Genomic DNA, 57,310 nt, shown 5'->3' on the forward strand with positions numbered 1-57,310 from the left:
CCCTCGCCGCCTCCCGTGAGACGAACCCGTATCTGAAGGACCGCCGCCCCGGCCTCTACGGGTCCCTGGTCTGAATCCGGCCGCACCCGCGCCGCAACCCCCTGAGCCTCCCCCCGAGTCACCACGCGCAAGGAGTCCGTACCCCATGACGTCCACCGTGCCCAACGCCGTCGAGCACGCAGACGAGCAGCAGCCGCCGATCACCATGTTCGGCCCGGACTTCCCCTACGCGTACGACGACTTCCTCGCCCACCCGGCGGGCCTCGGCCAGATACCCGCGACCGAGCACGGCACCGAGGTCGCCGTCATCGGCGGCGGGCTCTCCGGCATCGTGGCCGCGTACGAGCTGATGAAGATGGGTCTCAAGCCGGTCGTCTACGAGGCCGACCGGATCGGCGGACGGCTGCGCACCGTCGGCTTCGACGGCTGCGACCCCTCCCTCACCGCCGAGATGGGCGCGATGCGTTTCCCGCCGTCCTCCACGGCGCTCCAGCACTACATCGACCTGGTGGGGCTGGAGACCCGGCCCTTCCCCAACCCCCTGGCGGCGACGACCCCTTCGACGGTCGTCGACCTCAAGGGCGAGTCGCACTACGCGGAGACGGTCGAGGACCTCCCGCAGGTCTACCGTGATGTCGCCGCCGCCTGGAACAAGTGCCTCGAAGAGGGCGCCGACTTCTCCGACATGAACCAGGCCATGCGCGAGCGCGACGTCCCGCGCATCCGCGAGATCTGGGCGAAGCTCGTCGAGAAGCTCGACAACCAGACCTTCTACGGCTTCCTCTGCGACTCCGAGGCCTTCAAGTCCTTCCGGCACCGCGAGATCTTCGGCCAGGTCGGCTTCGGCACCGGCGGCTGGGACACCGACTTCCCCAACTCCATCCTGGAGATCCTCCGCGTCGTCTACACGGAGGCCGACGACCACCACCGCGGCATCGTCGGCGGCTCCCAGCAGCTGCCGGTGCGCCTGTGGGAGCGCGAGCCGGAGAAGATCGTCCACTGGTCGTACGGCACCTCGCTGGCGAGCCTGCACGAGGGCGGCGAGCCCCGCCCGGCCGTGACCCGGCTGCACCGCACCGCGGGGAACCGGATCACCGTGACGGACGCGAACGGCGACATCCGCACCTACCGGGCGGCGATCTTCACCGCCCAGTCCTGGATGCTGCTGTCGAAGATCGCCTGTGACGACTCGCTCTTCCCGATCGACCACTGGACGGCGATCGAGCGCACCCACTACATGGAGAGCTCCAAGCTCTTCGTGCCGGTCGACCGGCCGTTCTGGCTGGACAAGGACGAGCGGACGGGCCGGGACGTCATGTCGATGACGCTCACCGACCGCATGACGCGCGGGACCTACCTCCTCGACGAGGGCCCGGACAAGCCGGCCGTCATCTGCCTGTCGTACACCTGGTGCGACGACAGCCTGAAGTGGCTGCCGCTGTCCGCGAACGAGCGGATGGAGGTCATGCTGAAGTCGCTCGGCGAGATCTATCCGAACGTCGACATCAGGAAGCACGTCATCGGCAACCCGGTGACGGTCTCCTGGGAGAACGAGCCTTACTTCATGGGCGCGTTCAAGGCCAACCTGCCCGGCCACTACCGCTACCAGCGCCGCCTGTTCACCCACTTCATGCAGGACCGGCTGCCCGAGGACAAGCGGGGAGTCTTCCTCGCCGGCGACGACATCTCCTGGACCGCGGGCTGGGCCGAGGGGGCCGTCCAGACCGCGCTGAACGCGGTCTGGGGCGTCATGCACCACTTCGGCGGCGCGACCGACGGGACGAACCCGGGTCCGGGCGACGTGTACGACGAGATCGCGCCGGTGGAGCTCCCGGAGGACTGAGGCCGCGCAGCACCCGGTCCCGGGGCACGGGGTCTCACACCACGAGCCCCGGCAGCGGTGTGAGCATCATGCGGCCCGCGAAGCCGACGGCCGTGTCGAGGCGTTCGGTGAACTCGTCGGCGACGTCGGGCAGCCGGCGCAGCGCCCACAGGGCCCGGGCCGCCGTCCAGGTGGCGTCCCGGGCGCGCTCCAGGCTCCAGGAGCCGAGCAGGTGGGTGAGCGGGTCGGCGATCTGCAACAGGTCGGGGCCCGGCATCAGCTCTTCGCGCACGCGTTCCTCCAGCGAGCCGAGCAGCTCGCCCACGCGCTCGAACTCGTCCTCCAGCTCGGCCGGTTCGCAGCCGAGGCTACGACAGGCGTCCACCACGGCGAGCGCTAGGTCGTGCCCGATGTGCGCGTTGATGCCCGCGAGCGCGAACTGCAACGGGCGTACGCCGGGATGGCGGCGGAACTGGAGCAGCGGTCGCCAGCAGGCCGGCGGGCGACGGGCGGCCGGCGCCGGGTCCACGGCGTCCAGGTAGCGCTCCGCGAACCGTACGTCCAGGGTGGTGGCGGCTCCCGGATCCGGGAACCGGCCGGCGTCGATGCGCCGGTCGACCTCCTGGGTGACCGCGAGGTAGACCCGGTTGAAGACCGCGATCCCGTCCCCGGGAGGCAGGACCGCGTCGAGCGCGCGCATCCGGGCGAGCACGTCGTCGACACTCGGGCGGCGAGGATCTACGCCTGGTTCGATGCCCGCCTCGACGGGAAGGGTGAACTGTTCCAATTGCGGCATGGGGGCAGGGTGGCAGTCCTAGGCTGGCCCGCGTGCCGGCGGGCCCGGTGCTTCCCCGGAACGGGGGACGAGCCCGTCGCGCGGGAGGGGGAACAGCACGGTGCCAGGATTGCGTGAGCGATGGTCCGGCCGGCGCGGTGTCATGGTCGCCGCCGCCTCGGCGGTGGTGGCCCTGGGCGCCGTGGCCGGGACACTGGCCGCACTCGCCGACGGGAGGGACGACGACCGCCCAGACGGCTCCGAGGGTGCCCGCCCGCGGCTGAGCGCGACGCTCCTGTCCCCGTCGTCCGGGATCCCGCCGTCGCCGTCCGGATCCCCCTCGGCCTCCGCCACGACCGCGCGGCCCACGCCCTCGCCCGGCCGCGCCGCACGGAAACCACGGCCGGCGGCCGGGTCCACGAGTCTGTACCGCTACTCCGGGTCCCAGGTCCTCGACTGGGTCCGTGCCAACCCGGCGGACCCGCGCACCGCCGTCATCGAGGACCGGATCGCGAGCCGTCCGGCCGCCGTCTGGTTCACCGAGTACGACCCCGGCACCGTCACCTCGCGGGTCCGCGCGGTCACCTCGGGCGCTGCCGCCCAGGGCCGGGTGCCCGTCGTGGTGGCGTACGCGATCCCGGACCGCGACTGCGGCGGCGCCTCCGAGGGCGGGGCCCCCGACCTCGACGCCTACGCGGGCTGGATCGACGGGTTCGCCGCGGGGCTCGGCTCCGGCGAGGTGGTGGTCGTGCTCGAACCGGACTCCATAGCCCAGACCGACTGTCTCGACGGAGCCGGTCGGGCCGACCGGCTGGCCGCGCTGGGACGTGCGGGACGCGTGCTCAAGGCCGCGAACCCGAAGGCACGCGTGTACTTCGACGCCGGGCACTCGGCCTGGAACACCCCGGCCCAGCAGGCGGCGCTGCTGCGCCAGGCCGGCGCCGCGTCGGCCGCGTCCTCCGACGGCATCTTCAGCAACGTCTCCAACTTCCACCGCACCGCCGACGAGATCGCCTACGACCGCCGGGTCCTGGACGCCCTCGGCGGCCCGCCCGGCCTGGGCGCCGTCATCGACACCAGCCGCAACGGCAACGGCGCGCCCGCCGGAGACGAATGGTGCGACCCGGACGGCCGGAGCATCGGGCGGGCCCCCACGTTCCGCACCGGGGAGGACCGGATCGACGCCTTTCTGTGGGTGAAGCTGCCGGGGGAGTCGGACGGCTGCAAGGGGGCGGCCGGTGAGTTCAGCCCGTCGTACGCCTACGAACTGGCCTCGTCGTAGCTGCTGGTGCCCTCGTCCAGCAGGGGCCGCCCCGCCCTGAGGTGGGCGGGCGCGAAGGCGTGGAGCGCGTGGTAGCCGACGATGACGACGACCGTGCCGAGTGCGATGCCGCTCAGCGAGAAGGTGTCGGTGAACTCCAGCGTGACGTTGCCGACGCCGATGATGATGCCCGCCGCGGCCGGCACCAGGTTCAGCGGGTTGCGCAGGTCGACACCGGCGTTGATCCAGATCTGCGCGCCGAGCAGGCCGATCATGCCGTACAGGATGACGGTGATGCCGCCGAGGACGCCGCCGGGGATCGCCGCGACCACCGCGCCGAACTTCGGGCACAGGCCGAAGAGGAGAGCGAACCCGGCGGCGGCCCAGTAGGCGGCCGTCGAGTAGACGCGGGTCGCGGCCATCACGCCGATGTTCTCGGAGTACGTGGTGTTGGGCGGACCGCCCACCGCCGTGGACAGCATCGAGCCGACGCCGTCTGCGGAAATCGCCGTGCCGAGCCGGTCGTCCAGGTCGGCGCCGGTCATCTCGCCGACCGCCTTGACGTGTCCCGCGTTCTCCGCGACCAGCGCGATGACGACGGGAAGTGCCACGAGGATCGCCGACCACTCGAAGGACGGGCCGTGGAAGGCCGGCAGCCCGAGCCAGTCGGCGTGACCGACCGCGGACAGGTCGAGACGCCAGTGGTCGGTGACCTTGCCGCTCGCGTCGGCGGAGTGGACACGGCCGAAGATCCGGTCGAACGCCCACGAGACGCCGTACCCGAAGACCAGGCCGAGGAAGATCGCGATCCGGGACCAGAACCCGCGCAGACAGACGACCGCCATCCCGGTGAACGCCATGACCAGCAGGGCCGTCCACTGGTCCTGCGGCCAGTAGGTGGTGGCGGTGACCGGGGCGAGGTTGAAGCCGATGAGCATCACGACCGCGCCCGTCACGATCGGCGGCATCGCGGCGTGGATGGTCCGTGCACCGAACCGCTGGACGGCCAGTCCCACGACGAACAGCGCGGCTCCGACGACGAACACCGCGCCGGTGACCGTGGCGCTGGTCCCGCCCTGCGCCCGGACGACAGCGGCCACGCCCACGAAGGACAGCGAGCACCCGAGGTAGCTGGGCACCCGGCCACGGGTAGCGAGCAGGAAGATCACGGTCGCGACCCCGGACATCATGATGGCCAGGTTGGGGTCGAGGCCCATGAGTACGGGCGCGACGAAGGAGGCCCCGAACATCGCCACCACATGCTGGGCGCCGAGCCCGGCCGTGCGGGGCCAGGAGAGCCGCTCGTCGGGGCGGACGACCGCGCCGGGCGCCGGCGTGCGTCCGTCGCCGTGCAGTTTCCAGCGGACGCCGAGATCCATGGTGCGCATTCACTTTCTTCGGGTGTGGTTGTCCGGACCATTCTCACGTGGGACCGGAGGGTGAGCGACCGCTTAGCGACCCCTTACGATGAGGGTAGTTTCCTCATACATGCACAGGAGCCCCCGCCGTGACCGCCGAAGCAGTGACCGCCGAAGCCTCGATCGCCCCCGCCGCGTCGTACGGCCGGACGGTCCCCGTCACCGTCCACTTCGACGACCTGGACGCGCTCGGCATGCTGCACAACGCCCGCTACCCCCTGCTCGTCGAGCGCGCCTGGAGCGAGTTCTGGCAGGACAACGGGGTCCGCTTCGAGGGTGACTGGGCGAGTGCCGGGGACGCCTGCAACGTCGTCAAAGAACTGCTGATCGGCTATGAGGCGCCGGTCACCCGTACCGGCACCTACGCCGTCCACCTCTGGCTGGAGCGGCTCGGCACCACCGGGCTGACGTACGGCTTCCGCTTCTGTTCGGCGGACGGCGGCACGACGTACGCGCGCGGGACCCGTGTCCTGGTGCGGCTCGACGCGGCCACGCTGCGCCCCACGCCGTGGAGCGACGCCTTCAGGGCCGCGGGCCGGGTGCTGCTGCGGCCTGCGGACTGAATTGCGCGCCGGTGCGCTCACCGCTGCGCAGCACACCCGCGAACAGCACGAGTCCGCACGCCAGCACGGTCACCACACCGAACGACACCATCAGGCTGGTCACCTGTGCCACCCCGCCGATCAGGCTCGGCGCAACCAGCCCGGAGGTGTAGGTGATCGTCGCGACGCCCGCGATGGCCTGGCTGGGGTTGGGCCCGCTGTGCCCGGCCGCCGCGAAGCACAGGGGCACGACGACCGCGATGCCCAGTCCCATCAGTCCGAACCCGGCCATCGCCACCGCCGGGTGGCCCGCGAGGACGATCAGCAGCCCGCCGAGTGCGGCGAGGACCCCGCCCGCCCGGACGGTGCGTACCGCGCCGAACCGGTTCACCACCGCGTCGCCCACGATCCGGGCCACCGCCATCGTGAACATGAAGCCTGTCGTACAGGCCGCCGCCGCCCCGGCCGACGAGGCGAGCTCGTCGCGCAGATAGACGGCCGACCAGTCCAGGCTCGCGCCCTCCGCGAACACCGCGCAGAATCCGACCGCGCCGATCAGCAGCGCCGAGCGGGGCGGCAGCGTGAACCGCGGGGGCGGCTCCTCGTCCTCCGCCGGCCGCAGATCCAGCACCCAGCGGCAGGCCAGCAGGCCGAGGAGGGTGAGCACGGCCGCCGCCAGCACATGGTGCACGCGCGCGTCCGCACCCAGATGCGCGGCGAGCGTCCCGCCCGCCGAGCCGATCAGGGCGCCCGCGCTCCACATGCCGTGCAGCCCCGACATGATCGACCGGTCGAGCAGCCGCTCCACCTCGACGCCCAGTGCGTTCATCGCCACGTCGGCCATGCCGGCGGACGCGCCGTACGTGAACATCGCCAGGCACAGCGTGAGCAGGTTCGGCGCGAGGGCGGGCAGGGTCAGCGACAGCGTCCACATCACGAGCAGTCCGCGCAGCGCCGCACGGCTGCCGAAACGATGCGTGATCGAGCCGGCCAGCGGCATCGCGCAGGCCGCGCCGAACGCGGTGAAGGCGAGCGCGAACCCGAGCTGTCCGGTGGAGACGCCGGCGTGGTCCTGGATCCACGGCACCCGGGTGGCGAACGAACCGGTGACGGCGCCGTGCACGGCGAACACGGCCGCCACGGCGTACCGGGCGCGCCGGACCTCCGAGGGTGCGTGGCTCACTTCGCCCACTGCGCTCATTCTTCCGTCCCTCCCGGATCCGCGCCGCGCTGTCGCGATGCCGTCGTAAACTATCAGGAACCCTGCCTGATAAATAGTGGGCCGACGATCGGCAGTCCCCGGTCGGGTCCCCCTCGGCCGTGGGAGGATTCCCGCCATGCCCGCATCCCCGAGCACCGCCCGGGCCATCAACGACCGGCTCGCCCTGCGGCTGCTGCAACACGAAGGCCCCCTGACCGCAGGCCGGTTGAAGCAGCTCACCGGCCTGTCCCGCCCCACCGTCGCCGACCTCGTCGAACGCCTCGCGGCCTCCGGTCTGATCGAGGTCGTCGGGGAGGCGGGTGAGCAGCGCCGCGGCCCGAACGCCAGGCTCTACGGCATCGTCGCCGACCGCGCCCACCTGGCCGCGCTGGACGTACGCACGGAGGGCGTCACCGTGCTCGTCTCCGACCTGGTCGGCCGGGTGCTCGCCGAGGCGTCCGTGCCGATCGGCGACGACACGGGCACCGGGACGGCCGTGGAGCAGGCGGTCTCCCTCGTCGAGCGCGCGGCGAAGGAGGCCGAGGCCGCGGGCGCGCCCCCGCGCGAGGACGACCGGCCGTGGGGGAGGCTGCACACCCTCGGCATCGGCGCTCCCGGCCTCATCGACCCCGCGAGCGGTGAACTGCGCGACTCCAGCGGCCTGCCCGAGTGGCATCGCCGGCTGGTGGCCGCGCTGCAAGAACGCTTCCCGCACGCCCACGCGCACGTGGAGAACGAGACCAACCTCGCCGCCCTGGCCGAACAGCGCGAGGGCGCCGCCCGGGACCGGGACACCTTCGTCCTGCTGTGGCTGGGCCACGGCACCGGCGCGGCCGTCGTCCTGGACGGCGCCCTGCGCCGCGGCGCCTCCGGCGGCACCGGCGAGATCGGCTTCCTGCCGGTGCCCGGCACCGACGGCCTGCCCTCGGCCACGGACTGCGAGGGCGGCTTCCACTCGCTGGCCGGCTCGGCGGCGATCGCCGCGCTGGCGGGGGAGTACGGGCTTACGGCGCGGGCGCGCCCCGACGAGCCGGTGGCCGCGGCGCTGGTACGAGCGGCGGTGGCCGCCATGGACGCGCCGGACACCGGTGCCGCCGGTGCCGCCGGCGGTTTCCTCGATGCCCTCGCCGACCGTCTCGCCCTCGGCGCCGCCTCCGTCGTCGCCGTGCTGGATCCGGGCTGTGTGGTGCTCGGCGGCGAGGTCGGACAGGCCGGCGGGGAGGTGCTCGCGAGCCGGGTGGCAGGGCGGCTCCGGCGGATGGCACCCCTGCCCACGGAGGTGCGCCCCGCTGTCCTGGGCGGCGGCGCGGTGCTGCGCGGGGCCCTGCTCACGGCCCGCGACACCGCCCAGGAGGAGCTGTTCGGCACGGCGAACGACGCGAGGGCGGCCCGGGCCGGGTCCGCGACGTGGCCCGTGGCCCCCGCGGTGCCGGGCCGGGGCGGGACTTCGCGGGCGCGGCCGGCCTAGGGCGTGTCTGACAATTCCCGCCGGGCGCGCGGCGTCCGGCACGGCACCTCGCCGCGTTGTCGCATCACCCGAGTGCATCCGGTACGCGGGCGATCCTCCGCCTTGCGATGCACCGCACCGGACGCCGCGCGCCGACCCGACGCGAATGGTCAGACACGCCCTAGGGGTTGTGCCGGGCGCGCGGTGTCCGGCACGGCACTCCCCCAGCCTTCGGCCGGGGGTGCCTCCACGCCGCGTTGTCGGATCACCCGAGTACATCCGGTACGCGGGTGATCCTCCGCCTTGCGATGCACCGCACCGGACGCCGCGCGCCGACCCGACGCGAATGGTCAGACACGCCCTAGCGGCGGATGCGTGTCGCGAGGTACTCCTCGAACGTTCCCCTGGCCACCGCCCGCTCCGGCGCCAGATGCCCGCCCGCGCGAAAACCCCGGTAGGCCGCACCCCACAGCGGTACGTTCAGCACCGCGCACCGCCTGCCGCTCGCCTTCAGGAAAGCGCGGGCCAGCGACTCGAAGGTGCGGACCTCGGGCCCGGCGAGGTCGTCGACCCGGCCGGCCGGCGGGCCCGCCGCCAGCTCGGCGAGCCGGTCCGCGACCTCGGCGACCTCCACCGGCTGATCGCTCACCCCGGCGGGCAGCACCATGACCGGCACTTTGGCCAGCGTCTGGAGGACCTGCACCAGCAGGTCGTGGAACTGGGTCGCCCGCAGCACCGTCCAGCCCAGACCCGACTCCTCCACCAGCTTCTCCACGGCGAGCTTGGCCCGGTAGTAGCCGAACGGCACCCGGTCGACGCCGACGATGGAGATGTAGACCAGATGTCGCACCCCGGCCTCGCGCGCCGCGGCGAGGAGGTTCGCGGCCGCCTGCTCGTCACCTCCGCGCGGTGTGCTCGCACAGTGCACGACCGTGTCCACTCCCGCGACGGCCGCGTCCAGCCGCGGGCCGCCCTCACGCAGGTCGACGGCGTAGGGCGGGGTGTGCCGGCTCAGCACCCGCACCTCGTGCCCGTCCGTCCGCAGCCGCTCGGTGACGAGCCGGCCGAGCGTTCCCGTACCACCGGTCACGAGGATCGTGGTCATGCCGTCCAGCCCTTCCGGGGACAGGGCGTTCCCCGCCGGAACGCCCTCCGTCGGTCCAGCTTGTCCGGGCCGGGGGCGTCTCGCACGTCCCGCAGCTCGCGGAGGGGCCGGCCGCCGGAACGCGCGGCGGGCGGCGGAGCGGGAGACCCGGCGGCGGGGAAGGGCCGTCGTCACCGCCGCCGGGTCGCACTGCGGCGACCCTAGAAAGGACTAGACCAGCACGTCAATAGGTATGGACCAATTCCGGGGGGAGTCGCCCGCTCCCGAATCGGACCGGGCGCAAGCCGAATTGACGACCTGTGAGCCACCCCACATCCTTCACCTGTATGGACGCGTACCCGGCGTGGCACACTGGCCCTGTAAACCAAAGCAGCGCACTCCGGGGTCGGTGAAAGTCCGAACCGGCGGTTACAGTCCGCGACCCGGTCGCTTCCAGCGACCGGTTGACCAGGTGGAATTCCTGGACCGACGGTTAAAGTCCGGATGGGAGGCAGTGCGCGGCGGGCGGGCATTCGTGCGCGCCGCCGTATACATACTCGTCCGCGGACGGGTCTGTCCGGCGTCGCCCCCGGTGTCGTTGCCCGTACCTGCTGTCGTCATCGACAGGCCCCGGAGTCCGTGCCCGAAGAGGCAGGAGGACCCGGGAAGTGTTCACCGGAATCGTCGAAGAGCTGGGTGAGGTCACCGCCGTCGAGAATCTCGGCGACGCCTCCCGCTTCCGGCTGCGCGGCCCCGTCGTGACCGACGGCGCGAAGCACGGCGACTCCATCGCCGTGAACGGGGTCTGTCTCACCGTCGTCGAGCACGAGGGCGACGAGTTCACCGCCGACGTCATGGCGGAAACCCTGAACCGCTCCAGCCTCGGCGCCCTCGGCGTCGGCTCCCGCGTCAACCTCGAACGCCCCACCGCCGTCGGCGCGCGCCTCGGCGGGCACATCGTGCAGGGCCATGTCGACGGCACCGGCGGGGTGTTGGAGCGCAGGCCCTCCGAGAACTGGGAGATCATCAAGATCTCCCTCCCCGCCGACCTCGCTCGGTACGTCGTGGAGAAGGGCTCCATCACCGTCGACGGCATCAGCCTGACGGTCGTGGAAGCGGGCTCCGACCACTTCACCGTCAGCCTCATCCCCACCACCCTCGCCCTGACCACGCTCGGCCTCAAGCAGCCCGGCGCCCCGGTCAACCTCGAGGTGGACATCGTCGCCAAGTACGTCGAGCGCCTGCTCGCCTCCACGCAGGGGGCGGCGCAGTGAACTCGCTGAATTCCGAGGCGTTCACCCTCCTCGACCAGCACATCCTCTGGTCGGACATGATCGGCAACATCCTGGGCCTGATCACCCTCGCCCTCGGCTGGCGCCGCTCCCTGTGGACCTGGCCGGTGCAGTTCCTCTCCGGGCTCGTCCTCTTCGGCGCCTTCTTCGGCCATCTGACCGGCAGCGCCGGCAAGCAGGTCGTCGTCATGGTCGTCGCCCTGTACGGCTGGTGGCAGTGGAACCGGAGCCGGGGCCGGTCCGCCGACGGCCAGATCACCCCCCGCTTCGCGACCTGGACCGAGCGCGCGGCCATGGTCGGCGCCGCAGCCCTCGGCACCGTCGCCGTGGCCCTGCTGTTCAAGGCCTACCCGTCCCTGTCCTGGGACCCCTGGCCGGACGCCTACATCTTCGTCGGCACCGTCGTCGCCATGTACGCCCAGGCGCGCGGCATGGTCGAGTTCTGGTTCGCCTGGCTCCTCGTCGACGTGGTCGGCGTCCCGCTGAACTTCGCCAACGGCTACGCCTTCTCCGGCTTCGTCTACGTCATCTACGGCGCGCTCGTCCTGTGGGGCATGCGCGACTGGTGGCTGCGCTCCCGCAAGGCCTCGCAACCCGCTCTGGAAGGAGCGCCGGCATGAGTACCGCACCGATCCTCTACAGCACGGACGGCATCGAGGACTTCGCGCTGGACCCCGTCGAGCAGGCCATCGCCGACATCGCCGCCGGCCGCCCCGTCGTGGTCGTGGACGACGAGGACCGTGAGAACGAGGGCGACCTCGTCATCGCCGCGGAGATGGCCACCCCCGAGATCGTCGCCTTCATGATGAGCGAGTGCCGCGGCCTGATCTGCGCCCCCATGGAGAGCGACGAACTCGAGCGCCTCGAACTCCCGCAGATGGTCGAGGACAACACCGAGTCCATGAAGACCGCGTTCACGGTCTCCGTCGACGCCTCCGCCGCCCACGGCGTGACCACCGGCATCTCCGCCGCCGACCGCGCCACCACGCTGCGGCTGCTGGCGAGCGGCGTCACCGAGGCCACGGACTTCGTCCGCCCGGGGCACATCTTTCCGCTGCGCGCCAGGTCCGGCGGGGTGCTGACCCGTAACGGCCACACCGAGGCGGCCGTCGACCTCGCCCGTCTCGCGGGACTGCGCCCCGCCGGCGCGATCGTCGAGATCGCCGGCGAGGACGGCCGGATGCTCCGCCTGCCCGAACTGATCCCGTTCGCCCGCAAGCACGGCCTGACGATCATCTCCATCGAAGACCTGATCGCCTACCGCCGCAGCGCCGAGCCCGCCGTCCACCGCGAGGCGCAGACCCGGCTTCCCACCGTCCACGGCACGTTCACCGCGTACGGCTACCGCTCCACCGTCGACGGGGTCGAGCACGTCGCCCTCGTGCACGGCGAGGTCGGCGACGGCGAGGACGTCCTCGTCCGGGTGCACTCCGAATGCCTCACCGGCGACGTCTTCGCCTCCCTGCGCTGCGACTGCGGCCCCCAGCTCGACGCCTCCCTCGAGCGCATCCAGAGCGAGGGCCGCGGTGTCGTCGTCTACCTGCGCGGACACGAGGGCCGCGGCATCGGACTGCTGTCCAAGCTGCGCGCCTACGAGCTCCAGGAGCAGGGGCACGACACCCTCGACGCCAACCTGGAGCTGGGTCTGCCCGCCGACGCCCGTGACTACGCGGCCGGCGCGCAGATCCTCGAGGACCTCGGCGTGCGCAGCGTGCGCCTGATGACCAACAACCCCGAGAAGACCGACGCACTCGTGCGGCACGGCATCGAGGTCACCCGGCGCGAGCCGATGCCCGTCCAGGCGGGCGAGCACAACATCCGCTACCTGCGCACCAAGCGGGACCGGATGGGCCACGATCTGCCCTGGCTGGACACGGCCCCCGTGTCCCCCTGCGGCAGCCAGTAGGAACCCGTCAGACCAGCAGAACCAGCAGGACCAGCAGGACCAGCACCTGAGGAGAGATGTGAGCGGCAAGGGCGCACCGGAACTGTCCGTACGCAATGTGGGTGACCTGCGGGTCGCCGTCATCGCGGCACAGTGGCACGAGAAGGTGATGGACGGACTGGTCGACGGCGCGCTGCGCGCCCTGCACGACCTCGGCATCGACGAGCCGACCCTGCTGAGGGTGCCCGGCAGCTGGGAGCTCCCGGTCGTCGCCAAGGTGCTGGCCGGGCGGGGCTACGACGCGATCGTCGCCCTCGGCGTCGTCATCCGCGGCGGCACCCCGCACTTCGAGTATGTGTGCCAGGGCGTGGCCCAGGGGCTCACCCAGGTCTCCGTCGAGACCGGCGTTCCCGTCGGCATGGGCGTCCTCACCTGCGACACCGAGGAGCAGGCACTGGACCGGGCCGGCCTGGAGGGCTCCCACGAGGACAAGGGGCACGAGGCGGTGACGGCGGCGGTGGCGACCGCGGCCACCCTCCGCTCAGTATCTGAACCCTGGCGGTAGGACGGCCCGCACAACGGCTAGGGTGGGTTCACCATGTCCAAGAAGACGTTCGAGGAGCTCTTCACCGAGCTCCAGCAGAAGGCCGCCAGCGCCGATCCCGCCACCTCCCGCACCGCAGAACTGGTCGGGAAGGGCGTCCATGCCATCGGCAAGAAGGTCGTCGAAGAGGCCGCCGAGGTCTGGATGGCGGCCGAGTACGAAGGCAAGGAAGCAGCCGCCGAGGAGATCTCGCAGCTGCTCTACCACGTCCAGGTGATGATGGTCGCCCGCGGAATCTCGCTCGACGACGTGTACGCCCACCTGTAGAACCAGTTCCCGTACACACCCGTACCCACCCTCTCGCCACCCCTTTCCACGTTCCACGCGAAGGAAGCCGACCTCATGCTGCGCATCGCCGTCCCCAACAAGGGTTCCCTGTCAGGCCCCGCGGGGGAGATGCTGCATGAGGCCGGCTACCAGCAGCGCCGCGAGTCCAAGGAACTGCGGATCGTCGACCCGGTCAACGACGTCGAGTTCTTCTACCTCCGCCCCCGCGACATCGCGATCTACGTCTCGTCCGGCCGCCTCGACATCGGCATCACCGGCCGCGACCTGCTGATCGACTCCGGCGCCAACGCCGAGGAGATCCTCCCGCTCGGCTTCGCCCGCTCCACCTTCCGGTTCGCCACCAAGCCGGGCACGGCCGACGGCATCCAGGACCTCGAAGGCCGGACGGTCGCCACCTCCTACGAGGGCATCGTCGCCAAGCACCTGGCCGAACAGGGCGTCGACGCCTCCGTCGTCCACCTCGACGGCGCCGTCGAGACCGCCATCGAACTGGGTGTCGCCGAGGTCATCGCCGACGTCGTCGAGACCGGCACCTCGCTGCGCAACGCGGGCCTCGAGGTCTTCGGCGAGCCCATCATGAAGTCCGAGGCCATCGTGATCCGGCGCACCGGCGCCGACGCCGAGGAGCCCAAGGTGCAGCAGTTCCTGCGCCGCCTCCAGGGCGTCCTGGTCGCCCGGACGTACGTGATGATGGACTACGACTGCCGCGTCGAGCAGCTCGAGAAGGCCGTCGCGCTGACCCCGGGCCTGGAGTCGCCGACCGTCTCCCCGCTGCACAACGAGGGCTGGGTCGCCGTCCGCGCCATGGTCCCGGCCAAGGAGGCGCAGCGGATCATGGACGACCTCTACGACATCGGCGCGCGCGCCATCCTGACCACGGCCATCCACGCCTGCCGCCTCTGACCTAGCCGGGAACATGTCCAACCTGCCGACCCTCCCCGTCACCTTCCGGCCGAAGCGCACCCGCGTGGTGCTGCTTTCGGCCGGAGTGGTGATCCTTCTCGTCATCTCCGCCGTGGCGATGCTGCTGGAGCAGCTCGGCCCGGGGGAGCGGCTCAGTTTCATCCTCACCGGAGCCCTCATCTTCTGGGTGCTGGCGCAGCTCGCCCGGGTACGGGTCGTCGCCGACGACTCCGGCGTCACCGTCGTGAACATCGCCGGCCGACGGCACCTGGAGTGGGCCGAGATCGTCCAGGTGAACCTCCGTCCGGGCGATCCGTGGGTGTTCCTCAACCTCAGCGACGGCACCAGCCTGCCCGCCCTCGGCATCCAGCCCGGCATCGACAAGCAGCAGGCCATTGCCGACGCGCGCGCCCTGCGCACGCTCGCCGAGACCCGGTCCGTCCGTGACCCCGGGGCGCCCACAGAACAAGATCAGGGCTGACTCGGGGCCGTCCACCCTGCCGCTCGGGCCCCTGTCTTGATTAACCTGGTGACGGAGGCGTTCCCTTTGCGCCTCCACCCCTGTGGCTCCCTGCCGGGTGCACAGGGGTTCCTGCTACCCGAGGAGTGACTCCCTCCGGCGATGGACGGTTCGTCCTGTAGTACCTGCGCCGCCCCTGTCCGACCTGTTTCGCAGGCGGCGGCACCATGACCATTCCCCTGCTGCTCCTGGCAGCCGCGTTCCTGCTCATCCTCGCCAACGGCTTCTTCGTCGCCGCCGAGTTCGGCCTTGTCACGGTCGAGCGTCCGGACGCCGAGAAGGCCGCCGCCGAGGGCGACAGACGAGCCCGTACGGTCGTCGAGTCGCTGAAGGAACTGTCCTTCCAGCTGTCCGGCACCCAGCTCGGCATCACCATCACCTCGCTCGTCGTCGGCATGCTCGCCGAACCGGCGCTCGCGGAGCTGCTGCACGGCCCGTTCACCGCGATCGGCCTCCCCGAGGGCACCGTCTCCGGGGTCGCCGTGGTCGTCGGCATGCTGCTGGCCTCCGCCGTGCAGATGGTGATCGGCGAGCTGGTGCCCAAGAACTGGGCCGTGTCCAAGCCCCTCCAGGTCGCGCGCTTCGTCGCGGGCCCGCAGGCCGGCTTCTCCCGCCTCTTCCGGCCGGTGATCGCGGCCCTCAACACCGTCGCCAACCGGCTGGTGCGGGCCCTGGGCGTCGAGCCCACCGCCGAACTGGCCTCCGCGCGCACCCCCGGCGAGCTCGTCTCCCTGGCCCGGCACTCGGCCCAGGCCGGCGCCCTCGAACAGGACACGGCCGACCTCTTCGTCCGCACCCTGTCCCTGGCCGAGCTGACCGCTCAGCACGTCATGACCCCGCGCGTGAAGGTGAGCGCCCTCCAGTCGTCGGCCACCGCCGAGGACGTGGTCAACCTGACCCGTGCCACCGGTCTGTCCCGGTTCCCGGTCTACCGCGAGAAGATCGACGAGATCGTCGGCATGGTCCATCTCAAGGACGCCCTGGCGATCCCCGTCCACGACCGGCTGCGCACCCCGCTCGGCCGTATCGCGCGTCCCGCGCTGCTGGTCCCCGAGACCCTGCCCGTCCAGCCCCTGCTCGCCCGGCTGCGCAGCGAGCAGCCCATCGCCGTCGTCGTCGACGAGTACGGCGGCACGGCCGGGGTGGTCACGCTGGAGGACATCGTCGAGGAGATCGTCGGCGAGGTGCGTGACGAGCACGACGGCCAGGACACACCCGAACTCGCCGCGGCGCCGCCCGAGGAGGGCCGGCCCGCATGGGACGTCGACGGCAGCTGCCGGGTCGACACCCTCCAGCGCATAGGCCTGGAGGTCCCCGAGGGGCCGTACGAGACGGTTGCCGGGCTGGTCGCCGACCTGCTCGGCCGCATCCCGGCCGTGGGGGACCGGGCCGAACTGCCCGGCTGGCGGGTCGCCGTGCGCCGGGTCGGCCACTACCGGGCCGAGCGGGTCCGCCTGGTACGGACCGGCCAGGTCGTGGAGGTCTCCCGATGAGCGCCCTGCAACTCGTCTTCGCCGCGCTGCTCGTGCTCGCCAACGGCTTCTTCGTCGGTGCCGAGTTCGCGCTCGTCTCGGTCCGCCGCAGCCAGATCGAGCCCCTGGGCACCGCGCGGGCCCGCCAGGTCCTCTACGGCCTGGAGAGCCTGCCCCAGATGATGGCGGCGGCCCAGTTCGGCATCACCGTCTGCTCCCTCACCCTGGGCGCCGTCGCCGAACCGACCGTCGCCCACCTGCTGGAGCCGGTCTTCGAGGCGGTCCACCTCCCGCACGGCATGATCCACCCACTGGGCTACGTGGTGGCTCTCGCCGCCGTGGTCTTCTTCCACCTGGTCATCGGTGAGATGGTCCCGAAGAACCTCGCCATGGCGGCCCCCGAGAAGGCCGCGCTGTGGCTCAGCCCCGGCCTGGTCGCTTTCGCCCGGGTCTGCCGGCCGATCACCGTGGGCCTCGGCGCCTGCGCCCGGGGCATCCTGCGGCTCTTCCACGTCGAGCCCAGGGACGAGGTCGAGGCCGTCGTCACCAGCGAGCAGCTGAACCGTCTGCTGGAGGACTCTGGCCAGGCCGGTCTGCTGGCCCCCGAGGAGCAGGAGCGGCTGGAGGACGCGCTGGAGCTGGGTTCCCGCCCGGTGACGGACGTGCTGCTGAAGCGCGAGTCCCTGGTCACGGTCAGTCCGTCGGTCACCGCCGGCCAGATCGTCGAGCTGACCGCGCGCACCGGTTACTCCCGCTTCCCGGTCGCCGCGGAGAGCGGCGTCGGCGCCTTCATGGGCTATCTGCACGTGAAGGACGTCCTCGACCTGGAGGACTCGGAGCGGGCCGTGCCGCAGCAGGTGTGGCGGCCCATGACGACCCTGCGTTCGGAACTGCCGCTGGACGACGCCCTGACGGTGATGCGCCGGGCGGCGACCCATCTGGCGCAGGTGGCCGACGCGTCCGGCAGGGTCCTCGGCCTGGTCGCGCTGGAGGACGTCCTGGAGCTGCTGGTGGGCGAGGTCACCGACCCCGCGCACCGGGAGGTCTCCGGGATCCGGCTGACGGAGCTGAGGGGGAGTTCCCCGGGCGTCCCGGCTCCGCTCGAGCAGGGCGGGCCCCCGTCGCCGGAGCAGGCGCTGGCGAGCTGAGAGGAGCCGCGGGATCCGTCACACCGCCGGATCCTGCGGTCCCCTCCCCGACAGCACCTCCCCGTACGCCTGCATCAGGTCCGGCAGCCGCAGCGTCGACAGGTCGTCCCGGGTCAGCGCGCCCGGGTAGGCCGACAGCCGCAGATCGCGGTAGGCGCAGCTCTTCTCGTACAGGGTCCGCAGGAACCGGCCGTTGCCCAGTTCGTCGATCCACCCCTGGTCCACGACGTGCCCGGCGATGGAGCGCAGCTCGTCCAGGGCCTCCTCGTCCCAGATGTCGCCGTTCTCCGCGGCCAGCACCTCGCCGATGGAGGTGAGTTCGAGGGGGCGGTAGGAGGGGAAGTCGACGCGGGTCGTGAAGCGGGAGGACAGCCCGGGGTTCGCGGCCAGCAGTCGGTCCATGCCCTCCGGATAGCCGGCCAGGATCACCACCAGGTGGTCCCGGTTGTCCTCGGCCCGCTTCAGCAGCACCTGAAGCGCCTCGTCGCCGTACGCGTCGCCCTTGCCGTAGCCGGAGTTCGACAGCGAGTACGCCTCGTCGACGAAGAGCACGCCGCCGAGGGCGGAGTCGATCAGCTCGTTGGCCTTCACGGCCGTCTGTCCGAGGTACTCGCCGACCAGGTCGGCCCGCTGGGCCTCCACGAGATGGTCGCCGCCCAGCAGACCGAGGGCGTAGAAGACGCGGCCGAGGATGCGGGCCACCGTGGTCTTGCCGGTGCCGGAGGGGCCGGAGAAGACGAAGTGCCGCTTCGGCGGCTGGACCGGAAGCCCCTGGCCGGTCCGCAGCCGCGCCATGTTGAGCTGAGCGGAAAGAGCCTTGACCTGGCGTTTCACCGGTTCCAGGCCGACCATGCGCTCCAGTTCGGCGAGAGCCTCGTCGAGTAACGCGGGGTCGGTGGGCCCGGCCGGCAGCGACGAGGAGACGACGGTCTTCTCCCGCACCGCCGGGTCGGTCACCGACGGCAGCGGGACGACGGGGGGAAGGTCGGAGGGCTCGGTGAGCCGCAGATCCCGGCCCTCGGTGCCGAACAGCGGGTCGAAGCCGTCCGGCCCGTCCACGGTGTCCTGCCCGACCCCGGTGAGGGTGATCGCCGCGAAGTCGGCGGGATCGTCGTAGCCGTCGCCCTCGGCGATCGCGGCGAGCCGGGCCGAGGTGTCCATGAAGGCGGCGTCGACGCGATGCACCGCCCGGTACAGCGGGAGAGCCGCCGCCGAACGGCCGGTCCCCTCGTGGGCCCGGGCCAGCCAGTACCGCAGCTCCTTGCGCTGCGGCTGCTCGCTGCGGCAGCGCATCAGGGCCGCCGACAGCAGGGGCTCGGCCTGTCCGTACATCTCCAGACGTACCCGGGCCATCCCGCCGAACAGGCCGGCCTCGATGCCCAGCAGCGGGTCGTCGAGCAGCGGGTCGGTGTGCCGCACCAGCTGCTCCCAGTCCTTGACCAGATAGGCGCGGCAGGCGTGCAGGAAGCGGACCTGGTGGTCGGTGTCGACGGGGGGCAGCCCGGCGAGCGCCCGGTCAAGCTCGGGCACATGGCGGCCGTCCAGCCAGTGCGAGGCGTGCGCGAGGAGCAGGTCGCGCGGACTCTCCAGCACCGGTTGCACCCACCAGCCCAGCCAGTACCAGGAGTTGAGGGTGCGGCGGTGGCGGGTCCGCTGCTCGCCGAAGCGCTCGCGGTGCCGGAACATCCTGAGCAGCGCCGTCGTCGTGTCGACGCGCAGCGCGTGCAGCCCGAGCCAGCCGTCGGCCATCCCGGGATCGATCCGCACCGCGGTGCGGAACTCCTCCTCGGCCTGTGGATAGGCGCCCATCGTGTAGGCGTCCACGCCCCGGAGCCAGGCCAGGTCGGCCGGGGCGTCGGGGCCCTGCGTGCCGAAGTCCATCACGTCCCCCACAAACCGTGCCCCCGTCGGTGTGCCGCCGGGCCGTCACCCGTCGGCTGCCTTCGTCGAACCGCTGCGCCGCGGACCGGAGTTGCAGGTGCGCGCGGCAGCCGTTCAGGTCGCACCGAGGGCATCGTACCTGCGTGGGCGTCGCTCGCCGTAGGGTGCCGCACAGGCCGTTCGGCGAGGTGGGAGCAGACGGGGCGCACACCGTGTGGTGACCCTGGGTGAGCGGATCGTGCCTCGACGCGTCCGGAAAAGGCGGGTCGGACCGGACGAGGACAGAACGAAGCCCCCGATCACGGGGGAACAACCGGGGGCTTCGCGTCCGAGGGCGGCCGTGACGGCCGCACATTCAGAACGTAAGTCCTGTACGGGCCGTCGGTCAAGCACCGTTGAAGCACTCGGCCGAGTTCGGACGCAAGGGCTTTCACGCGTTCACCACATCCGTGGCGGTCCGTCACTGCGGGTGACATTCAGGTCCGGTCCAAGGCCTCCCGCCGGCCCCGGCAGCACCTCGTATCCCTGCCCCAACTGCCGTACCAGCAGGGCAGCATGGGGGCGCGAAGGGTCCTCGGCGAAGTGCCGGGTCTCCGCCGCGACCCAGCTGTCCCAGAACTCCCGCTGCTCCTCCCCGTCCCGCGAGCGTCCACGGGCCCAGGCCTGCTCGGACGGCATCTCCATCCACAGGAGACACGCCAGGAACGGCCGCAGCGCGCGCCGGCCCGCACCGACTCCCTCGACCAGCACGACGGGGGCCGCGGGCAGCGGCCGCGCCGTGCCGAAGCGACGCGTGCGCCAGTCATAGGGGGTGTAGGACGCGCTCTCTCCGCGGCCGAACGGCTCGATCACCTGGGTCAGCAGCCGCCCGGTCCAGGCGAACAGCTCGTCGTGACTGGCGATGTCGTCGAGACGCAGCACCGGGGCGCCCCCGAGTGCCTCCGCCAGCTTCCCGGCCAGCGTCGACTTGCCCGAGCCGGCGTGTCCGTCGACACCGATCAGCCGGACCGGCCCACAGGACGGGGACAGCCGGCGCAGCCGGGAGGCGAGCTGGTCGATGGCGGGTCCTGGGGTGCGAGGGGCGCGAGGAACGGGCGCGCCGAGGAGCGGTCCGTACGGCGCGAAAGTCTACGGCCGCCGTCCGCGCCGGTGGACCGGACCGGCATTCGTGGCGTGGCACGGCCGGAAGTACTGGATGGCGGGGCCTCCTGCGTCCATAGTTGGCGCACAGCCGCGCAGACACCCTGGGGGTCCTCCGCTCATGAGCAGAGCCGAACAGCCGTCCCGCAGAACGGTCCTCGCCGCAGCGGTAGCCGCCGCGGTGGCAGGGGGCTCGGCCCAGGCCGTCACCGCCGCCGCTGCGGACCGGTCCGCCGATCCGGCACCCGATCCGGCCGCCGGCCCGGCGGACACCCCGGCCGCCGGGTCCGTCGCGGCCCGCTTCGCCGACTACCGCTCCTGGACCACGTACTCCGACTGGCGCGCCGGCACCGCCAGGGGCACCCGCGCCGTCGCGGGCGTCCGCCCCGGCGTCGCCCTCGGCACCCCGCTGGGCACCGTCGACTACACCGACCCGCACACCAAGACGACGGCCGGCTGGGAGTACGCCACCTGGACCTCCCCGGTCCAGACGCTCACCGTGCCCGCGACGGAGGCGATCGCGTCCTGGAACGCGAGCACCCCGGCAGGCACCTGGCTCCAGGTCGAGCTGAAGGGCACGTACTCCGACGGCACGGACACCCCCTGGTACGTGATGGGCCGCTGGGCCTCCGGCGACCAGGACATCAAGCGCACCTCGGTCGACGACCAGAGCGACGGCAGAAGCACCGTCTGGACCGACACCTTCGCGATCGACGACGCCTCGACGGGTCTGCGCCTGGCCTCCTGCCGCCTCCGGCTCACCCTCTACCGGCGCCCCGGCACCAAGCTCACCCCGACGGTGTGGCGGCTGGGCGTGATGGGGTCCGACGTCCCGGACCGGTTCACCGTCCCGGCCTCCTTGCCCGGCCTCGCGCAGGAACTGCCCGTCCCGCGCTATTCGCAGGAGATCCACCAGGGCCAGTACCCCGAGTACGACAGCGGCGGCGAGGCCTGGTGCAGCCCCACCTCCTCGCAGATGATCGTCGAGTACTGGGGCGGCCGGCTGACCGCCGAGCAGCTGGCATGGGTCGACCCGTCCTACGCCGACCCGCAGGTGTGCCACGCGGCCAGGTACACCTACGACCACCAGTACGGCGGCTGCGGCAACTGGCCGTTCAACGCGGCCTACGCGGCCACCTTCAAGGATCTCCAGGGTGTGGTCACCCGGCTCGGCTCGCTCACCGATCTGGAGACGCTGATCGCGGCGGGGATCCCCGCCATGACGTCGCAGTCCTTCCTCAAGGACGAGCTCACGGGAGCGGGCTACGGCACCTCCGGACACCTGATGACGGTGATCGGCTTCACGGCCGAGGGCGATGTGATCGCCAACGACCCGTTCTCGGCGGACGACCACGCGGTGCGGCGCGTGTACCGGCGCCGGGAGTTCGAGAACATCTGGCTCAGGACCAAGCGGTACAACGCGAGCGGCAAGGTCGTTTCCGGTACCGGAGGGGTCTGCTACCTCTACTTCCCGGCGCGTCCGACGGCGCGCCAGTGCCAGGCCCTCACGGCGGTCGGGGTCCGTGTGTGAGCAAGCTCTCGGCCGCAAAAGCCCCGCAGGGTGGCAAGGTGGACGGATCGGTGGGGGGAGTCCACCAGTTCGTCCGACCTCAGCGAGACACCATGACGGCACAGACAGCCACTGCAACCCGCGCCCGTACCGGCGGTCCCGAGACGGACGGCCCGAAGCTCCTCGAGCACGTCATGGGCTGGGTCCTCGTCGCGGTCGTCGCGATGCTGGTCACCCAGCTCGGGCTGCTGTGACCGACGTGACCTGACGCACGGTTGACCTGACATACTGCGGATGTCCCGCCGACCGCCCGAGACCAGGGTCGAAATTGAATATCAGTGAACAGCGCGAAGTGGCCCGTCCCCGGGCCCGCGGTACCGAGCGCTCACTGGCGCGTCGCGCCGAACTCATCTCCATCGGGCGGAAGTTGTTCGCCGACACGTCCTACGACGCGCTCTCGATGGACGACATCGCCCGGCAGGCGCATGTCGCCAAGGGGCTGATCTACTACTACTTCCAGTCCAAGCGCGGCTACTACCTGGCGATCATCCAGGACTCCGTGGCGGATCTGGTCACCTTCGCGGCGAGCGGCCTCGAACTGCCTCAGGTGGACCGGGTGCACCGCACCATCGACAGCTACCTGCGCTACGCCGAGCACAACCAGGCCGCCTACCGCACGATCGTCAGCGGCGGTGTCGGCTTCGACACCGAGGTGCACGCCATCCGGGACGGGGTGCGCGCGGCGATCGTGGCCACCATCGCCGAGGGCGCGTACGGCAGCAGCGACATCCCCGCGCTGCCCCGCATGGGCCTGCTCGCCTGGGTGTGCAGCGTCGAGGGCGCCACCCTGGAGTGGATCGCCCGGCCGGAACTCTCCCGCGAGGTCATGGGCGACCTGCTGGTGAGGACACTCGGCGGCTCCATGCGGGCCATCGAGGAGCTCGACCCCGCCTTCGCCGCGCCGGAGCCGGCCCGCCGCGAGGTCTGACCTCCGAGCCGACGCACTCACGGCGCCCCGGGCCACGCACGCGGGGCGGAGGCTCGTGGTCCTCCGCCCCGCATGCCCCTTGAGCCGGGCTACTTGATCGCGTGGATCAGCTCACCGTTCGCCGTGTCCCCGCTCAGCTCCCAGAGGAACGTCCCGCGCAGACCCTGCCGGGACTTGTACTTCATCTTCGTCGCTATGGTCGCGGGGGTGTCGTAACTCCACCAGTCGTCACCGCACTTGGCATAGGCGGTGCCACCGACTGTGCCGGTCGCCGGGCACTTGGCCTTGAGCACCTTGTAGTCCTCGTTGCCGGCCTCGTACGTTCCCGCCGCGGGCCCCGTGGCCGTGCCGCCCGGCTTCGCCTGGGTGACGCCGGTCCAGCCCCGGCCGTAGAAGCCGATGCCGAGCAACAGCTTCCGGGACGGGATGCCGAGGCTCCTGAGCTTGGCGATCGTGGTCGCGGTGTCGTAGCCCTGCTGCGGAATCCCCTTGTACGAGGTCAGCGGGGAGTGCGGTGCCGTGGGCCCGGTGGCCGCCCAGGCGCCGAAGTAGTCGTACGTCATCGGGTTGTACCAGTCGACGTACCGGGCCGCGCCCCCGTAGTCCGCCGCCTCGATCTTGCCGCCCGGGGTGGCGTCCGCGGTGATCGCGGCGGTGATCAGCTCGCGTTTGCCGAACTGGGCCCGCAGGGCGGCCATGACGTCCCGGAACGCCTCGCGGTCGCTGGTGTCGCAGGTGAGACCGCAGGCGCTCGGGTACTCCCAGTCGATGTCGATGCCGTCGAAGACGTCCGCCCACCGGGAGTTCTCGACCAGGTCGTAGCAGGACCGGGCGAACGCCGCCGGGTCCTTGGCCGCCTCGCCGAAGCCGCCGGACCAGCTCCAGCCCCCGAACGACCAGATGACCTTGAGTTTCGGGTGCAGTTTCTTCAGCTTGCGCAGCTGGTTGAAGTTGCCGCTGAGCGGCTGGCCCGCGGTGTCGGCGACGCCGTCCACGGACTCCTCGGCGGTGAACGGTCTGTCGGTGTCGGCCCAGGAGTCGCCGAGGGCGCACTTGCCGTCGGTGACGTTGCCGAAGGCGTAGTTGATGTGGGTGAGCCGGTCCGCGGAACCGGACGTCTGGATGTTCTTGACGTAGTACTGGCGGCCGTAGATGCCCCAGTCGGTGAAGTAGCCGACGACCTTCGAGCCGTTCGCGCCGGTCGGGTGGGCCCGACCGGCGCGGGGCTCGCCGGCGGAGGCGGAGCCCGCACCGGCGAGCAGGGCGGCGCCGAGCGCGGCGCAACAGGCGGCAGACAGGAGGGCCCGGAACCGGGCACGGGGACGGAGCGGGGTGTGCATCGGGTGTCTCCTCGCAGGGACAGGGAGGGGATCGCACGCCGATCGGCATGAACGCGGGGAGGTGTCGGAGCGAAACGGTAGGAGGACTAGACCACTTCGGTCAATGGTTCGGACCAATCCGTACTGACCGCTCGCCCCGCCGCCCCCACGGCCGCCTCGGAGATTCTCCGAGTTCCCAGCCGCGGTGCCGACCGTCTGCGTCCCGTGTGCTCCGCGCCCTGCCGACGGCCCGGCCCAGGCGTGTCGGGGCTCGGCACCTCGCCTTGAGCGCCCTGCGGATCGTCGAGGGCGCCGCCCGTGCTCAGCGGACGGTCATCGCCCGTCGCCCACCGGGTCCGCGTACCCGCTGAACTGCCCCGGCCGTACCTGCGGGGCGGCCAGTCGTACCCACTCCGGGTCGTGACGGCCCGGCAGTGTGCGGCCCCGGTCGGCCCACGTGCGCACGAGATCGCGGTAGATGGGCGGGTCCTGCGGGGGCGGTGAAGCCAGCGGAACCGATTCTGCCCGAACGGGTTCCGGACGCGGAGCGGCGAACGGCTGGCGGTGACGCCCGGGTGCGACTGACTGGGTGGGGGTCATACCAGGGCAACGCGGAACTCCGGGGCAGGTCACCGGCGGACGCGGTCGCGCTTGAGTTCGGACGGTGCTCCTGGTGGGAGGCCGACCCGTGTCCGTACGCGTGTCCGCGCCGGTGACCGTGCCCGTCTCCGGTCGAGGACCGTACCTGTCGGGCCGTCACCTTGTGTGCCGCGCACGGCAGTTGCGGCGCACGGCAGTTGCCGCGCGCGGCTGGCCACCGGGCCGTCAAGGCGCTCCGTGAACGGCCGTTGCCGCGTGCTGCCGCGTCCGGCTGCGGATCTGCTGCCTGCGGCGGCCCTCCCGGCGCCCCCGGGCGCACTGGACCTGCACCACGGCGGCAAGCCGGCCATGGCGCAGGGCAGCTACGGGAGTCACGCCGGTGAAACGGGCGTGGGAACGGCGCTCAGGCGGCCGCGCGGCGCATCACCGGCACGCGCATCGGGCGTGAGCCCGGGCCGCCGACGTGCGAGAAGGGCTGTGTGCGCCAGTCCAGTCCCTGAGGGAGCGTCAGCAGGAGTGCGGTGTCCTGCTCCTGGGGCTCCACGGACTCGTCCGCGGGCCGGGCCTCGGAGGCCTCGCGTCCCGTCCCGGCGCACACGGTGAGCCCGAAGGGGTTCCACGGCGAGGCGCACAACGCGTGCTCCGGCAGGACCTCCTCGTCCGCCAGCAGTGCGATGGGCTGCGCGCAGTCCGGGCAGATCACCCGGTACATCTCGAAGGTGTCGTACGCGTCGAAGTGGTCGGCGTCGTCGCCGTCGAAACCGTCGGAGTACTCGGCGTCCGGTTCGACGCCCTCCGGCTCGGGCTCGACGACGGACCGGAGCCGCTTGGGCGCGGTGCGACCAGGGCGCTTAAGACTCTGCATGGAATTCTCCCCCTCGGGCTGGGCCGTGAAGGCACTGCGGCCTCGACCACAGCAAGCACTTCCCGTCCCGTCCGGGCGGTAATCACGAGGGCCACGCGAAGCCTTGACGAGTGCTGTGGCATTCGTCACATGCCACTTGCAGATGCCCGGTGGGACAGCGGCGTCGCGGAAAGGCTCGAGCGGTCGGCGGGGAACGCCCTGCCGACCGGCCGTCGCCCTCCGGCCCTCGCTCGAACCGGCTATGACCTGGGCTGCATAGGTATACGCGGAGATCACGCGCACGGTAAGTTCTTCGGTTATGGAGGAGCTGGACCGGCAGATCGTGCAGCTGCTCGTCAAGGACGGGCGGATGAGTTACACCGACCTGGGCAAGGCCACGGGCCTGTCCACGTCGGCCGTGCATCAACGGGTGCGGCGGCTGGAACAGCGCGGCGTCATCCGCGGATACGCGGCCGTCGTCGACCCGGAGGCGATCGGGCTGCCCCTGACCGCCTTCATCTCGGTGAAACCGTTCGATCCCAGCGCCCCCGACGACATCGCCGAGCGGCTGGCCGGCATCCCGGAGATCGAGGCCTGCCACAGCGTGGCCGGTGACGAGAACTACATCCTCAAGGTGCGCGTGGCCACCCCGCACGAGCTGGAGGAGCTGCTCGGGCGGCTCCGGGCACTCGCCGGGGTGTCGACGCGCACCACGGTCGTCCTGTCCACCCCGTACGAGGCCCGGCCGCCACGGATCTGAGCCGCCGCCGGTCCGAGCCGATCACGGGGTCCCGGTGCGGCACGGCCGGGGTGAGGCGCGAGACTGTTCCCATGAGTGAGCACGCCCCCCTGCCGAAGACCGTCCTGCTCCGCCGAGGAGAGGTCCACAGCCCCGCCGACCCGTTCGCGACCGCGATGGTCGTCGAGCGCGGCCAGGTCGCCTGGGTCGGCTCCGAGGGCGCCGCCGACGCCTTCGCGGACGGCGTCGACGAGGTGGTCGACCTGGACGGAGCCCTCGTCACCCCGGCATTCACCGACGCCCATGTGCACACCACGTCCACCGGCCTCGCGCTCACCGGCCTGGACCTCTCCCCGGCCTCCTCCCTGGAGGCGGCTCTCGCCCGCGTGCGTGCCTTCGCGGCTGCCCGTCCGCAGGACACCGTGCTGCTCGGGCACGGTTGGGACGCCTCGCGCTGGCCCGAGGGCCGCCCGCCCCGACGGGACGAACTCGACGAGGCGACCGGCGGCCGTCCCCTCTACCTCAGCCGGATCGACGTCCACTCGGCCGTGGTCACCACCGCCCTGCTGGAACGGGCACCGGGGGCCCGGACCGAGGCGGGGTTCGCGCAGGACGGACCGCTCACCCGCGGAGCGCATCATCGCGTGCGCTCCGCGGCGTTCGCAGCCGTGACGCCCGCCCAGCGGGCCGAGGCCCAGCGGACCGCCCTCGCGCACGCCGCCTCCCTGGGCATCGGCTCGCTCCACGAGTGCGGGGGACCGGACATCTCCTCCGAGGACGACTTCACGGACCTGCTGCGACTCGCCGCCGCGGAGCCCGGCCCCCGGGTCGTCGGCTACTGGGCCGAGCAGGACGTCGACAAAGCCCGGCAGCTGGGCGCGATCGGCGCCGCCGGAGACCTGTTCGTCGACGGCGCCCTCGGCTCCCACACCGCCTGTCTGCACGGTCCCTACGACGACGCCGACCACACCGGCACCGCCTACCTGGAGGCCGCCGAGGTCGCCGCACACGTGGTGGCCTGCACCGAGGCCGGTCTCCAGGCCGGGTTCCACGCCATCGGTGACGCCGCGGTGACCGCCGTCGTCGACGGAATGCGCGCCGCCGCGGACAAGGTCGGCCTCGCTCGTGTCCGCGCCGCCCGCCACCGCGTCGAACACGCCGAGATGCTCACGCCCGAGACGATCGCCGCCTTCGCCGAGCTGGGCCTCACCGCCTCGGTCCAGCCCGCCTTCGACGCCCTGTGGGGCGGCGACGAGGGCATGTACGCCCAGCGGCTCGGCGTCGAGCGGGCCCGCACCCTGAACCCCTTCGCGGCCCTGCTGCGCGCCGGTGTCCCCCTGGCCTTCGGCTCCGACAGCCCGGTCACCCCCCTCGACCCGTGGGGCACGGTCCGGGCCGCCGCCTTCCACCGGACCCCCGCCCACCGGGTGTCCGCACGCGCCGCGTTCACGGCCCACACGCGCGGCGGCTGGCGTGCGATCGGCCGGGACGACGCGGGCGTCCTGGTCCCGGGCGCGCCCGCCGACTACGCGGTCTGGCGCACGGACGAACTGGTCGTCCAGGCGCCCGACGACCGGGTCGCCCGCTGGTCCACCGACCCCCGCTCCGGGACCCCCGGACTGCCGGACCTGACCCCCGGCGGGGAACTCCCCTTGTGCCTGCGCACCGTGGTGGACGGCCGCACCGTGTTCCTGCGGCCGAGCGAGTGATCTCCCGGTCCGGGCCGAGGAAGATCACCCGTCCGCCTGCCGACATACGGCCGCCGTCTCCTCCCCGCTGACCTGCGCTTTGACGGGAACCTCGCAGGTCAAGCCGCTGTTGACAGCTGATGGCGGGGGGCCGGTAGGTTCGGCGGAGTCCACCACCGGACGCCCCGCCCGGGGAACGCCCGCACACTCGCCGCGGCGCCGCTGGGTCAGGGACGGTGTGCCGCACCGGCGCACCGCCACTGGCAGCCAGGCTCAGCGCCCGCGCCGCAGCGGGGGAGCGTTCCGGCCGGCCGGGGAGGTGTGACCCGGATGGGGCCCGGGCGCTCAGTAGACAACGGCTTTCGGTAGACCCGCAGCCAGCGGATCCCGGGCCGGCCCGAAGAGCGCCGGGCCCCCATCCGCAGAAAGATCGCGCGCGTTCCCGCGGAGTGTCCGCGGCAGGCTTGCGCGCACTCCTACGGGGTAGGTGCGTACATACAAGCCCAAAGGTACGTTCTTACCCCGCTTTCGCGGGTCCGACACCACCGTACGAACGTCCCGGCACGTCATCGCAGGCGGCGGCCACTATGGTGGTCCCCTGCGTACGGACTTGAAGGGGCAGTAGTGAACGACGGCGACGGGACCCTCGCGGCACAGGACCGGGGGAGGCAGTTCGGTCCGCTCGGCACGGCCTTGGTGATCATCCCGACCTACAACGAGGCGGAGAACATCAAGACCATCGTCGGCCGGGTGCGCGAGGCCGTCCCCGAGGCTCATGTCCTCGTGGCCGACGACAACAGCCCCGACGGCACCGGCAAGCTCGCCGACGAGCTGGCCGCCGGTGACGAACAGGTCCGGGTGCTGCACCGCAAGGGCAAGGAAGGGCTCGGCGCGGCCTATCTCGCGGGCTTCCGCTGGGGCCTGGAGAACGGCTACGGCGTACTGATCGAGATGGACGCCGACGGCTCCCACCAGCCCGAGGAGCTGCCCCGCCTGCTCACCGCGCTGAAGAACGCCGACCTGGTCCTGGGCTCCCGCTGGGTGCCCGGCGGCCGGGTGGTGAACTGGCCCAGGTCCCGCGAGGTCATCTCCCGCGGCGGCAGCCTGTACTCCCGCCTCGCCCTCGACCTCCCGCTGCGCGACATCACCGGCGGCTACCGCGCCTTCCGCCGCGAGACCCTGGAGGGCCTCGGCCTCGAGGAGGTCGCCTCCCAGGGCTACTGCTTCCAGGTCGACCTGGCGCGCCGCGCCGTCAGGGCCGGCTTCCATGTCGTCGAGGTGCCCATCACCTTCGTCGAACGCGAACACGGCGACTCCAAGATGAGCCGCGACATCCTCGTCGAGGCCCTGTGGCGGGTCACGGCCTGGGGTGTGGGGGAGCGGGTCGGCAGGATAACGGGCCGGAGCACCGGCCGGACGGAGCGTCCGCAGCCGCCCTCCAAGCCGTCCCGAGGCGAGACCGGGCCCGGCGGCGAGGCGAAGTCCGGCGGCGACGCCACCCTCCGGGGCGACGGCTGACCGTCTCGCGGGCCCCTGGTCTTCTCCCTGCGCCGCCCGGGTCCCACAGCGACGGCTGATCGTCCCCTTATGCCGCTCTGAGCCCGGTCCGGGCACACTGGAGGCATGACGACTGGCTCTCCGACCCCCGTGTACCCGACTCCCGCCCAGCCCGCCGGCCGGCCCCGGCGCTCGCGCCTGCGGACGTACCTGCCGCTGGGGCTCGCCGCGTGGCTGGTGCTGGAGATCTGGCTGCTGACCGTGGTGGCGGGCGCGACGAGCGGTCCGGTGGTCCTCCTGCTCCTCGTCGCCGGTTTCGTCCTCGGAGCCGTGGTGATCAAGCGGGCGGGGCGCAGGGCCTTCCAGAACCTGAACGAGGCCCTCCAGCGCGGCACGGCTCCCCGTCGGGGCGGCGGCAATGGCCTCATGATGCTCGGCGGTCTCCTCCTGATGATCCCGGGGCTGGCCTCCGACGCCATCGGTCTGCTCCTGCTGCTTCCGCCGGTCCAGAAGGCGGTCAGCGGCTATGGGGAGCGCAAGCTGAGGGAGGCCGCGGGCACGCCCGGCACCCTGGGTGACGCGTTCCAGCAGGCCCGCATCCACCGCCCGGACGGCAAGGTGGTGCAGGGCGAGGTCATCAGGGACGACCGGTGACCCGAGCGGCCTGAACCCGCAGCCCTGACCTCAGGGGCCTGCGGCCCGGGGGCCGGGGTGGAGACGGGCGCCGCGCTCTGCACGGCAAGCTCGCTCCCTTCGGGACGGCAGCACGACGTTCGGGACGGCAGCACGACGACCGCGGGCGCCGTACGTGAGATACGTACGGCGCCCGCGGTCGTTGTCGTGCGCTGTGAAGCCGGTCGCAGCCCCTGGGGGCTACGCGCTTTTGCGGCTGTCGCGGGGATGCACCGCAAGGTTCATCGCCCCGGACCGCAGAACGGCCAGCCGCTCCTCGAGGACCTCTTCGAGTTCCTCGCGGGTCCGCCGCTCCATCAGCATGTCCCAATGCGTACGCGCGGGCTTGGCCTTCTTTTCCTCAGGGCCGTCGCCGTCCACGAGGAGTGCAGGGGCTCCACAGACCTTGCACTCCCACTCCGGCGGAATCTCCGCCTCGACCGAGAAGGGCATCTCAAAGCGGTGCCCCTTCTCGCATGCGTACTCCACGGCCTGGCGCGGGGCCAGGTCGATGCCGCGGTCCGTCTCGTAGCTGGTCACCACGAGGCGCGTGCCGCGAAGAGCTCGCTCACTCATGAATCGTGCCTCCCGGGCTTGTCGCCCACAGGACAGGTGTCGCTGTCGTCGTCATCCGGTCAACGTCCGGTCGGCGGTAAAGATTCCCGTTCCGAGTCCCGTTCCGGGTGGTGGGTCGCCGTCGTAGCCGCAGCCTTGTTCAATCAGTGCAGTACCCACCGGCGCCCGGTTTGTCACATCTGAAAGGAGATGTCACCCAGCGTTTCGGCATCTTTGACGCGCAGTAACGGTACGCCAGGCAGGCCAAACGCGTACACTACCGCCCTTTCGCCGTGAGTGCTAAATCCTCTCGGGCACCGGATTCCCCGCGTCGCCGATCGCCTGCCGTACCGGTACCCGTGCGAGCAGGAGAAACCCGACGACGAAGAAGATCACGAGCGAGATGATCGCGTCGCGGTAGCTGCCCGTCAGTTGGTACGTGACCCCGAAGAGGAGAGGGCCGAGCCAGCTCATGCCGCGGTCGCTCATCTCGTACGCCGAGAAGTACTCGGCCTCCTTGCCGGGCGGGACCAGGTGGGAGAAGAGGGACCGGGACAGCGCCTGACTGCCGCCCAGGACCAGTCCGATCGCGGACGCCAGCAGGAAGAAGCCGATCGGCGCCCCGGCCGGCAGGAAGTACCCGGCGCCCAGCGTGAGCGTCCAGGCCGCCAGCGAGCCCAGGATCGTGCGCTTCGCCCCGTACGTACGGGCCAGGGCGCCCATGCCCAGCGCGCCCGCCACGGCCAGCACCTGCACCAGCAGGACGGCCCCGATCAGCGTGGACTGGCTGAGGCCGAGTTCCTCGGAGCCGTAGACCGAGGCCTGGGAGATCACGGTCTGGATGCCGTCGTTGTAGATCAGGTAGGCGAGGAGGAAAGCGAGGGTCAGCGGGTGACGCCGCATGTCGCGGACCGTCGCCACGAGCTGGCGCAGGCCCGGCGCCGTCCGGGCCGCCCGTTCGGTGCGGGCGGTCGTCTCCCGCGCGGCGGCCGGCCGGTCGCGCAGCCGCAGCAGAGGGACGAGCGTGAAGCCGCCCCACCACAGGCCCGCCGAGGCCAGGCAGATCCGCACGGCCATCGACTCGGAGACGCCGAAGGAGTCGTGGGCCAGGTAGAGCACCAGGTTGACGACCAGGACCAGCGAGCCCGCCGCGTAGCCGAAGGCCCAGCCCCGGGAGGAGACCGCGTCGCGCTCCTCGGGCGGGGCGATCTGCGGCAGATAGGAGTTGTAGAGCATCATCGCCACCGACTGGGCCGCGTTCGCCACGATCAGCAGCGCGCCCCCCAGCAGATAGCGGTCGCCGCCCAGGAAGAACATGCCGGTCGTGGCCGCTGCGCCTACGTAGGCGGCGGCGCCCAGCAGGGGCTTCTTGCGGCCGCTGCGGTCGGCGGCCGCGCCCACCAGGGGCATCACCAGGACGGCCACGATCACCGACAGGGACACCGAGTAGGCGAAGAAGGAGCCCGCGCGCACCGGGACGCCCAGCGGATGCACGTATCCGTACGCGTCCGCCGCGTGTTTGGCGACCGACGTCAGGTACGGGCCGAGGAAAACGGTGAGCACGCTCGTCGAGTAGACGGAGCACGCCCAGTCGTAGAAGTACCAGCCGCGCTGCTCGCGCCGCCGTTCGGCGGCCTCGTCGGACGCCGCCGTCCGCACGGTGTCGATGTCCACCCGTGCCCTCGCTTCCCGCCGCCGCGACCGCGCGCGGGCGACGGGCCGAGGTCAGACCCAGACGCCCCGGTCCTCCATGACCTCGCGCAACGTGTCGATGTGATCGGTCATGATGCCATCGACTCCCAGGTCCAGGAGGCGGTGCATCCGATCGGGATCGTTGATCGTCCACACATGCACCTGAAGGCCGCGCGCGTGGGCGGTCCGTACGAAGCGACGGTCCACGACCTGGATGCCCGACTGGGCCTCGGGCACCTGCGCGGCGACCGCCGAGCGGCGCAGCGCCGCCGGTACCCCCCAGGACCGCAGCCGCAGGTTGAGCACACCCCGGGTCCCGTACGACGTCGCCAGGCGCGGCCCTGCCAGCCGCTGCGCCCGCACCACGCGGGCCTCGGAGAACGAGCCGACGCAGACCCGGTTCCACGCGCGCGTGCGGGCGATCAGGTTGAGCAGGGGGTGCAGCGCGGGCTCCGCTTTGAGGTCCACGTTCCAGCGCACCTCGGGGAAGGTCTCCAGCAGCTCCTCGAAGAGCGGCACCGGCTCCTTGCCCGCCACGCGCGCGTGCCTCACGTCCGCCCACAGGAGGTCGGCGATCCGGCCCTCGCTGTCGGTCACCCGGTCGAGCGTCGCGTCGTGGAAGGCGACGAGCCGGCCGTCGCGCGTGGCGTGGACATCGGTCTCCATGTAGCGGTAGCCCGCCTCGACCGCGCACCGGAACTGCGCCGCGGTGTTCTCCAGGCCGTCCGCGGCTCCACCGCGGTGGGCGAAGGGGATGGGTCCCGGATGGTCCAGGTACGGGTGGCGTGGGGAGCTGGTCACGGACGCAGTATGGCTCCCTGGGGTGTCCCGGTGGCAACGACCGTGCTGCCGGCCGATGCCGTGGGCAGGGCGAACAACCGCAGGAAGAGCTGGGCGAGCGGTCCGATCGTCACCGCGTAGAGCAGCGTGCCCGGGCCCAGGGTGCCGCCCAGGGCGAACCCGGTCACCACGACCGCCACCTCGACCCCCGTCCGCATCAGCCGGATCGAGCGCCCGGTACGCCGGTGCAGTCCCGTCATCAGACCGTCGCGCGGACCCGGCCCGAAGGAGGCCGCTATGTAGAGGCCGGTGGCCGCCCCGTTGAGGACGATCCCGGTCAGCAGCAGCGGCACCTGGACGGCGAGGCCGTGCGCCTGCGGGACGTACGCGAGTGTGCCGTCCATCGCGAGGCCGACGACGAAGACGTTGGAGACGGTGCCGAGGCCCGGACGCTGGCGCAGCGGGATCCACAGCAGCAGTACTGCCGCGCCCACGAAGATCGACACGACGCCGATCGTCAGGCCGGTGAGTTCGGCCAGACCCTGGTGCAGCACGTTCCAGGGCTCGAGGCCGAGGCCCGCCCGGACCAGCAGGGCCGAGCTGGCGCCGTAGAGCGCGAGGCCGACGTAGAGCTGGACCAGCCGACGGGCGAGGTGGCCGTTCGGGTCCCGTGGAGGTGATTCCCGCGGCGGTGGCTCGGACAAGGGGACCCCTTGGTGGTCGTAGTGGCCTGACCCGTGACACTCTGTGGCTTGGAAGAGCATGGCATCCATGGCCAATTCGGGGAAGGTGGACTGACATCATGGCGCAGTGGACCTCTGCGGTGGGAGCCGCACAGCTTGCGCGACTTCTCAAGTCCCAGCAGGACCGCCCGGCGGGCCCGGGCTCGCGCCGTCCACCGGCCTACCGCGCGCTCGCCGACGGCGTCCGGCTGCTGGTGCTGGAAGGCCGCGTCCCCGTCGCCGCACGCCTGCCCGCGGAACGCGAACTGGCGCTTTCCCTGTCCGTCAGCCGGACTACCGTCGCCGCCGCCTACGAGGCGCTGCGCGCGGAAGGGTTCCTGGAGTCCCGGCGCGGCGCGGGCAGCTGGACGGCCGTCCCGGCCGGCAACCCGGTGCCGGCGCGCGGTCTGGAGCCCCTGCCCCCCGAGGCGCTCGGCTCGATCATCGACCTGGGCTGCGCGGCCCTGCCCGCGCCCGAGCCCTGGCTCACCCGTGCCGTGCGGGGCGCGCTGGAGGAACTGCCCCCGTACGCCCACACGCACGGCGACTATCCGGCGGGTCTGCCCGCGCTGCGGTCGATGATCGCCGAGCGGTACACCGCGCGCGGGATCCCGACGATGCCCGAGCAGATCATGGTCACCACCGGCGCGATGGGCGCGATCGACGCCATCTGCCATCTGTTCGGCGGGCGTGGCGAGCGCATCGCCGTCGAGTCGCCCTCCTACGCCAACATCCTTCAGCTGATGCGGGAGGCGGGCGCGCGTCTGGTGCCCGTCGCGATGGCCGAGGGGCTGGCCGGCTGGGACATGGACCGCTGGCGCCAGGTCCTGCGCGAGGCCGCGCCGCGTATCGCGTACGTCGTCGCCGACTTCCACAACCCGACCGGCGCGCTCGCCGACGAGGACCAGCGGCGGCGGCTCGTGGAGGCGGCCCGGTCCGCCGGGACGGTGCTGGTCGCCGACGAGACCATGAGCGAGCTGTGGCTGGAGGACGACGTCGAGATGCCGCGGCCCGTGTGCGGCTTCGACCCCGCCGGGTCCACCGTGATCACGGTCGGGTCCGCGAGCAAGGCCTTCTGGGCGGGGATGCGCATCGGCTGGGTGCGGGCGGCCCCGGACGTCATCCGCAGTCTCGTCGCGGCGCGCGCCTACGCCGACCTGGGCACGCCGGTGCTGGAGCAGCTGGCGGTCAACTGGCTGTTCAGCACCGGCGGCTGGGAGCAGGCAGTCGAACTGCGCCGCCGCCAGGCCAGGGAGAACCGCGACGACCTGGTCGCGGCGGTGCGCCGGGAGCTTCCGGAGTGGGAGTTCGCCGTACCCCGGGGCGGGCTGACGCTGTGGGTGCGGGCCGGGGGGCTCTCCGGTTCGCGGCTCGCCGAGGCGGGGGAGCGGGTGGGGCTGAGGGTGCCGTCCGGGCCGCGCTTCGGCGTCGACGGCGCCTTCGAGGGGTATGTGCGGCTGCCGTTCACCGTGGGGGGCGCGGTGGCGGAGGAGGCGGCGGCACGGCTGGCCGCCGCCGCACGGATCGTGGAGAGCGGAGGGACGGTGGGCGGCGAGGGGCCGCGCACGTTCGTCGCGTGAGCGCGTGAGCGCGTGAGCGCGTGAGCGCGTGAGGGACGGGTGGCCCGGCCGCTGCGGCGCAGCGGGTGTCACCCGCCCGTACTCGACACCTGCTCCGCGCCCACGGCTTCCTTGTCCGCCATCTCGGCGTCCGCGACCGCTGCTTCCGCAGTCACGGGTTTGGCGGCCACCGGTTCGGCGGTCACGGGTTCGGCGAGGGCGGTGTCCAGGACGACGGGTTTCACGAGGAGGGTGTCCGCGGCCCCGCGTTTGGCGAGCGGTGTGTCCGGGGCGGCGGCGGTCGCGGGTTGCGCGGCGACCGGGTCCGCGATCACGGGCTCGGCCGTCACCGGCAGGACGTCGGTGCCGGCCGGTGCGGAGCGCGGCGGCAGGAGGTCCAGCACCGCCTGCCGATGCGCGTCGCTCGTCGCGTCGTCGTACGGGTCCGGAGTCGCCGGCACCTGGAGCCGGTGCACCGGACCGGATCCGAGCCGGGCGTACCCCCGCCCCGACGGGACGTCGTCGACGGGCGTGGTGTGCGGGGGTGCGCCGAGGACCGTCTCCAGCTGCTGCCTCGACGCCGGTCCGAGCACCACCCGCGCGCGGGTGTGCTGCCGTACCGCGTCGCTCAGGGAGTCCAGCGCGTCGAACTGCTCGGCCACGACCACCGTGACCCCGGCCGCACGGCCGTGCCGCAGGGGGGTCTGGAGGAGGGTCTGCGGATCCTTGTGGCCCTCGGCGTCGGCCAGGTGGGTGAAGGCGGTGGGGCGGTCCAGAAGGATCCACAGCGGGTGTTTGGTGTCGTCCGGGGGCGGGTCGCCCGCCTGCCGGGCGTGGTTGGCGGCGACGAGCCGGCGCTCCGTCTCGTGAGCGGCCCACTCCAGCGCGGCCAGTGCCCCGGCCAGCCCGACCTCGACGCCCAGGACGCCCTCCCGGCCGGCGAGGCAGGCGTACTCGCCGGTGCCGCCCCCCTCGATCACCAGGACGTCGCCCTGCTCCAGGGCCTGGAGGGCGATGCAGCGCAGGAGGGTGGAGGTGCCGCTGCCGGGCCGGCCGACCGCCAGCAGGTGCGGTTCGGTGGAGCGGATGCCGGTGCGCCAGACGACCGGCGGGACGTCGCACAGGTCCTCACCGTGGGTGAGGGGGAGCGTGCGCTGGACACCCGAGGGGTCGGTGAAGCCCAGGACCGTCTCGCCGGGGGCGGTGACGAAGCGCTGGGCGGCAATGTCGGTGGGAAGGGGGGACAGGACACTGAGCGTGAGTTCGTTGCCCTCCTCGTCCCAGTCGAAGAGGTATTCGCGGCCACGGCCGGACTTCGCAGCCAGCAGCTGCTCGATCCGTGCGCGCGGGGCGGCCTCGCCGTCCGGGAAGTACGCCGGGTAGCGGATCACGAGGAGGGCCACGCGGCCCGAGTCGTCGAACTCCAGCGTCGGGAAGACGTCCTCCCAGTCGCCGCCGTGGGCGTACATGGGAGAGGGGTCGTCCGCCGTCGAGAAGTGCGGGACCAGGGCCTCGTAGAGCACGTGGAGCCGCTGGATCTGCGACTCGTCGGGGCCGTCGGGAGCCGGTGGGGTGCGGTCCCTGCCCTGCCAGGCCGCTGCCGCCATCAGGGTGATGACGGCGAGCAGCGGGCCGTACGGCACCAGCACCACGACCAGGATCGAGGAGGCCACAAGGAACAGGAGCGGTCCGCGCCTGTCCCTGGGGGTCTCGGCCCACCTGCGCCGCCCGGCCGAGGCCAGTCGGCGCAGTCCGCGGGTGATCGTGATCAGCGGATGGAGGACATCGGTGGCGCTGTCGGCCGCCGTCCGGGCCAGCTCCCGGCTCCGGGCGAACTGTGCGCTGCCTGTGCTCAGGATGCTGGGAAGGGGGCGCCGGACCACTGCTGTCTCCTGGAGGTGCGTACGGACGGGACGGACGGCGTCAGAACTTGATGCCGCCGAGGAGGCTCGCCAGGCTCTCGCCGCCTGCCTTGATGCTCGGGGCGATGGCCGTGCTGGCCATGTAGAACCCGAACAGGGCCGAGACCACGGCGTGTGACGCCTTGAGCCCGTCCTTGCGGAAGAAGAGGAAGACGATGATGCCGAGCAGGACTACGCCTGACATGGACAGGATCATTTGGGTTCTCCTGGTTCGCGGGGGACAGTCACCATGAGTACTTCCAGGATCACAGGATGTATCCATACTATAAAAGGTGCAACTGGGTGAAAAATGGTTGATTTCCCCCGGCTGGCGGAAGGTCTGGCGGCTGCCTGAACAGGAGAGTTGCGGCGAACGAGGCTGCCCGTGATCTTCGCCGTCGACGGGACCGGCCATGTGTCCGACGAGCCAGTACGCTGGCGATTCACCTGAACGGTTGTAGTGAGAGGCGGACCGGCCGATGAGCGAAGCCCCCGACCCCGAGGTCGTGGAGCTGGCGACCAAGATCTTCGATCTGGCCCGCCGCGGGCAGACCGAGGAGCTCGTGGAGTACGTCGACGCGGGCGTTCCGGCCAACCTCACCAACGACCGCGGCGACTCCCTCGTGATGCTCGCCGCCTATCACGGCCACGCCGAGGCGGTCCGGGCCCTGCTGGCCCGCGGCGCCGAGGCCGACCGGATCAACGACCGGGGCCAGACCCCGCTCGCCGGCGCGGCCTTCAAGGGCGAGACGGACGTCGTCAAGGTGCTGCTCGAGGCCGGCGCGGACCCGTCCCAGGGAACGCCCTCGGCCGTGGACACCGCTCGCATGTTCGGCAGGACGGAACTGCTCGACCTGTTCGGCGGCCCCTGAGCCGCAGGGGCCTGAGCAGGTCGAAGAGAGTTTTTGACCAGGTAGGACAACGACCACGGGGGAGGCGGTACGAGGCCGCCGGAAATTTCGGTCGCGGCAGGCAGAACAGCCGGGTCATCATGACGTCGTGATTCACGGACGCGATGGCTGGGCAGGTGTTGCCGCACCACGCGGGCCGTGATGCGGTCCGCATGGGCCACTGACGAGAGGCAGAGGAAAATGGTCTACAGCAAGCAGGAAACGGCGGGCGCCCCGACGTGTTGTCACGCGGCCAGGTAATGCACGTCCCCGGTTGCGTCGACGCTTGATGTGAGGCTGTTTCCCATGTTCGATCCGGTCATAGCGCCCAGCGGTACGCTGCTCGGCCTGCTCCAGAGGGGCCGCGGCGACGGCACGCTGCACGCGCTCACCGCACCGCGCGCCGAGGCGCTCGCGGCGCTGAACCACTGTGTGCTGCGGGATCCCCGCCACGACTGGCAGGTGGAGAACCGCTCCCTCTACTACGCCCGTCTCTACCTCGATCTGCACGGAGAGCTGGACGAGATCGAGGCCCACCTCTTCGACGTCGAGGACTCCTTCGACACCGAGGAGTCCCGCACGGGCCTCGCCCTGGCCGTCCTCGGCCACCTCGCCTCCTACGGCAGACGGGACGCCCTGGTCCTGCTGCGCCGGTACGCGGTCTCGGGAGCCAACTGGGCCTGGGCCCTGGACGAACTCGCCCTGCGGGACGACGACGCCGGGCTACGAGCGCTCGCCGCGCCCGTGCTGGCCCGCTTCGGTACCGATACCGAGGGCGAGGCCGAGCTCGCCGCCGCCGTACGGGACGCCTTCGAACCACGGCCCTGGCGGCTGTGGGCCGAGGATCCCCGCCCCTACGTCTCCGCACGCGTGCGTGCCGCTCAGGAGGCCGGCTGTTTCGACCGCTGGCAACGGCAGATGAGTCCGAGCGGACCCCGCCCCGGCTGGAGCGTGCGAGCCGTCTTCGAGTGGGCCCAGCAGGGCGTCGAGCGCGGAGCCGCCCTCCATGTCCCCGCCGCCCGCTGCCTCTCCGCCGTGGCCGGCCCCGAGGACCGGCCCGAGATCGTGCAGGCGGCCAAGGACGGCACCGAGGGAGCCCGGTGCACCGCGCTGCGCTACCTGGCCGACTTCAACGATCCCGATGCCCTGCTCCTGATCGAACAGGCCATGGCCACCGGATCCACGCCCGTGGTCGAGGCCGCCGTCGACGCCTTCGAGCGCATGCGCAGCGTCGCCGCCGTGGACCGGGCCCGCGGCTGGGCCCACCGGCCCGACCCCCTGGGCGCCGCCGCCGGCCGCATGCTCGCCTGCCGGGGCGGTACCCAGGACAGCGATCTGGTCCTCGGCGCCCTGCGCGAGGCCGTACGCGGCGAGGGCTGCGACGCGCCGACCCTGTGGACCCTCGTGGACGGGGCCGGGCGGCTCGGCATCGTCTGTGCGGCACCCGTGCTGCGCCACATCTACCGCGAGACGGCCTCGTCCCACCTGCGTGGGCGCTGCGCCCGCGCACTCGCCGCCACCGACCCCTCCTACGCCACCGGCTTCGCCGTCGAATGCCTGTGGGACTGCGAGGAGGGCACCCGCGAGATCGCCGCCCGGCACGCCGAGACCGGTGACGCCCGGGTCGTGGAGCGGCTGCGCCGGCTCGCCGCCGACCCGGCCGAGGAGGCGGAGGTCCAGACGGCCGTACGGAGCCGGATCGGACCGGACGCCGCGTCCGCCATGTGAACACCGGGACCGGCCGCCGCCCGAGGGGAGCCTGGCGGCGGCCGGTCCGGCAGGTGAACAATCGGCGCCCTGCCGGGCGGACCGGCATGGACGGCGCCCGACCTGTGCGCGACGCCCCGAGCGGATCCGGGGGGCGGAGCGCAACGCTCACGGGACGTTAGTCGCACGGAAAGATCCACTTTGACGCGTCCACGTCCAGGACGGCGACAACACGGGTATGCGTGTCGTCATCGTGACCGAGTCCTTTCCCCCCGACGTGAACGGCGTGGCCCATTGCGCCTTCCAGACCGCCCGACACCTCGTCGACCGCGGTCACGCCCCCGTCGTCGTCGCCCCGGCCACCGCCGCCGGGACCGGGCCGGACGCCGGAGCGCCCTGCCCCGTCGTCCGAGTCCCCTCCCTTCCGCTCCCCGGCTACCCCCAGGTCCGTGTCGCCCTCCCCAGCCGCCGCGTCGCCGCCGCGATCGCCGAGCACCGCGCCGACCTGGTCCACCTGGCCAGTCCCTTCGTCCTCGGCGTCCGGGGCATGGCGGCCGCCGCCCGGCTCGGCATCCCCGCCGTCGCCGTCTACCAGACCGACCTGGGCGGCTACGCCCGCACCTACATGGGCGCGGGCGAGGCAGCGGCCTGGCGCCGGATACGGTCCGTCCACGCCGCCGCCGACCTCACCCTCGCCCCGTCCAGCGCGGCCCTGCGCGACCTCGACACGCACGGCGTGCCCCGGGTGAAGCTGTGGCCGCGGGGCGTGGACACCGAGCGCTTCCGCCCCGACCGCCGCGACGAGGCGCTGCGCCGCGCACTCGCCCCCGACGGCGAGCTGATCGTCGGCTATGTCGGACGGCTCGCTCCCGAGAAGCAGGTCGAGCTCCTGGCAGGCGCGTGCGGGCTGCCGGGTGTCCGGGTCGTGGTGGTGGGCGACGGACCGAGCCGGCCCGGTCTGGAGGAGCACCTGCCGGGCGCGGTCTTCCTGGGCAGGCGCACGGGGGACGAACTCGCCCGGATCTTCGCCTCGCTGGACGTGTTCGTGCACACCGGCCCCTTCGAGACGTTCTGCCAGACCGTGCAGGAGGCCATGGCCGGCGGTGTGCCGGTGGTCGCGCCGGCCGCGGGCGGCCCCCTGGACCTGGTCGCCCACGGGCGCACCGGTCTGCTGGTCCCGCCCCGGGACGCCGACGCCGTACGGGACGCGGTGGCGGCCCTGGCCGCCGACCCCGCGCTGCGGGCCGCCTACGGCGCCGCCGGGCGGGCCGCGGTCGAGGGGCGCACCTGGGCCGCCGTCGGCGACCGGCTCATCGGTCACTACGAGGGCGTGCTCGCGGCGCGCCGACTGGTGGTGGCGGCATGAGCGGCCCGGACGGCCTGAGTGGCGGCCCGAGCCAGGCCGGAGCCCCGACGGGCGGTGGCGGCATGAGCGGCCCGGGCGACATGAGTGGCGCCGGCGGTACGGATGGGCCCGGGGATCCGACCGGGCCCGGGGGCCTGAGCGGCGTGAGCGGCACGAACGGCCGCGACGGCTCGCACGGGACCGCTTCCCACGACGGCTCGCACGGGACCGCTTCCCACGACGGCTCGCACGGGACCGCTTCCCACGACGGCTCGCACCGGACCGCTTCCACCGCCGCCGTCGCCCTCGCATCCGCCGCCCGACTCCCACCCGCCGTCCCCCTCGCCACGACCGGTGCCCGGCCGCTGCGGATCGTGCGTCTCGCCAACTTCGTGGCCCCCGCCTCGGGCGGGCTGCGCACGGCCCTGCGCGAGCTGGGCAAGGGCTACCGCGCGGCAGGCCACGAGCCGGTCCTGATCGTGCCCGGAGAGCGGGCGAGCGACCGTGAGACCGAGCAGGGCCGGGTGATCACCCTGCCGGGGCCGCTGCTGCCCGGCACCGGCGGCTACCGCGTCCTCACCGACCAACGCCGCGTCGCCCGCCTTCTGGAGGAGCTCGCCCCCGACCGCCTGGAGGTCTCCGACCGTACGACGCTGCGCTGGACCGGCAGGTGGGCACGGCGGGCCCGCGTTCCCGCGGTGATGGTCTCCCACGAGACCGCCGACGGCGTCCTGCGCACGTGGGGAGTGCCGGAAGGAGCGGCCCGTCGTGCCGCCGACGCGCTCAACCTCCGTACGGCGCACACGTACGCGCGCGTGGTGTGCACCACGGAGTTCGCCGAGCGGGAGTTCGTGCGGATCGGCGCGCGGAACGTCGTACGGGCCCCACTGGGCGTCGACCTCGTCGAACGGCATCCCGCCCTGCGTGACGCGGGACTGCGGGCCCGCCACGCGCGTGAGGACCAGATCCTGCTGGTCATGTGCACCCGCCTGTCCGTGGAGAAGCGGCCCGGTACGGCGCTGGACGCCCTGGAGGTGCTGCTGCGGCGCGGGGCGCGGGCGGTGCTCGTCGTCGCGGGCGACGGGCCGCTGCGGCCGCGCCTGGAACAGCGGGCACGTGAACGCGGGCTGCCCGTGACGTTCCTGGGGCACGTCGCCGACCGCGGCGCGCTGGGCGCGTTGCAGGCCTCGGCCGACGTGTGCCTGGCCCCGGGCCCCGCGGAGACGTTCGGGCTCGCCGCCCTGGAGGCGATGGCCTGCGGGACCCCCGTCGTCGCCAGCGCCTCCTCGGCGCTTCCCGAGGTGATCGGGGCCGCGGGGGCCACGGCGGCCGACCGGGGGGACGCCTTCGCGGACGCCGTGGAAAGCCTCCTGGAGCGTCCGCTCACGGCACGCAGGGAGACGGCACGCGCGCGTGCGGAGTGCTTCGGCTGGGGGACGTCGGTCGACGCCTTCCTCGCGGCGCACGACGCGACGTTCACGGCACCGGCCCGGGGCTGCGACGCGTACGGACCGGAGGACCGGGCCTCGTCCGCCTCCCCGGCCCCGCTGGTGACCCTGGCCCCTTCCCTGGCTATGCCTGTGTCCTCGGCCCCGCTCGGGTGCCCGCCGGTACCCCCGGCCGCGGCTCCTGCTACGGCTCAGGCCCCGGCTCCGGCGGCCCCGGCCTCGGATCCGACCTCGGCCCCCGCCCAGGCGTCGGCCCCCGCCAAGGCGTCGGCCCCCGCCCGGGCGTCGGCTCCGGCGCCGACCCCGATTCCGCCGTCGGCCCGAGCCCAGGCCCCGACCCCCACCCCGGCTCCGGCCCCGGCGTCCGCTCCAGCGGCTGTCGCGGCACCGGCCATCACGCCCGTCCGGCCCTTCGTGTCCGGAGGCCTCGGATGAGACGCCTCCGCTTCGTCGCCCTCGGGGACTCCCTCACCGAGGGTGTGGGGGACCCTGTGGGCGAGGGATGGCGTGGCTGGGCCGCGCTGCTGGCCCAGGGGCTCGCCGGGGAGACCGCTGAGAAGGCCGGGGAATCCGACGGGTCCGGTGAGCCGGTAGGGGCGGTCGAGCGCGTGGAGTTCACCAACCTCGCGGTCAGCGGCGCGCAGACGCGGGACGTGCTGGAACGGCAGCTCCCGCTCGCGCTGGAGCTGCGGCCCGACGTCGTCTCGGTCCTCGTCGGCGTGAACGACACCCTGCGCTGCACCTTCGACATCCGTGCCGTGGCCACCCGGCTCGACACGGTGTACGGGGCGTTCGCCGAACAGGGCGCGGTCGTGCTCACCGCATGTCTGCCCGACCCGGGCGGCACGCTCGGGCTGCCCGGGGCTCTCGCCCGCCCGCTGGCCCGGCGGCAGCGCGCGGTGAACGCCGTCGTGCACGCGCTGTCCGAGCGTTACGGCGCCGTCCATCTGCACGCCTCGGAGGGCGCCTGGCTGACCGACCGGGCGATGTGGAGCGCGGACCGGCTCCACCCCGGCGAGAGGGGGCACCGGCAACTGGCGGTGCGCTTCCACGCACTGCTGGCCGAGGCCGGTCTCGCGAGCGGCGCCGCGCCTTCGCCCGAGCCCGGCTTCCCGGCGCCCACGGTCTCGGCGAGCCTGTGGTGGCTGGCGACCGCGGGCACCGGCTGGGTGGCCCGGCGGTGCACCGACCTGCTCCCGCAGTTGCTCACCCTGGCGGCCGACGAGATGCGTCACCGCGCGCGGGGGACGAGCGCCCGCCTCGACCTGCGGGCCTCCGCGGCGGTGTCCGCGGCGCTTGCCGCGCTGTCCGTGGCGGAGCGGCAGCCGGACACCGCCTGAAGCCCGGCGGGCGGGGCCCGCGTCACCGGGCAGGCGGCTCGCTCACCTGCGGCGTACGGCGACGAAGCGGACCGGTGTCCCGGGTGCCGCCTGTGCCGCGGCCGCGAGGTCCGGCGCGCGGACGACCCCGATCACCGGGTAGCCCCCGGTGGTCGGATGATCGGCGAGGAAGACCACCGGCCGGCCCGCCGGCGGAACCTGTACGGCGCCCAGGACCATGCCCTCGCTCGCCAGCTCACCGCTCCTGGCGCGCTCCAGGGCGGGCCCCTCGGTGCGCAACCCGATGCGGTTGCTGGCCGAGGACACGTGGAACGTCCGCGAGGTGAAGGCGCGGAGCGCCTGCGGGGTGAACCAGTCGTCGCGCGGGCCGAGCGTCACCCGCAGGACGAGTTCCGTCGGCGGCGCCGGCTGCGGCGCGACGTCCACGCGTGCGTGCGGGACGTGCTCGGGCCCCAGGGGCAGGACGGTGCCGTCCGTGAGCGGCGGGGGGCCGATACCCGAGAGCAGATCGGTGGACCGGCTGCCGAGGACCGGCTCCACGACGATGCCGCCCGCCACGGCCGCGTAGGCGCGTACCCCCGTGACGGCCGGCCCGATGTCCAGCACCGCCCCGGCACGCACCCGCACGGCTGCTCCCCAGGCGACCGGCCGGCCGTCCACCGTGACCCGGCAGGGGGCGCCCCCGACCGCCAGGGTCACGTCGGAACGCGGTTTGAGGGCGCAGCCGTTGAGCGTCGTCTCCAGGACAGCCGCGTCGAGCGGGTTGCCCACCAGCCGGTTGACGAGGGCCGCCGCGGGCCCGTCGAGCGCACCGGAGCGAGGCACGCCGAGATGCGCGTGTCCGGGACGGCCCCGGTCCTGCACCGTGGTGAGCGCCCCGGCGCGGACGACGAAGAGTGCGCGGTCGCTCATCAGGTGCCCACCGGCCCCACCGGGACGAAGCGCACGCGCGTGCCCGGCGACAGCAGCGCGGCCGGCACCCGCGTGTGGTCCCACAGCACCGCCCGCGTGCTGCCGATCAGCTGCCAGCCGCCGGGTGACGCACGCGGGTAGACGCCCGTGTACGGCCCGGCCAGCGCTACCGAACCGGCCGGTACGGCGGTGCGCGGGGTGGCCCGGCGCGGGACGTCGTAGCGTGCCGGCAGTCCGGTGAGATAGCCGAAGCCGGGCGCGAAGCCGCAGAAGGCGACCCGGAACTCGGTGCCCGCGTGGATGCGGGCGACCTCGTGCTCCGTGACGCCCCACAGGGCGGCGACCTCGGGCAGGTCCGGGCCGTCGTAGCGGACCGGGATCTCGACGGCGGGCTCATCACGCGGGGGAGCGGGCGGTACGTCGGAGGCGGCCAGCTCGGACGCCAGCCGGCCGGGGTCGACCAGACCGTCCAGGAGGACCGTACGTGCCGCCGGGACGATCTCGCGGGCGCCGAGCAGTCCCGCCGCGCGCCGGCGCAGCAGCTCGGCGTGCAGGGCCTCGGCCTCCGCGCCCGACGCGACCTCGACGAGCAGGGCGTCGTCGCCGACCGGCAGGACTCGCACGCTCATACGAAGGCCTCCACCCTTACGCCCGACTCCTCCAGCCCTCGCCTGACCCGGCGGGCCAGCTCCACCGCGCCGGGCGTGTCGCCGTGCAGGCACAGGGAACGCGCGCGTACGTCGATGGTCGATCCCCCGAGGGAGGTGACCTGCCCGAGGCGGGCCAGGCTCAGGGACCGTGCCACGACGGCGTCCGGGTCGGTGACCACGGCCCCGGCCTGCCCACGGGGCACGAGCGTGCCCTCCTCGGTGTAGGCGCGGTCCGCGAAGGCCTCCGGGACGGCCGGGAGCCCCGCCCCCAGGGCCAGCTCCAGCAGGCGGGAGCCGGGCAGCCCGAGCACGGGCAGCGCGGCGTCGGCCAGGAGCACTCCGTCGACCACGGCAGCGGCCTGTGCCTCGTCGTGCACGACCCGGTTGTAGAGCGCGCCGTGCGGTTTGACGTACGCCACGCGCGTGCCCGCCGCCCGGGCGAACACCTCCAGGGCGCCGATCTGATAAGCGACCTCGGCAGCCAGTTCGGCGGACGGTACGTCCATCGCGCGCCGCCCGAACCCCGCCAGGTCCCGGTAGGAGACCTGCGCGCCGATCGTCACGCCCCGCTCGGCCGCCAGGTCGCACACCCGCCGCATGGTGGCCGGGTCTCCGGCGTGGAAGCCGCAGGCCACGTTGGCGCTGCTCACGACGGACAGCAGCTGCTCGTCGTCGGTCAGCCGCCAGCGGCCGAAGCCCTCGCCGAGGTCGGCGTTCAGATCGATCGCGGTCGTCGTCGCGGTCATGGTTCCTTCGTATCTCCTTCTCAGGCCACGCGGTACTGCTCGTCGCGGGCGTCGGTGAGGAACATCTGTCCCGGGGCGTGGGTGAGGGCGAACGGCGGCCGTGAGGCCATCACCGCAGCCTGCGGGGTCACCCCACAGGCCCAGAACACCGGGATGTCGTCCGCGGCGGCGTCCACCGGATCGCCGAAGTCGGGCCGGCCGAGGTCGCCGATGCCCAGTCCCGACGGATCGCCGCAGTGCACGGGGCTGCCGTGCACCGCCGGGAGCAGGCTGGTCTCCCGGATGGCCGCCGCGAGGTGCTGCGGCGGCACCGGACGCATGGACACCACCATGGGGCCGTGCAGCCGCCCCGCGGGCCTGCACTGACGGTTCGTCACGTACATCGGGACGTTGCTCCCCTGCTCCAGGTGCCGCACCGGGACACCGGCCCCGGTCAGGGCCGACTCGAAGGTGAAGCTGCACCCGATCAGGAACGACACCAGGTCGTCACGCCAGTACGCGCGCACGTCCGTGGGTTCGTCCACCAGTTCGCCGTCCGCCCAGACCCGGTAGCGCGGCAGATCGGTGCGCAGGTCGGCGCCCTCGGCCAGGACGGTCGTCCAGGAGCCGGCGTCCGTGACGTCGAGGACGGGACAGGGCTTCGGGTTGCGCTGGCAGAACAGGAGCATGTCGTACGCCCAGTCGGCGGGCACGGTGATCAGGTTGACCTGGGTGTGTCCCGCCGAGACTCCGGCCGTGGGGCCCGCCAGGCCCGCCCGGAAGCGTGCCCGGGCGGTGGCGGGGCTCCACGCGTGCGCGTGCTCCTCGGCGACGGTGACGGGACGGTCGTCGCCGGAGGGTGGACGGCGGTCCTGCGTGAGGGGCGGACGGCGGTCCTGCGTGAGGATCGGACGGTTCACTCCAGTCCCTTCCCGCGGGTCTCCGGCAGCCCGAGCAGGGCCAGCGCGGCGATCGCGTAACCGATCGCGCCGAACACCAGGGCGCCGCCCACACCCCAGCTGTCGGCCAGGAAACCGACCGTGGTGGGGAAGAGGGCGCCCACGGCACGCCCGGTGTTGTAGGTGAAGCCCTGCCCCGTGCCGCGCAGGGCCGTCGGGTACAGCTCGCTCAGATAGGACCCGAAGCCGCTGAAGATCGCCGACATGCAGAATCCGAGCGGGAAACCGAGCACGAGCAGGACGGTGTCCGCGCCGCTCGGGATGTTGGCGTACGCCAGGATGCACACCGCCGACAGCAGCGCGAACAGCCAGATGTTGCGCCGCCGCCCCAGCCGGTCGGTGAGGTAGCCCCCGGTGAGATAGCCGAGGAACGCGCCCGAGATCAGGAAGGTCAGATAGCCGCCGGTGCCGACCACCGACAGGCCGCGCTCGGATTTCAGGTACGTCGGCACCCAGGTCGCCAGCGTGTAGTAGCCGCCCTGCACTCCGGTGGACAGCAGGCCCGCGAAGAGCGTCGTCCGCAGCAGTGGCCCCTTGAAGATCGCCGGGAAGGAGCCTTTCTCGGCGCTCTGTTCACGCGCGGCGGTGGCCTGCGGCGCGTCCTCTACCCGGCGCCGCATCCACACGACGAGCAGGGCGGGCAGGGCGCCCGTCCAGAACATCACCCGCCAGGCCATGTCGTCGCCGAAGAAGGAGAAGACCAGGGTGTACGCGAGTACCGCGAGGCCCCAGCCGACAGCCCAGGAGCTCTGGATCGCGCCCAGGGTGCGGCCCCGGTGCTTCGCGCTCGCGTACTCGGCGACCAGGATCGCGCCGACCGCCCACTCGCCGCCGAAACCGAGGCCCTGGAGGGACCGGAAGACCAGCAGTGTCTCGTAGGTGGGTGCGAAGCCGCAGGCGACGGTGAAGACCGCGTAGGTGACCACCGTGATCATCAGGGCCCTGACCCGCCCGATCCGGTCGGCCAGGACGCCCGCCACGGCGCCGCCGATCGCGGAGGCGACCAGGGTGACGGTGGTGAACAGTCCGGTCTGGCCGCTGTCCAGGCCGAAGTACGCCGCCAGCGCGACCATGCTCAGCGGCAGCGTGAAGTAGTCGTAGGAGTCGAGTGCGTAGCCGCCGAACGCGCCGGCGAAGGCGCGGCGGCCGCGCGGTCCGAGGGCGTGCAGCCAGGCCAGTGCGCCGTCGTCAGGGGCGTGTCCTGCCTTGAGGGTGCGGCGGGGGTCGGTGCTCGGGGCCTGCGGGGGGAGGGGACTGCTCAAGGGGCACCTCGCTGAGGGAGGAGGGAGGGTGCTGGGTGTGAGCTGTGCCGTGCGGGAGGCGGGTCGCCGCCGTGGGGACGGGCGGTGCCATGAAAGGAAGGTAGGGGATCGTTGAACGATCCTTCAATACCCGCGTTGTTTCGTTCTCGTGTCTGCGGTTGAATTCCGGGCATGGCAGAGCAGCTGGCGGGACTGGCCGACGACCGCGCCCTCCTGGGCCGTACGAGCACGGCCGAACGGGTTTCGGACATCCTGAGGAGCCGCATCGCCGAGGGCTACTTCCCGCCCGGCACCCGGCTGTCGGAGGACAGCATCGGCGGGGCGCTCGGGGTCTCCCGCAACACGCTGCGCGAGGCGTTCCGGCTGCTCACCCACGAGCGTCTGCTCGTCCACGAGCTGAACCGGGGCGTCTTCGTCCGGGTCCTGACCGTGGAGGACGTCGAGGACATCTACCGCACCCGGGCCCTCGTCGAGTGCGCCGTCGTGCGCGGGCTGGGGGAGCCGCCGTACGTGCTCGACGGCCTGCGGGCCAGCGTCACCGAGGGACAGGTCGCGGCCGTCGAGAACGACTGGAAAGGGCTGGGCACCGCCAACATCCACTTCCACCGCGAACTGGTGTCCCTGGCCGCAAGCGCCCGCACCGACGAACTGATGCGCAGCGTCTTCGCCGAACTGCGCCTCGCCTTCCACCTCGTGGACGAGCCGCGCTCGCTGCACGAGCCGTACCTCCAGCGCAACCGCCAGATCCTCCAGGCTCTCCAGGCCGGGGACAAGGCGGGGGCCGAGCGACTGCTCACGGTCTACCTCGCCGATTCGCTGGCACGGGTGGTCGAGGTGTACCGGCGAAGGGTGGGGGAGGAGCGCGCCCTCTAGGGACGCGGGGAACGGCACGACAGGCCTCCACCGGCACGGAGCCGACGAGCGGACGAAAGACGGCCGGTGGTCGCCCGCCGGCCGCCGGAGGCGATCCGCGCCGTTTGGGTCGATGTCAGACCGAGGACCTAGTCTGTGCACCGTGACTTCGCCTGCTTCGACGGACCGTGTTCCGCCCCAGCTCAGCGCGGGGCCGCGCCCGGCTCCGGGCCCGGCCGCCGACGAGGGGCTGGCGCGGCGGCTGCGCGCGCTCGCCTGCACCGCGCCGATCCACGACCTCGACGCGCGCAAGGCCAATCTCGCGGGTGAGTACTCGGTCTACGGCATGGCCGAGATCGCCCTCGCCGCCATCGACCTCGTCACACTCAACATGGACTTCGACACCGGTGCCGACCACGACCAGATAGTGGCCCGCCTCATGCCGCGCATCGCCGCACAGGCCCCGCGGCGGCCCGTGGCCGAGCACGAGCGGGTGGCCCGCTGGGTCCTGGAGAACCTGATCAACGTCGGCAGCGTCGACCGCGGCTTCCGCGCCGCGTACGGCACGTTCGCCCCGGACGGCACCTATGTGCGCCGGGACTACGACTTCAAGCTGATCGAGGAGGTCCCCGGCTACGGCGGCGCGGTCTACCTCCGCACGACCGACGAGGCGGTCAACGTCCTCGTCGGCGCCCTCGACACCGACGTCACCAGCGCGCAGATCGCCGCCGAGGTCAAACTCGAGGTGCTCATCCGGCGCGGCCGGCTCGCCGACGCCCAGCTCGCCGCCGAGCAGGCCCGCTACCGCACCGTGCAGTACTCGGAGACCCTGCGCCGCGCCCTGGAGGCGACACGGCGCAACGTACGCGCGGTGGACTGGCTCAACGCCGTCCCCGACATGATCGCCGAGGCCCTCGACCACGTGGCCGACCGCTACCGCCACGAGAACGCGATCCTCACCAACATCCGCAAGGCACGCGACGAGATCGAGGACGCGGAGAACAAGCGGCGCGCCGCCGAGCTCGTCGACATAGTGAAGGACTGCATCCGCAGGCACACCCTCTTGCAGTCCCGGCTGCTGGAGGCCGGCCCGCTGTTCCGCGCCGAGCAGGACCGGCAGGCCTTCGCCACCCCCATGACCTCGGCAGGGACCGACCTCTACGGTCACCTCGTCGCCCCCCTGCTGCCGTTGCCGCTCGAGCAGGCGGTCCGGGTCACCGACGCGTTCTTCGCCCATGGCACCGGCTTGCGCACACCGGTCTCCGTCCGCATGGGCGATCTTGTCGACCTGCTGCTGACGCCGCCGGTGGAGCGTGAGCACCTGGGGGCGGAGATGCCGGAGCCGGACCTCATCGCGACGCCCGACGACAGCCGCTTCAGCGAAGCGCAGCTGGCCATGGCCAAGGCGCTGCTCGATCTGCCCGCGGACGCGCCGCGACGGCTGTCGGGACTGCTCGAGGAGGCCCGGGCCAAGGAGGGCGAGGAACTGGCCTACCTCGTGGCCCTGCTGGCGGTGCACGCCGCCAGCCCGGCCGTGGGAACCGCCTACCGTCAGGGCGAGGAGAAGCTGCTGTTCGCCGTGGACGACGGGACGGAGCTGGACGATCCGGGTTTCGGCGGCGCCGATCTCATCGTCGGCACCGCCCTGCTCGACGCCGCGGGGATGGCGGCGGACCGTACGGAGGCCGCATGAGCCGGGCCGGGAACGCCAGGAACGACCACGAGCACACCGAGGAGCCGAAACCGTGAGCGAGCACGTCGACCGGAGTGAGCCGGAGGCCGTCGCCGTGCCGGCCTCCTCCGCCGTCACCCCCGCCGACGCCGCCGACGCGGCGCGGCTCGTCGCCTTCGGGCTCCAGCCCAAGCTTCAGCCCGCACGGGACCAGGAGTACGCGGAGCTGCTGCGGAGGTACCGGGAGGATCCGGCCTTCGCACGGCTCGCCGACGCCGTGGCCGCCGGACTCGGGCTGATCGTGCTGGAGGTCTCCCCGCGCGCGGGGATGGCGGTGACCGCCGCCGAGGACTCGGTGTTCGCCGTGCGGATGGGGGACTACGCACGTCGAACGTCCGCCGACGGCGGCGACCGGTTCCTGCACGGACTGGCGCACCTCTCGGTCGCCGCGATGGCCTACCCCCGCCCCGAGGACCTTGCCGACGACGGGTACATCGGGCGGGTCAGCGTCAACGGCGTCGACGCCTTCGTGCGCCAGGCCTGCCGCCGGCTGGAGGAGCGGGCGCAGGAACAGGGCGAGAACACCGACCCCGCGACCGACGCGCCCGGTCTGGAGGCCGCCTGGCGGATCTGGGCCAGACGCAGTTCCACCGGCGCCACCAAGGACGCGCGCAGACTCGCCGGCTCGACGACCGGCATCGTCGGCAAGGCCGTCGCCTTCCTCACCGACTCCGGCTTCCTCCAGCGGACCGGCGACGACGGCGGCGGCACCTACCGCACGACCGCTCGCTACCAGCTCCAGGTGCGTGACATGGCGGGCGCCGCCGCCATGGCCGAGCTGCTGGAGCTGGGCGTCGTCCCGGTCACCGACGGCACGCCGACGCTGTTGCCCCCCGAGGACACCGACGACCTGGACCTGGTGGCCGACGCCGGGCTGCCGTTCCACCACTGAAGCCCTCCTGCTTCCCGGCCTCCGACTACCCCGGCCCCGTGGTTCCCGAGCTTCTCGATCTCTGAGATCCCGGACCTCTGGCCCGGCGAGTCCCAGGGCTTGTGAAGCGCCTCCCCCCTTCTGCCGAAGACTTACGAGAGTCCGCCATGTACGAGCTGTCCCGGGTCCGCCTCTACTCCATCGGGCCTGCCGGTGCGCGCTACGCCGACACCGTGCTTGACCTGCGGGGCGTGGGCGACATCGTGCCCGATCCCGCCCCCGCACAGGCGGAGTTCTTCGAGGAGGAGCCGGTCGGCCCCCCGCGCCGGCCCGCACCCGCGGGCGTGCTCTTCCTGGAGAACGGCGGCGGCAAGTCCGTGCTGCTCAAGCTGATCTTCTCGGTGATGCTGCCGGGCCACCGCAACACCCTGGGCGGCGCCAGCTCCGGCGTGCTGCGCAAGTTCCTGCTCGCCGACGACTGCGGACACGTGGCGCTGGAGTGGCAGCACGTGCTCACCGGTGAGTGCGTGGTCGTCGGCAAGGCGAGCGAGTGGCGCGGGCGACAGGTCTCCAACGACCCGCGCAAGTTCGCGGAGGCGTGGTACTCGTTCCGTCCCGGACCGGGGCTGAGCCTGGACAACCTGCCCGTGGCCGAGTCCACCGCCGTACGCCCCTCCGTCGAGGGCACCTCAGGCGCGCAGGGGCGGCGCCGCACCATGAAGGGATTCCGGGACGCCATCACCGAGGCGGGGAAGGCGTATCCGCACCTCGAGGTGCACTGGGAGGAGATCCACGACCGGTGGATCGAACACCTCGGCGAGCTGGGCCTGGACCCCGAACTCTTCCGCTACCAGCGGGAGATGAACGCCGACGAGGGTGAGGCCGCCGGCCTCTTCGCGGTCAAGAAGGACTCCGACTTCACGGACCTGCTGCTGCGCGCGGTGACCGACACGCGGGACACCGACGGGCTCGCCGACCTGGTCAGCGGCTTCGGCAACAAGCTGGGCCGCCGCGCCGAGCTGATCGCCGAACGGGACTTCACCGCCGGATCGGTCGACCTGCTCGGGCGGATCGTCGAGGCCGCCGAAACGCGGGCACGCGCGCGTGACGTCCACGTCGGGGCCGAACGGCGCACCCGCGCGCTGGCCCGGCGGTTGTCCGCGCGGGGCGTGCGAGAGAAGACGCGGGCCGGCGATCTGGCCCAGCGGGTCACGGCCGCCGCCCACGCCGTCACGCACTCCGAGGGCGCCCGGGAGCGCAGCTCGCTGATCGCCGCCGAACTCGCCTACCGACACGCCTCGCTGGCACTCGCCGCCGCCGAGAAGTCCGCCGCCGCGCAGAAGCGGGAACTCGCCGACGCCCGCACCCTGCACTCCGCCTGGCAGGCCGCCGAGGCCGTGCTGCGCCACCGGGCCGCCGCCGACCGGGTCGCGCGCGTGTCCGCCGCGATCCAGGAGGCCGAACGCGACGCCGCCCCCGCGCTCGCCGCCCGGGCCAAGGCCGCCGTCGACCTCGTACGCGCCCTGCACGCGGCCGCCGAGCGGGCCGAGGCCCTCGCCAACGAGGAGGAGGAACGCTCGGCGGCGCTCCAGGAAGCCGGCGAGTCCGCGCACCGGGACTCGACGTCCGCCGCCACCGACGCCCAGCGCGCCCGCAGCGAGGTCGGCCACCTGCGCCAGCGCCTCTCCGAGGTCGAGCAGGAGACCGCCGAGGCGGTACGCGCAGGGTGGCTCGACGACAGCGCCCCGGACGCCGACCCCGCCCGCGCGGCGCTCGCCGCCAGTGACGCCGAGAAGACCGCCGTCGCCGCCTGGGACACCGCGCGCGAAGCCTCCGCAAGGGCCGGCGAGCACGCGCGCGAGGCGGCCTCCGCGGAGTCCCGTGCCGAGCTCACCGCGGCCCGGGCCGCCGACGCGGCGACGGCCGCGCAACGGTCGTACGAGGCCGAGCGGCGGCTCGCCGAGTCCCTGGCCCGCGAGGAACGGCTGGTGGAACTGCTCGGGCTGACCGGCGGTGCCGGCCGCCCGCGCATCCCGCAGCCACGGCGGAACGGCGAGCCGGACGAAGGCTCCCTGATGACGCCCGAGGAGCTGGACCGCTGCGCCGACGAGCTGCGCGAGCTCCTCGACGACGCCGTCTCCTCCGCCGAACGGCAACTGTTCGAGCTGCGCACCGCGGCCGCCGACGACTCCCGCGTCCTCGGCGCCCTCGGCGACGGCGGACTTCTGCCGCCCGGCCCGGACGTGCTGGCCACCGTCGAGTTCCTCGGCGAGCACGGCATCCCCGCCCTGCCCGGCTGGCGCTATCTCGCGCAGGCCGTCGATCCCGCCGACCACGCGCGCGTGCTCGCCGCCCGGCCGGAACTGGTCGACGGTGTGATCATCACCGACCCCGCCTCGCACGCACGCGCCCGTGAAGCGCTCGGTGACGCCGCCCTGCTGCCCCGTTCGGCCGTGGCTGTCGGTACGGCAGCCGCCCTGCTGGCACCGCCCCCGGCGGCCGACGCGGCGAACAGCGACGTCTTCCTCGTCCCGCCGAACCCGGCCATGCACGACGAGCACGCCGCCGACGAGGAACGGCAGGCACTGCGCGCGCGGGCCACCGAGCGCGACGAGGGCATCCGCCGGCTCGCGGCGCGGCTCGCCAAGGATCGCGAGCTCACCGCCCGGCTGGCCTCCTGGCGTACCGGCTGCCCGGCCGGAAGGCTCGCCGAGCTGGCGCGGTCCGCGGGGGAGGCGCGCGCGTTCGCCGAGGAGTCCGAGGCCGAGCTGTCCGAGGCGCGGACCGTACGCGCGGAGGCCGACGAGACCGCCGCGGAGGCGGCCCGGGTGCGCGACGAGCGCCAGGAGGCCGCGCAGCGCGCCCGGCGCGCCGCCGACGCCCTGGCCGGGCTCGCCTTCCGGCTGCGCGAGCGTGCCGGCTGGCAGGTCAAGGTGCGTGAACTGGCCGACGAGGCCGCCGAGTCGGAAGCCCGCGCCCAGACCTGCCTGGAGCGCGCCCGCGCCGCCGACGAGGACCGGCGCGGCGCCCAGCGCGCGGCCGACGACGCCCGCCGCACCGCACGTGCCCTGCGCGCCGAACGCGCCGAGATCGCCGGCGCCCCCGACGACGTACCCCAGGACGACGCGGACGCGTCGAGTGCGTCCCTGCCGGCCCTCCGAGAGGCATACCGGGCGGCATCCCAGCTGTACGAGAAGGTCGGCGTCGGCGCGGACCTACGGGCCGAGCAGGCCCGCGCGGAGAGCGACGAGAGCGCGGCCCGCGCCGAGCTGGACCGGCTCAGCAACAAGGTCCGCACGCGCGCGGAGCAGTTGCTCGGGTCGCCCGACGGTTCCGACGGGCCGTCCCGGCAGGCCGCGGCCGCCCGCGCGGAGGAGCTGGTGCAGCTCCTGGAGACCCGGGTGTCCACCGCCAGTGAACAGCTCGGGCGGCTGCGCGGCGAGGCCGAGCGGCACGCCCCCGAGGACGGTGCGGCCCACACCGAGCTGCCCGAGGAGCTCCAGCCGCGCGACGCCGAGCACGCCCAGGCGCTGCTGCGCACCGCGACGGCCGAACTCGGGGCGCGCACAGAGGCGTTGAACCAGGCACGCGAGGCCCACGCCGAACTGCTGGCCGCTCACCGTGCCGCCGAGGACGCGGCCGGCGGCTTCGACGAGATCGCCGCGATGCTCCGGGACCTCCTGCGGGAGCACACCTCCGACGAGGAGCAGGAGGAGTCGGAGCCCTATCCGGGCAGCCCGGAGGAGGCCCGCCGGTCGGCCGCCGAGGCCCGCCGCTCCCTGCGCGGCTGCGCCGCCGACCTGTCCGCCGCCGAGTCCGCCGTCCGCGAGGCCGGCGACATCCTCGTACGGCACGCCAACTCCACGCGCTACGAGCAGGTCCGCACGCCGGCTCGCCAGCAGATCCGCGAACTGCCCGCCTCCGCTCTCCCCGAGCACGCGCAGAAGTGGGCGAACGCCTTCGCCCCCCGGCTGCGTGTCCTCACGGACGAGCTGGAGCAGCTGGAGCGCAACAGGGACTCGATCGTGGACCGGCTGCGAGGGCTCGTCGAGTCCTCGCTCGCCACCCTTCGCTCGGCCCAGCGTCTCTCCCGGCTGCCCGAGGGACTCGGCGAGTGGTCCGGGCAGGAGTTCCTGCGCATCCGCTTCGAGGAGCCCGACCAGACGACCCTCACCGAGCGGCTCGGCGAGGTCATCGACGAGGCGACCCGGGCGGCCGTGAAGAAGAACTCCGACCTGCGGCGCGACGGCATGTCGCTGCTGCTGCGCGGGGTCGGCGCGGCCCTCCGGCCCAAGGGTGTCGCCGTCGAGATCCTCAAGCCGGACGCCGTACTGCGCGCCGAGCGCGTCCCCGTCGGCCAGATGGGCGACGTGTTCTCCGGCGGTCAGCTGCTCACCGCCGCCATCGCCCTCTACTGCACGATGGCGGCCCTGCGCAGCAACGACCGGGGCCGGGACAAGCACCGGTACGCCGGCACGCTGTTCCTGGACAACCCGATCGGACGCGCCAACGCGACCTATCTGCTGGAGCTCCAGCGCGCGGTCTCCGACGCCCTCGGAGTGCAGCTCCTCTACACCACGGGCCTGTTCGACACGACGGCACTGGCGGAGTTCCCGCTGGTCATCCGGCTGCGCAACGACGCCGACCTGCGGGCGGGCCTGAAGTACATCAGCGTCGAGGAACACCTCAGGCCCGGCCTGCCGCAGCAGGCACCGGCCGGAGAGGAGGACGCGGTCCAGGTGCGCAGCGAGATCACGGCCACCCGGATGTACAAACGGCCCACGCCGAACGCCGGTTGAGCAGACCGGCCGATCAGCCGTCCTCCGCCGGGAGGCAGGTGAGCTCCGTCGGCGGCGCCCTCCCCGCCG

The 57,310-nt window shown here is 72.8% G+C and carries 50 protein-coding genes, 1 pseudogene and 1 riboswitch (1 of these 52 running past the window's edge); of the genes and pseudogenes, 31 read left to right on the forward strand and 20 right to left on the reverse strand.

The window, feature by feature from the left end; translation table 11 throughout:
- Together OHS71_RS33595 and OHS71_RS33600 are read left to right on the forward strand one after the other, a co-directional pair.
- Positions 1–74, forward strand: the 3' end of a protein-coding gene (locus OHS71_RS33595) for a carbon-nitrogen hydrolase family protein (RefSeq protein WP_328483078.1). The gene continues 715 nt to the left of window position 1, outside the view; 74 of the gene's 789 nt are visible here — the last part of the coding sequence; its start codon lies off the left edge, out of view; its stop codon occupies positions 72–74.
- 71 nt (positions 75–145) lie between these two features.
- Positions 146–1,843, forward strand: a complete 1,698-nt coding sequence (locus OHS71_RS33600; protein WP_328483079.1) for a flavin monoamine oxidase family protein — start codon at positions 146–148, stop codon at positions 1,841–1,843.
- Between the two features lie 34 nt (positions 1,844–1,877).
- Here OHS71_RS33600 and OHS71_RS33605 read toward each other — a convergent pair whose 3' ends face one another.
- Entirely contained in the window at positions 1,878–2,618 is a 741-nt protein-coding gene (locus OHS71_RS33605) for a DUF5995 family protein (RefSeq protein ID WP_328483080.1), read from the reverse strand.
- Between the two features lie 142 nt (positions 2,619–2,760).
- Here OHS71_RS33605 and OHS71_RS33610 point away from each other — a divergent pair, with 142 nt between their 5' ends.
- Positions 2,761–3,879 (forward strand): glycoside hydrolase family 6 protein, encoded by a 1,119-nt coding sequence (locus tag OHS71_RS33610; RefSeq protein ID WP_328484725.1) that lies wholly within the window; start codon positions 2,761–2,763, stop codon positions 3,877–3,879.
- Here OHS71_RS33610 and OHS71_RS33615 read toward each other — a convergent pair.
- A complete protein-coding gene (locus OHS71_RS33615) occupies positions 3,858–5,237 on the reverse strand; it encodes a uracil-xanthine permease family protein (RefSeq protein ID WP_328484726.1) in 1,380 nt (459 codons plus the stop codon). The genes OHS71_RS33610 and OHS71_RS33615 overlap by 22 nt on opposite strands.
- A 143-nt stretch (positions 5,238–5,380) precedes the next feature.
- Here OHS71_RS33615 and OHS71_RS33620 point away from each other — a divergent pair, with 143 nt between their 5' ends.
- Entirely contained in the window at positions 5,381–5,839 is a 459-nt protein-coding gene (locus OHS71_RS33620; protein WP_328484727.1) for an acyl-CoA thioesterase, read from the forward strand.
- Here the strand turns inward: OHS71_RS33620 and OHS71_RS33625 are convergent.
- A complete protein-coding gene (locus OHS71_RS33625) occupies positions 5,799–7,019 on the reverse strand; it encodes an MFS transporter (RefSeq protein ID WP_328483081.1) in 1,221 nt (406 codons plus the stop codon). The genes OHS71_RS33620 and OHS71_RS33625 overlap by 41 nt on opposite strands.
- Before the next feature lie 136 nt (positions 7,020–7,155).
- On the opposite strand from OHS71_RS33625, the gene OHS71_RS33630 reads away from it, so the two are divergent.
- On the forward strand, positions 7,156–8,487 hold the full coding sequence (locus tag OHS71_RS33630) for an ROK family transcriptional regulator (protein WP_328483082.1): 1,332 nt from the start codon (positions 7,156–7,158) through the stop codon (positions 8,485–8,487).
- 340 nt (positions 8,488–8,827) lie between these two features.
- Here the strand turns inward: OHS71_RS33630 and OHS71_RS33635 are convergent, their stop codons facing one another.
- Positions 8,828–9,571, reverse strand: a complete 744-nt coding sequence (locus OHS71_RS33635) for an SDR family oxidoreductase (RefSeq protein WP_328483083.1) — start codon at positions 9,569–9,571, stop codon at positions 8,828–8,830.
- A gap of 370 nt (positions 9,572–9,941) precedes the next feature.
- Positions 9,942–10,072, forward strand: a riboswitch (FMN riboswitch).
- Between the two features lie 146 nt (positions 10,073–10,218).
- On the opposite strand from OHS71_RS33635, the gene OHS71_RS33640 reads away from it, so the two are divergent.
- The 9 genes from OHS71_RS33640 to OHS71_RS33680 all read left to right on the forward strand — a co-directional run bounded on the left by OHS71_RS33640 (position 10,219) and on the right by OHS71_RS33680 (position 17,662).
- On the forward strand, positions 10,219–10,824 hold the full coding sequence (locus OHS71_RS33640) for a riboflavin synthase (RefSeq protein WP_328483084.1): 606 nt from the start codon (positions 10,219–10,221) through the stop codon (positions 10,822–10,824).
- Positions 10,821–11,462 (forward strand): nicotinamide mononucleotide transporter family protein, encoded by a 642-nt coding sequence (locus OHS71_RS33645; RefSeq protein WP_328483085.1) that lies wholly within the window; start codon positions 10,821–10,823, stop codon positions 11,460–11,462. The genes OHS71_RS33640 and OHS71_RS33645 overlap by 4 nt, the downstream gene beginning before the upstream one ends.
- Positions 11,459–12,748, forward strand: coding sequence for a bifunctional 3,4-dihydroxy-2-butanone-4-phosphate synthase/GTP cyclohydrolase II (locus OHS71_RS33650; protein ID WP_328483086.1), 1,290 nt, complete (start codon positions 11,459–11,461; stop codon positions 12,746–12,748). Before OHS71_RS33645 ends, OHS71_RS33650 begins: the two co-directional genes overlap by 4 nt.
- A 58-nt stretch (positions 12,749–12,806) precedes the next feature.
- Entirely contained in the window at positions 12,807–13,292 is a 486-nt protein-coding gene (gene ribH / locus OHS71_RS33655; protein ID WP_328483087.1) for a 6,7-dimethyl-8-ribityllumazine synthase, read from the forward strand.
- 33 nt (positions 13,293–13,325) lie between these two features.
- Positions 13,326–13,598, forward strand: a complete 273-nt coding sequence (locus OHS71_RS33660; protein WP_328483088.1) for a phosphoribosyl-ATP diphosphatase — start codon at positions 13,326–13,328, stop codon at positions 13,596–13,598.
- 75 nt (positions 13,599–13,673) lie between these two features.
- Complete coding sequence (gene hisG / locus OHS71_RS33665) at positions 13,674–14,522, forward strand: ATP phosphoribosyltransferase (protein ID WP_328483089.1); 849 nt, start codon at positions 13,674–13,676, stop codon at positions 14,520–14,522.
- Positions 14,523–14,535: 13 nt separating this feature from the next.
- A complete protein-coding gene (locus tag OHS71_RS33670; RefSeq protein WP_328483090.1) occupies positions 14,536–15,003 on the forward strand; it encodes a PH domain-containing protein in 468 nt (155 codons plus the stop codon).
- A 206-nt stretch (positions 15,004–15,209) separates the two neighbouring features.
- Positions 15,210–16,535 carry a hemolysin family protein gene (locus OHS71_RS33675; protein WP_328483091.1) on the forward strand — a complete coding sequence of 442 codons (1,326 nt, stop codon included), beginning with the start codon at positions 15,210–15,212 and terminating at the stop codon, positions 16,533–16,535.
- Positions 16,532–17,662 carry a hemolysin family protein gene (locus OHS71_RS33680; RefSeq protein ID WP_328483092.1) on the forward strand — a complete coding sequence of 377 codons (1,131 nt, stop codon included), beginning with the start codon at positions 16,532–16,534 and terminating at the stop codon, positions 17,660–17,662. The genes OHS71_RS33675 and OHS71_RS33680 overlap by 4 nt, the downstream gene beginning before the upstream one ends.
- Before the next feature lie 18 nt (positions 17,663–17,680).
- Here OHS71_RS33680 and OHS71_RS33685 read toward each other — a convergent pair whose 3' ends face one another.
- Entirely contained in the window at positions 17,681–19,543 is a 1,863-nt protein-coding gene (locus tag OHS71_RS33685) for an AAA family ATPase (RefSeq protein ID WP_328483093.1), read from the reverse strand.
- Between the two features lie 438 nt (positions 19,544–19,981).
- Positions 19,982–20,602 carry a uridine kinase family protein gene (locus OHS71_RS33690; RefSeq protein ID WP_328484728.1) on the reverse strand — a complete coding sequence of 207 codons (621 nt, stop codon included), beginning with the start codon at positions 20,600–20,602 and terminating at the stop codon, positions 19,982–19,984.
- Positions 20,603–20,804: 202 nt separating this feature from the next.
- Between OHS71_RS33690 and OHS71_RS33695 the strand changes: the two genes are divergently transcribed.
- From OHS71_RS33695 to OHS71_RS33705, 3 genes are all read left to right on the forward strand, one after another.
- Complete coding sequence (locus OHS71_RS33695; protein ID WP_328483094.1) at positions 20,805–22,214, forward strand: peptidase C39 family protein; 1,410 nt, start codon at positions 20,805–20,807, stop codon at positions 22,212–22,214.
- 92 nt (positions 22,215–22,306) lie between these two features.
- Positions 22,307–22,447, forward strand: a complete 141-nt coding sequence (locus OHS71_RS33700; protein WP_328483095.1) for an SCO1431 family membrane protein — start codon at positions 22,307–22,309, stop codon at positions 22,445–22,447.
- Positions 22,448–22,521: 74 nt separating this feature from the next.
- Positions 22,522–23,181 carry a TetR/AcrR family transcriptional regulator gene (locus OHS71_RS33705; RefSeq protein ID WP_328483096.1) on the forward strand — a complete coding sequence of 220 codons (660 nt, stop codon included), beginning with the start codon at positions 22,522–22,524 and terminating at the stop codon, positions 23,179–23,181.
- Positions 23,182–23,270: 89 nt separating this feature from the next.
- Here OHS71_RS33705 and OHS71_RS33710 read toward each other — a convergent pair whose 3' ends face one another.
- From OHS71_RS33710 to OHS71_RS33720, 3 genes are all read right to left on the reverse strand, one after another.
- Positions 23,271–24,521 carry a glycoside hydrolase family 18 protein gene (locus OHS71_RS33710; protein WP_328483097.1) on the reverse strand — a complete coding sequence of 417 codons (1,251 nt, stop codon included), beginning with the start codon at positions 24,519–24,521 and terminating at the stop codon, positions 23,271–23,273.
- 312 nt (positions 24,522–24,833) lie between these two features.
- On the reverse strand, positions 24,834–24,965 hold the full coding sequence (locus OHS71_RS41425) for a hypothetical protein (protein ID WP_398152991.1): 132 nt from the start codon (positions 24,963–24,965) through the stop codon (positions 24,834–24,836).
- A 538-nt stretch (positions 24,966–25,503) separates the two neighbouring features.
- A complete protein-coding gene (locus tag OHS71_RS33720) occupies positions 25,504–25,965 on the reverse strand; it encodes a hypothetical protein (RefSeq protein WP_328483099.1) in 462 nt (153 codons plus the stop codon).
- A 298-nt stretch (positions 25,966–26,263) separates the two neighbouring features.
- Between OHS71_RS33720 and OHS71_RS33725 the strand changes: the two genes are divergently transcribed.
- From OHS71_RS33725 to fxsA, 4 genes are all read left to right on the forward strand, one after another.
- The gene (locus OHS71_RS33725) at positions 26,264–26,704 is read left to right on the forward strand and encodes an Lrp/AsnC family transcriptional regulator (protein WP_328483100.1); all 441 of its coding nucleotides are present in this window, start codon (positions 26,264–26,266) and stop codon (positions 26,702–26,704) included.
- A gap of 71 nt (positions 26,705–26,775) precedes the next feature.
- Positions 26,776–28,392, forward strand: coding sequence for an amidohydrolase (locus tag OHS71_RS33730; RefSeq protein WP_328483101.1), 1,617 nt, complete (start codon positions 26,776–26,778; stop codon positions 28,390–28,392).
- Positions 28,393–28,995: 603 nt separating this feature from the next.
- Positions 28,996–29,889 (forward strand): polyprenol monophosphomannose synthase, encoded by an 894-nt coding sequence (locus OHS71_RS33735; protein ID WP_328483102.1) that lies wholly within the window; start codon positions 28,996–28,998, stop codon positions 29,887–29,889.
- 105 nt (positions 29,890–29,994) lie between these two features.
- A complete protein-coding gene (gene fxsA, locus OHS71_RS33740; protein ID WP_328483103.1) occupies positions 29,995–30,522 on the forward strand; it encodes an FxsA family membrane protein in 528 nt (175 codons plus the stop codon).
- Positions 30,523–30,741: 219 nt separating this feature from the next.
- On the opposite strand, the gene OHS71_RS33745 is transcribed toward fxsA, so the two are convergent.
- The 4 genes from OHS71_RS33745 to yczE form a co-directional block, all read right to left on the reverse strand.
- Positions 30,742–31,116, reverse strand: a complete 375-nt coding sequence (locus OHS71_RS33745) for an RNA polymerase-binding protein RbpA (protein ID WP_020128921.1) — start codon at positions 31,114–31,116, stop codon at positions 30,742–30,744.
- A 279-nt stretch (positions 31,117–31,395) separates the two neighbouring features.
- Positions 31,396–32,769 (reverse strand): MFS transporter, encoded by a 1,374-nt coding sequence (locus OHS71_RS33750; protein ID WP_328483104.1) that lies wholly within the window; start codon positions 32,767–32,769, stop codon positions 31,396–31,398.
- 51 nt (positions 32,770–32,820) lie between these two features.
- Complete coding sequence (locus OHS71_RS33755) at positions 32,821–33,588, reverse strand: glycerophosphodiester phosphodiesterase (protein WP_328483105.1); 768 nt, start codon at positions 33,586–33,588, stop codon at positions 32,821–32,823.
- Positions 33,585–34,271 carry a membrane protein YczE gene (gene yczE / locus OHS71_RS33760; protein WP_328483106.1) on the reverse strand — a complete coding sequence of 229 codons (687 nt, stop codon included), beginning with the start codon at positions 34,269–34,271 and terminating at the stop codon, positions 33,585–33,587. Before yczE ends, OHS71_RS33755 begins: the two co-directional genes overlap by 4 nt.
- Positions 34,272–34,369: 98 nt before the next feature.
- Here yczE and OHS71_RS33765 point away from each other — a divergent pair, with 98 nt between their 5' ends.
- Positions 34,370–35,869, forward strand: coding sequence for an SCO1417 family MocR-like transcription factor (locus OHS71_RS33765; RefSeq protein ID WP_328483107.1), 1,500 nt, complete (start codon positions 34,370–34,372; stop codon positions 35,867–35,869).
- A gap of 68 nt (positions 35,870–35,937) precedes the next feature.
- On the opposite strand, the gene OHS71_RS33770 is transcribed toward OHS71_RS33765, so the two are convergent.
- Together OHS71_RS33770 and OHS71_RS33775 are read right to left on the reverse strand one after the other, a co-directional pair.
- Positions 35,938–37,731: an ATP-binding cassette domain-containing protein gene (locus OHS71_RS33770; protein WP_328483108.1), complete on the reverse strand. Its 1,794-nt coding sequence runs from the start codon at positions 37,729–37,731 to the stop codon at positions 35,938–35,940.
- A 40-nt stretch (positions 37,732–37,771) separates the two neighbouring features.
- Positions 37,772–37,966 (reverse strand): hypothetical protein, encoded by a 195-nt coding sequence (locus OHS71_RS33775; protein WP_020128927.1) that lies wholly within the window; start codon positions 37,964–37,966, stop codon positions 37,772–37,774.
- A gap of 262 nt (positions 37,967–38,228) precedes the next feature.
- On the opposite strand from OHS71_RS33775, the gene OHS71_RS33780 reads away from it, so the two are divergent.
- The 5 genes and pseudogenes from OHS71_RS33780 to OHS71_RS33800 all read left to right on the forward strand — a co-directional run bounded on the left by OHS71_RS33780 (position 38,229) and on the right by OHS71_RS33800 (position 44,479).
- Positions 38,229–38,621, forward strand: a complete 393-nt coding sequence (locus tag OHS71_RS33780; protein ID WP_328483109.1) for an ankyrin repeat domain-containing protein — start codon at positions 38,229–38,231, stop codon at positions 38,619–38,621.
- Between the two features lie 324 nt (positions 38,622–38,945).
- Positions 38,946–40,367: a HEAT repeat domain-containing protein gene (locus OHS71_RS33785; protein ID WP_328483110.1), complete on the forward strand. Its 1,422-nt coding sequence runs from the start codon at positions 38,946–38,948 to the stop codon at positions 40,365–40,367.
- A 217-nt stretch (positions 40,368–40,584) separates the two neighbouring features.
- A complete protein-coding gene (locus OHS71_RS33790) occupies positions 40,585–41,712 on the forward strand; it encodes a glycosyltransferase family 4 protein (RefSeq protein ID WP_328483111.1) in 1,128 nt (375 codons plus the stop codon).
- Positions 41,713–42,056: 344 nt separating this feature from the next.
- Positions 42,057–43,163, forward strand: a pseudogene (locus OHS71_RS33795) (glycosyltransferase); the annotation flags it as partial.
- Between the two features lie 407 nt (positions 43,164–43,570).
- Positions 43,571–44,479, forward strand: a complete 909-nt coding sequence (locus OHS71_RS33800) for an SGNH/GDSL hydrolase family protein (protein ID WP_328483112.1) — start codon at positions 43,571–43,573, stop codon at positions 44,477–44,479.
- A gap of 42 nt (positions 44,480–44,521) precedes the next feature.
- Here the strand turns inward: OHS71_RS33800 and OHS71_RS33805 are convergent, their stop codons facing one another.
- Genes OHS71_RS33805 through OHS71_RS33825 form a run of 5 tightly spaced genes read right to left on the reverse strand, consistent with a single transcriptional unit; the run spans position 44,522 to position 48,987 of the window.
- Entirely contained in the window at positions 44,522–45,391 is an 870-nt protein-coding gene (locus tag OHS71_RS33805) for a biotin-dependent carboxyltransferase family protein (RefSeq protein ID WP_328483113.1), read from the reverse strand.
- Positions 45,391–46,014: a 5-oxoprolinase subunit B family protein gene (locus OHS71_RS33810; RefSeq protein WP_328484729.1), complete on the reverse strand. Its 624-nt coding sequence runs from the start codon at positions 46,012–46,014 to the stop codon at positions 45,391–45,393. Before OHS71_RS33810 ends, OHS71_RS33805 begins: the two co-directional genes overlap by 1 nt.
- Before the next feature lie 2 nt (positions 46,015–46,016).
- Positions 46,017–46,787, reverse strand: coding sequence for a LamB/YcsF family protein (locus tag OHS71_RS33815; protein WP_328483114.1), 771 nt, complete (start codon positions 46,785–46,787; stop codon positions 46,017–46,019).
- 20 nt (positions 46,788–46,807) lie between these two features.
- Positions 46,808–47,674, reverse strand: coding sequence for a putative hydro-lyase (locus OHS71_RS33820; protein ID WP_328484730.1), 867 nt, complete (start codon positions 47,672–47,674; stop codon positions 46,808–46,810).
- A gap of 8 nt (positions 47,675–47,682) precedes the next feature.
- Positions 47,683–48,987, reverse strand: a complete 1,305-nt coding sequence (locus OHS71_RS33825) for an MFS transporter (protein WP_328483115.1) — start codon at positions 48,985–48,987, stop codon at positions 47,683–47,685.
- Between the two features lie 171 nt (positions 48,988–49,158).
- On the opposite strand from OHS71_RS33825, the gene OHS71_RS33830 reads away from it, so the two are divergent.
- From OHS71_RS33830 to OHS71_RS33845, 4 genes are all read left to right on the forward strand, one after another.
- Positions 49,159–49,860, forward strand: a complete 702-nt coding sequence (locus tag OHS71_RS33830) for a GntR family transcriptional regulator (RefSeq protein ID WP_328483116.1) — start codon at positions 49,159–49,161, stop codon at positions 49,858–49,860.
- Between the two features lie 142 nt (positions 49,861–50,002).
- Positions 50,003–51,532 carry a hypothetical protein gene (locus OHS71_RS33835; RefSeq protein WP_328483117.1) on the forward strand — a complete coding sequence of 510 codons (1,530 nt, stop codon included), beginning with the start codon at positions 50,003–50,005 and terminating at the stop codon, positions 51,530–51,532.
- A 52-nt stretch (positions 51,533–51,584) separates the two neighbouring features.
- A complete protein-coding gene (locus tag OHS71_RS33840) occupies positions 51,585–52,463 on the forward strand; it encodes a hypothetical protein (protein WP_328483118.1) in 879 nt (292 codons plus the stop codon).
- 146 nt (positions 52,464–52,609) lie between these two features.
- Positions 52,610–57,241 carry a hypothetical protein gene (locus OHS71_RS33845; protein WP_328483119.1) on the forward strand — a complete coding sequence of 1,544 codons (4,632 nt, stop codon included), beginning with the start codon at positions 52,610–52,612 and terminating at the stop codon, positions 57,239–57,241.
- Positions 57,242–57,310: the final 69 nt, after the last annotated feature.

The organism is Streptomyces sp. NBC_00377 (genome assembly GCF_036075115.1).
Taxonomy (GTDB): domain Bacteria; phylum Actinomycetota; class Actinomycetes; order Streptomycetales; family Streptomycetaceae; genus Streptomyces.

Excerpts from the sequence above, each read along its gene's own strand:
- OHS71_RS33830 (WP_328483116.1), top strand. The coding sequence starts at position 49,159 with ATGGCAGAGCAGCTGGCGGGACTGGCCGACGACCGCGCCCTCCTGGGC.
- OHS71_RS33720 (WP_328483099.1), bottom strand. The coding sequence starts at position 25,965 with ATGCAGAGTCTTAAGCGCCCTGGTCGCACCGCGCCCAAGCGGCTCCGG.
- OHS71_RS33660 (WP_328483088.1), top strand. The coding sequence starts at position 13,326 with ATGTCCAAGAAGACGTTCGAGGAGCTCTTCACCGAGCTCCAGCAGAAG.
- hisG (WP_328483089.1), top strand. The coding sequence starts at position 13,674 with ATGCTGCGCATCGCCGTCCCCAACAAGGGTTCCCTGTCAGGCCCCGCG.
- OHS71_RS33775 (WP_020128927.1), bottom strand. The coding sequence starts at position 37,966 with ATGATCCTGTCCATGTCAGGCGTAGTCCTGCTCGGCATCATCGTCTTC.
- OHS71_RS33650 (WP_328483086.1), top strand. The coding sequence starts at position 11,459 with ATGAGTACCGCACCGATCCTCTACAGCACGGACGGCATCGAGGACTTC.
- OHS71_RS33695 (WP_328483094.1), top strand. The coding sequence starts at position 20,805 with ATGAGCAGAGCCGAACAGCCGTCCCGCAGAACGGTCCTCGCCGCAGCG.
- OHS71_RS33670 (WP_328483090.1), top strand. The coding sequence starts at position 14,536 with ATGTCCAACCTGCCGACCCTCCCCGTCACCTTCCGGCCGAAGCGCACC.
- OHS71_RS33805 (WP_328483113.1), bottom strand. The coding sequence starts at position 45,391 with ATGAGCGACCGCGCACTCTTCGTCGTCCGCGCCGGGGCGCTCACCACG.
- OHS71_RS33730 (WP_328483101.1), top strand. The coding sequence starts at position 26,776 with ATGAGTGAGCACGCCCCCCTGCCGAAGACCGTCCTGCTCCGCCGAGGA.
- OHS71_RS33725 (WP_328483100.1), top strand. The coding sequence starts at position 26,264 with ATGGAGGAGCTGGACCGGCAGATCGTGCAGCTGCTCGTCAAGGACGGG.
- OHS71_RS33675 (WP_328483091.1), top strand. The coding sequence starts at position 15,210 with ATGACCATTCCCCTGCTGCTCCTGGCAGCCGCGTTCCTGCTCATCCTC.
- OHS71_RS33780 (WP_328483109.1), top strand. The coding sequence starts at position 38,229 with ATGAGCGAAGCCCCCGACCCCGAGGTCGTGGAGCTGGCGACCAAGATC.
- OHS71_RS33605 (WP_328483080.1), bottom strand. The coding sequence starts at position 2,618 with ATGCCGCAATTGGAACAGTTCACCCTTCCCGTCGAGGCGGGCATCGAA.
- OHS71_RS33600 (WP_328483079.1), top strand. The coding sequence starts at position 146 with ATGACGTCCACCGTGCCCAACGCCGTCGAGCACGCAGACGAGCAGCAG.
- OHS71_RS33765 (WP_328483107.1), top strand. The coding sequence starts at position 34,370 with ATGGCGCAGTGGACCTCTGCGGTGGGAGCCGCACAGCTTGCGCGACTT.
- OHS71_RS33685 (WP_328483093.1), bottom strand. The coding sequence starts at position 19,543 with ATGGACTTCGGCACGCAGGGCCCCGACGCCCCGGCCGACCTGGCCTGG.
- OHS71_RS33745 (WP_020128921.1), bottom strand. The coding sequence starts at position 31,116 with ATGAGTGAGCGAGCTCTTCGCGGCACGCGCCTCGTGGTGACCAGCTAC.
- OHS71_RS33845 (WP_328483119.1), top strand. The coding sequence starts at position 52,610 with ATGTACGAGCTGTCCCGGGTCCGCCTCTACTCCATCGGGCCTGCCGGT.
- OHS71_RS33785 (WP_328483110.1), top strand. The coding sequence starts at position 38,946 with ATGTTCGATCCGGTCATAGCGCCCAGCGGTACGCTGCTCGGCCTGCTC.
- OHS71_RS33710 (WP_328483097.1), bottom strand. The coding sequence starts at position 24,521 with ATGCACACCCCGCTCCGTCCCCGTGCCCGGTTCCGGGCCCTCCTGTCT.
- OHS71_RS33610 (WP_328484725.1), top strand. The coding sequence starts at position 2,761 with ATGGTCGCCGCCGCCTCGGCGGTGGTGGCCCTGGGCGCCGTGGCCGGG.
- OHS71_RS33635 (WP_328483083.1), bottom strand. The coding sequence starts at position 9,571 with ATGACCACGATCCTCGTGACCGGTGGTACGGGAACGCTCGGCCGGCTC.
- OHS71_RS33790 (WP_328483111.1), top strand. The coding sequence starts at position 40,585 with ATGCGTGTCGTCATCGTGACCGAGTCCTTTCCCCCCGACGTGAACGGC.
- fxsA (WP_328483103.1), top strand. The coding sequence starts at position 29,995 with ATGACGACTGGCTCTCCGACCCCCGTGTACCCGACTCCCGCCCAGCCC.
- OHS71_RS33815 (WP_328483114.1), bottom strand. The coding sequence starts at position 46,787 with ATGACCGCGACGACGACCGCGATCGATCTGAACGCCGACCTCGGCGAG.
- OHS71_RS33680 (WP_328483092.1), top strand. The coding sequence starts at position 16,532 with ATGAGCGCCCTGCAACTCGTCTTCGCCGCGCTGCTCGTGCTCGCCAAC.
- OHS71_RS33615 (WP_328484726.1), bottom strand. The coding sequence starts at position 5,237 with ATGGATCTCGGCGTCCGCTGGAAACTGCACGGCGACGGACGCACGCCG.
- OHS71_RS33630 (WP_328483082.1), top strand. The coding sequence starts at position 7,156 with ATGCCCGCATCCCCGAGCACCGCCCGGGCCATCAACGACCGGCTCGCC.
- OHS71_RS33800 (WP_328483112.1), top strand. The coding sequence starts at position 43,571 with ATGAGACGCCTCCGCTTCGTCGCCCTCGGGGACTCCCTCACCGAGGGT.
- OHS71_RS33700 (WP_328483095.1), top strand. The coding sequence starts at position 22,307 with ATGACGGCACAGACAGCCACTGCAACCCGCGCCCGTACCGGCGGTCCC.
- OHS71_RS33625 (WP_328483081.1), bottom strand. The coding sequence starts at position 7,019 with ATGAGCGCAGTGGGCGAAGTGAGCCACGCACCCTCGGAGGTCCGGCGC.